This window comes from Idiomarina loihiensis (assembly GCF_024584785.1).
Lineage (GTDB): Bacteria > Pseudomonadota > Gammaproteobacteria > Enterobacterales > Alteromonadaceae > Pseudidiomarina > Pseudidiomarina fusca.
On sequence record NZ_CP074112.1, the window covers coordinates 346,029 to 402,688 of the forward strand.

The 56,660-nt window shown below is 47.1% G+C and carries 56 protein-coding genes, 2 tRNA genes and 3 rRNA genes (2 of these 61 cut by a window edge); 39 read left to right on the forward strand and 22 right to left on the reverse strand.

Annotated elements, in window-relative coordinates; genetic code table 11:
- The 8 genes from cpaB to KGF88_RS01580 form a co-directional block, all read left to right on the forward strand.
- Positions 1 to 330: the final stretch of a Flp pilus assembly protein CpaB gene (gene cpaB, locus KGF88_RS01545; RefSeq protein WP_110076581.1), read on the forward strand. The gene continues 441 nt to the left of window position 1, outside the view; only the last 330 of its 771 coding nucleotides appear in the window; its start codon lies beyond the left edge, outside the window; its stop codon occupies positions 328 to 330.
- On the forward strand, positions 314 to 1,513 hold the full coding sequence (locus tag KGF88_RS01550) for a type II and III secretion system protein family protein (protein WP_153826356.1): 1,200 nt from the start codon (positions 314 to 316) through the stop codon (positions 1,511 to 1,513). Before cpaB ends, KGF88_RS01550 begins: the two co-directional genes overlap by 17 nt.
- On the forward strand, positions 1,497 to 2,693 hold the full coding sequence (locus tag KGF88_RS01555; protein WP_153826357.1) for a CpaF family protein: 1,197 nt from the start codon (positions 1,497 to 1,499) through the stop codon (positions 2,691 to 2,693). Before KGF88_RS01550 ends, KGF88_RS01555 begins: the two co-directional genes overlap by 17 nt.
- Positions 2,678 to 3,538, forward strand: a complete 861-nt coding sequence (locus KGF88_RS01560; protein WP_153826358.1) for a type II secretion system F family protein — start codon at positions 2,678 to 2,680, stop codon at positions 3,536 to 3,538. The genes KGF88_RS01555 and KGF88_RS01560 overlap by 16 nt, the downstream gene beginning before the upstream one ends.
- Positions 3,522 to 4,313, forward strand: a complete 792-nt coding sequence (locus KGF88_RS01565) for a type II secretion system F family protein (protein ID WP_110076585.1) — start codon at positions 3,522 to 3,524, stop codon at positions 4,311 to 4,313. Before KGF88_RS01560 ends, KGF88_RS01565 begins: the two co-directional genes overlap by 17 nt.
- Positions 4,314 to 4,376: 63 nt before the next feature.
- Complete coding sequence (locus tag KGF88_RS01570; RefSeq protein WP_162014563.1) at positions 4,377 to 4,682, forward strand: DUF192 domain-containing protein; 306 nt, start codon at positions 4,377 to 4,379, stop codon at positions 4,680 to 4,682.
- Entirely contained in the window at positions 4,675 to 5,175 is a 501-nt protein-coding gene (locus KGF88_RS01575; protein ID WP_110076587.1) for a hypothetical protein, read from the forward strand. The genes KGF88_RS01570 and KGF88_RS01575 overlap by 8 nt, the downstream gene beginning before the upstream one ends.
- Before the next feature lie 7 nt (positions 5,176 to 5,182).
- Positions 5,183 to 5,872: a hypothetical protein gene (locus tag KGF88_RS01580; RefSeq protein ID WP_153826360.1), complete on the forward strand. Its 690-nt coding sequence runs from the start codon at positions 5,183 to 5,185 to the stop codon at positions 5,870 to 5,872.
- Here KGF88_RS01580 and KGF88_RS01585 read toward each other — a convergent pair.
- Genes KGF88_RS01585 through KGF88_RS01610 form a run of 6 tightly spaced genes read right to left on the reverse strand, consistent with a single transcriptional unit; the run spans position 5,869 to position 11,644 of the window.
- Complete coding sequence (locus tag KGF88_RS01585; RefSeq protein ID WP_110076589.1) at positions 5,869 to 6,231, reverse strand: Na+/H+ antiporter subunit G; 363 nt, start codon at positions 6,229 to 6,231, stop codon at positions 5,869 to 5,871. The two genes, KGF88_RS01580 and KGF88_RS01585, sit on opposite strands and share 4 nt — an antisense overlap.
- A gap of 11 nt (positions 6,232 to 6,242) precedes the next feature.
- Positions 6,243 to 6,512 carry a K+/H+ antiporter subunit F gene (locus KGF88_RS01590; protein ID WP_110076590.1) on the reverse strand — a complete coding sequence of 90 codons (270 nt, stop codon included), beginning with the start codon at positions 6,510 to 6,512 and terminating at the stop codon, positions 6,243 to 6,245.
- A complete protein-coding gene (locus tag KGF88_RS01595; RefSeq protein WP_153826361.1) occupies positions 6,506 to 6,997 on the reverse strand; it encodes a Na+/H+ antiporter subunit E in 492 nt (163 codons plus the stop codon). The genes KGF88_RS01590 and KGF88_RS01595 overlap by 7 nt, the downstream gene beginning before the upstream one ends.
- Positions 6,987 to 8,510: a monovalent cation/H+ antiporter subunit D gene (locus tag KGF88_RS01600; protein WP_110076592.1), complete on the reverse strand. Its 1,524-nt coding sequence runs from the start codon at positions 8,508 to 8,510 to the stop codon at positions 6,987 to 6,989. The genes KGF88_RS01595 and KGF88_RS01600 overlap by 11 nt, the downstream gene beginning before the upstream one ends.
- Positions 8,510 to 8,854, reverse strand: coding sequence for a Na+/H+ antiporter subunit C (locus tag KGF88_RS01605; protein WP_110076593.1), 345 nt, complete (start codon positions 8,852 to 8,854; stop codon positions 8,510 to 8,512). The genes KGF88_RS01600 and KGF88_RS01605 overlap by 1 nt, the downstream gene beginning before the upstream one ends.
- Complete coding sequence (locus KGF88_RS01610; protein ID WP_153826362.1) at positions 8,855 to 11,644, reverse strand: monovalent cation/H+ antiporter subunit A; 2,790 nt, start codon at positions 11,642 to 11,644, stop codon at positions 8,855 to 8,857.
- A 467-nt stretch (positions 11,645 to 12,111) separates the two neighbouring features.
- Here KGF88_RS01610 and rplN point away from each other — a divergent pair, with 467 nt between their 5' ends.
- The 17 genes from rplN to rplQ all read left to right on the forward strand — a co-directional run bounded on the left by rplN (position 12,112) and on the right by rplQ (position 20,627).
- Positions 12,112 to 12,480 carry a 50S ribosomal protein L14 gene (gene rplN, locus KGF88_RS01615; protein ID WP_092593899.1) on the forward strand — a complete coding sequence of 123 codons (369 nt, stop codon included), beginning with the start codon at positions 12,112 to 12,114 and terminating at the stop codon, positions 12,478 to 12,480.
- Between the two features lie 10 nt (positions 12,481 to 12,490).
- Complete coding sequence (gene rplX, locus KGF88_RS01620) at positions 12,491 to 12,805, forward strand: 50S ribosomal protein L24 (RefSeq protein WP_110076595.1); 315 nt, start codon at positions 12,491 to 12,493, stop codon at positions 12,803 to 12,805.
- 21 nt (positions 12,806 to 12,826) lie between these two features.
- The gene (gene rplE / locus KGF88_RS01625) at positions 12,827 to 13,366 is read left to right on the forward strand and encodes a 50S ribosomal protein L5 (protein ID WP_153826363.1); all 540 of its coding nucleotides are present in this window, start codon (positions 12,827 to 12,829) and stop codon (positions 13,364 to 13,366) included.
- A gap of 11 nt (positions 13,367 to 13,377) precedes the next feature.
- Entirely contained in the window at positions 13,378 to 13,683 is a 306-nt protein-coding gene (gene rpsN, locus KGF88_RS01630; protein WP_110076597.1) for a 30S ribosomal protein S14, read from the forward strand.
- A gap of 26 nt (positions 13,684 to 13,709) precedes the next feature.
- Positions 13,710 to 14,102 carry a 30S ribosomal protein S8 gene (rpsH, locus tag KGF88_RS01635; protein ID WP_110076598.1) on the forward strand — a complete coding sequence of 131 codons (393 nt, stop codon included), beginning with the start codon at positions 13,710 to 13,712 and terminating at the stop codon, positions 14,100 to 14,102.
- A gap of 14 nt (positions 14,103 to 14,116) precedes the next feature.
- Positions 14,117 to 14,650, forward strand: a complete 534-nt coding sequence (gene rplF, locus KGF88_RS01640) for a 50S ribosomal protein L6 (RefSeq protein WP_110076599.1) — start codon at positions 14,117 to 14,119, stop codon at positions 14,648 to 14,650.
- Positions 14,651 to 14,659: 9 nt separating this feature from the next.
- The gene (gene rplR, locus KGF88_RS01645) at positions 14,660 to 15,013 is read left to right on the forward strand and encodes a 50S ribosomal protein L18 (RefSeq protein WP_110076600.1); all 354 of its coding nucleotides are present in this window, start codon (positions 14,660 to 14,662) and stop codon (positions 15,011 to 15,013) included.
- Between the two features lie 9 nt (positions 15,014 to 15,022).
- Entirely contained in the window at positions 15,023 to 15,529 is a 507-nt protein-coding gene (rpsE, locus tag KGF88_RS01650; protein WP_110076601.1) for a 30S ribosomal protein S5, read from the forward strand.
- Positions 15,530 to 15,535: 6 nt separating this feature from the next.
- Positions 15,536 to 15,718, forward strand: a complete 183-nt coding sequence (gene rpmD, locus KGF88_RS01655; protein ID WP_110076602.1) for a 50S ribosomal protein L30 — start codon at positions 15,536 to 15,538, stop codon at positions 15,716 to 15,718.
- 3 nt (positions 15,719 to 15,721) lie between these two features.
- Positions 15,722 to 16,156 carry a 50S ribosomal protein L15 gene (gene rplO / locus KGF88_RS01660; RefSeq protein ID WP_110076603.1) on the forward strand — a complete coding sequence of 145 codons (435 nt, stop codon included), beginning with the start codon at positions 15,722 to 15,724 and terminating at the stop codon, positions 16,154 to 16,156.
- Between the two features lie 5 nt (positions 16,157 to 16,161).
- Complete coding sequence (secY, locus tag KGF88_RS01665; protein WP_153826364.1) at positions 16,162 to 17,490, forward strand: preprotein translocase subunit SecY; 1,329 nt, start codon at positions 16,162 to 16,164, stop codon at positions 17,488 to 17,490.
- A gap of 25 nt (positions 17,491 to 17,515) precedes the next feature.
- Entirely contained in the window at positions 17,516 to 17,629 is a 114-nt protein-coding gene (gene rpmJ / locus KGF88_RS01670) for a 50S ribosomal protein L36 (RefSeq protein WP_055439830.1), read from the forward strand.
- A gap of 133 nt (positions 17,630 to 17,762) precedes the next feature.
- Positions 17,763 to 18,119 (forward strand): 30S ribosomal protein S13, encoded by a 357-nt coding sequence (gene rpsM, locus KGF88_RS01675; RefSeq protein WP_110076605.1) that lies wholly within the window; start codon positions 17,763 to 17,765, stop codon positions 18,117 to 18,119.
- Between the two features lie 11 nt (positions 18,120 to 18,130).
- Positions 18,131 to 18,520, forward strand: a complete 390-nt coding sequence (gene rpsK, locus KGF88_RS01680) for a 30S ribosomal protein S11 (protein ID WP_026861007.1) — start codon at positions 18,131 to 18,133, stop codon at positions 18,518 to 18,520.
- Between the two features lie 30 nt (positions 18,521 to 18,550).
- Positions 18,551 to 19,171, forward strand: a complete 621-nt coding sequence (gene rpsD, locus KGF88_RS01685; RefSeq protein ID WP_110076606.1) for a 30S ribosomal protein S4 — start codon at positions 18,551 to 18,553, stop codon at positions 19,169 to 19,171.
- A gap of 25 nt (positions 19,172 to 19,196) precedes the next feature.
- Positions 19,197 to 20,186, forward strand: coding sequence for a DNA-directed RNA polymerase subunit alpha (locus KGF88_RS01690; protein ID WP_110076607.1), 990 nt, complete (start codon positions 19,197 to 19,199; stop codon positions 20,184 to 20,186).
- Positions 20,187 to 20,225: 39 nt separating this feature from the next.
- On the forward strand, positions 20,226 to 20,627 hold the full coding sequence (gene rplQ, locus KGF88_RS01695; protein ID WP_110076608.1) for a 50S ribosomal protein L17: 402 nt from the start codon (positions 20,226 to 20,228) through the stop codon (positions 20,625 to 20,627).
- Between the two features lie 116 nt (positions 20,628 to 20,743).
- Here rplQ and KGF88_RS01700 read toward each other — a convergent pair whose 3' ends face one another.
- Positions 20,744 to 21,496 (reverse strand): hypothetical protein, encoded by a 753-nt coding sequence (locus KGF88_RS01700; protein WP_153826365.1) that lies wholly within the window; start codon positions 21,494 to 21,496, stop codon positions 20,744 to 20,746.
- 570 nt (positions 21,497 to 22,066) lie between these two features.
- On the opposite strand from KGF88_RS01700, the gene KGF88_RS01705 reads away from it, so the two are divergent.
- The 8 genes from KGF88_RS01705 (at position 22,067) to KGF88_RS01740 (ending at position 30,342) form a co-directional block, all read left to right on the forward strand.
- Positions 22,067 to 23,608 (forward strand): 16S ribosomal RNA (locus tag KGF88_RS01705).
- Between the two features lie 70 nt (positions 23,609 to 23,678).
- Positions 23,679 to 23,755, forward strand: a tRNA-Ile gene (locus KGF88_RS01710).
- Positions 23,756 to 23,935: 180 nt separating this feature from the next.
- Positions 23,936 to 24,011 (forward strand) — tRNA-Ala (locus tag KGF88_RS01715).
- Between the two features lie 253 nt (positions 24,012 to 24,264).
- Positions 24,265 to 27,146, forward strand: a 23S ribosomal RNA gene (locus KGF88_RS01720).
- Positions 27,147 to 27,264: 118 nt separating this feature from the next.
- A 5S ribosomal RNA gene (gene rrf, locus KGF88_RS01725) occupies positions 27,265 to 27,379 on the forward strand.
- Together the 16S, 23S and 5S rRNA genes with 2 tRNA genes alongside form the textbook arrangement of a ribosomal RNA operon.
- Before the next feature lie 242 nt (positions 27,380 to 27,621).
- The gene (murB, locus tag KGF88_RS01730) at positions 27,622 to 28,629 is read left to right on the forward strand and encodes a UDP-N-acetylmuramate dehydrogenase (RefSeq protein WP_110076418.1); all 1,008 of its coding nucleotides are present in this window, start codon (positions 27,622 to 27,624) and stop codon (positions 28,627 to 28,629) included.
- Entirely contained in the window at positions 28,626 to 29,615 is a 990-nt protein-coding gene (gene birA / locus KGF88_RS01735; protein WP_110076417.1) for a bifunctional biotin--[acetyl-CoA-carboxylase] ligase/biotin operon repressor BirA, read from the forward strand. The genes murB and birA overlap by 4 nt, the downstream gene beginning before the upstream one ends.
- A complete protein-coding gene (locus tag KGF88_RS01740) occupies positions 29,605 to 30,342 on the forward strand; it encodes a type III pantothenate kinase (protein ID WP_110076416.1) in 738 nt (245 codons plus the stop codon). Before birA ends, KGF88_RS01740 begins: the two co-directional genes overlap by 11 nt.
- A gap of 74 nt (positions 30,343 to 30,416) precedes the next feature.
- Here KGF88_RS01740 and nspC read toward each other — a convergent pair whose 3' ends face one another.
- The 7 genes from nspC to KGF88_RS01775 form a co-directional block, all read right to left on the reverse strand.
- Positions 30,417 to 31,553: a carboxynorspermidine decarboxylase gene (gene nspC, locus KGF88_RS01745; protein ID WP_110076415.1), complete on the reverse strand. Its 1,137-nt coding sequence runs from the start codon at positions 31,551 to 31,553 to the stop codon at positions 30,417 to 30,419.
- A gap of 4 nt (positions 31,554 to 31,557) precedes the next feature.
- Positions 31,558 to 32,757 carry a saccharopine dehydrogenase family protein gene (locus KGF88_RS01750; protein WP_110076414.1) on the reverse strand — a complete coding sequence of 400 codons (1,200 nt, stop codon included), beginning with the start codon at positions 32,755 to 32,757 and terminating at the stop codon, positions 31,558 to 31,560.
- 93 nt (positions 32,758 to 32,850) lie between these two features.
- A complete protein-coding gene (locus KGF88_RS01755; RefSeq protein WP_110076413.1) occupies positions 32,851 to 34,758 on the reverse strand; it encodes a GNAT family N-acetyltransferase in 1,908 nt (635 codons plus the stop codon).
- Positions 34,759 to 34,788: 30 nt separating this feature from the next.
- Positions 34,789 to 36,207, reverse strand: a complete 1,419-nt coding sequence (locus KGF88_RS01760) for a sodium-dependent transporter (protein ID WP_110076412.1) — start codon at positions 36,205 to 36,207, stop codon at positions 34,789 to 34,791.
- Positions 36,208 to 36,329: 122 nt separating this feature from the next.
- Positions 36,330 to 37,181 (reverse strand): thioredoxin, encoded by an 852-nt coding sequence (trxA, locus tag KGF88_RS01765; protein WP_110076411.1) that lies wholly within the window; start codon positions 37,179 to 37,181, stop codon positions 36,330 to 36,332.
- Positions 37,182 to 37,233: 52 nt separating this feature from the next.
- Positions 37,234 to 38,646: an aldehyde dehydrogenase family protein gene (locus KGF88_RS01770; RefSeq protein ID WP_153827192.1), complete on the reverse strand. Its 1,413-nt coding sequence runs from the start codon at positions 38,644 to 38,646 to the stop codon at positions 37,234 to 37,236.
- A complete protein-coding gene (locus KGF88_RS01775) occupies positions 38,643 to 40,112 on the reverse strand; it encodes an NAD-dependent succinate-semialdehyde dehydrogenase (RefSeq protein ID WP_274380187.1) in 1,470 nt (489 codons plus the stop codon). The genes KGF88_RS01770 and KGF88_RS01775 overlap by 4 nt, the downstream gene beginning before the upstream one ends.
- Before the next feature lie 281 nt (positions 40,113 to 40,393).
- Here KGF88_RS01775 and KGF88_RS01780 point away from each other — a divergent pair, with 281 nt between their 5' ends.
- Entirely contained in the window at positions 40,394 to 42,244 is a 1,851-nt protein-coding gene (locus KGF88_RS01780) for a DEAD/DEAH box helicase (RefSeq protein WP_153827193.1), read from the forward strand.
- Between the two features lie 16 nt (positions 42,245 to 42,260).
- Here the strand turns inward: KGF88_RS01780 and KGF88_RS01785 are convergent, their stop codons facing one another.
- On the reverse strand, positions 42,261 to 42,803 hold the full coding sequence (locus KGF88_RS01785; protein ID WP_110076408.1) for a lipocalin family protein: 543 nt from the start codon (positions 42,801 to 42,803) through the stop codon (positions 42,261 to 42,263).
- A gap of 10 nt (positions 42,804 to 42,813) precedes the next feature.
- Positions 42,814 to 44,418 (reverse strand): cryptochrome/photolyase family protein, encoded by a 1,605-nt coding sequence (locus KGF88_RS01790; RefSeq protein ID WP_153827194.1) that lies wholly within the window; start codon positions 44,416 to 44,418, stop codon positions 42,814 to 42,816.
- A 120-nt stretch (positions 44,419 to 44,538) separates the two neighbouring features.
- Here KGF88_RS01790 and KGF88_RS01795 point away from each other — a divergent pair, with 120 nt between their 5' ends.
- Together KGF88_RS01795 and waaA are read left to right on the forward strand one after the other, a co-directional pair.
- Complete coding sequence (locus KGF88_RS01795; RefSeq protein ID WP_110076407.1) at positions 44,539 to 45,279, forward strand: glycosyltransferase; 741 nt, start codon at positions 44,539 to 44,541, stop codon at positions 45,277 to 45,279.
- A 5-nt stretch (positions 45,280 to 45,284) separates the two neighbouring features.
- The gene (gene waaA / locus KGF88_RS01800; RefSeq protein ID WP_153827195.1) at positions 45,285 to 47,333 is read left to right on the forward strand and encodes a lipid IV(A) 3-deoxy-D-manno-octulosonic acid transferase; all 2,049 of its coding nucleotides are present in this window, start codon (positions 45,285 to 45,287) and stop codon (positions 47,331 to 47,333) included.
- A gap of 74 nt (positions 47,334 to 47,407) precedes the next feature.
- Here waaA and KGF88_RS01805 read toward each other — a convergent pair whose 3' ends face one another.
- The 4 genes from KGF88_RS01805 to mutY all read right to left on the reverse strand — a co-directional run bounded on the left by KGF88_RS01805 (position 47,408) and on the right by mutY (position 51,344).
- Positions 47,408 to 48,661, reverse strand: a complete 1,254-nt coding sequence (locus tag KGF88_RS01805; protein ID WP_153827196.1) for a glutamate-5-semialdehyde dehydrogenase — start codon at positions 48,659 to 48,661, stop codon at positions 47,408 to 47,410.
- Positions 48,658 to 49,770: a glutamate 5-kinase gene (proB, locus tag KGF88_RS01810; protein WP_153827197.1), complete on the reverse strand. Its 1,113-nt coding sequence runs from the start codon at positions 49,768 to 49,770 to the stop codon at positions 48,658 to 48,660. The genes KGF88_RS01805 and proB overlap by 4 nt, the downstream gene beginning before the upstream one ends.
- 191 nt (positions 49,771 to 49,961) lie before the next feature.
- Positions 49,962 to 50,234, reverse strand: a complete 273-nt coding sequence (locus tag KGF88_RS01815; RefSeq protein ID WP_153827198.1) for an oxidative damage protection protein — start codon at positions 50,232 to 50,234, stop codon at positions 49,962 to 49,964.
- Between the two features lie 63 nt (positions 50,235 to 50,297).
- Positions 50,298 to 51,344: an A/G-specific adenine glycosylase gene (gene mutY / locus KGF88_RS01820; protein WP_153827199.1), complete on the reverse strand. Its 1,047-nt coding sequence runs from the start codon at positions 51,342 to 51,344 to the stop codon at positions 50,298 to 50,300.
- Positions 51,345 to 51,484: 140 nt separating this feature from the next.
- On the opposite strand from mutY, the gene KGF88_RS01825 reads away from it, so the two are divergent.
- Positions 51,485 to 52,570, forward strand: coding sequence for an OmpA family protein (locus KGF88_RS01825; protein WP_153827200.1), 1,086 nt, complete (start codon positions 51,485 to 51,487; stop codon positions 52,568 to 52,570).
- Between the two features lie 142 nt (positions 52,571 to 52,712).
- A complete protein-coding gene (trmB, locus tag KGF88_RS01830; RefSeq protein WP_153827201.1) occupies positions 52,713 to 53,429 on the forward strand; it encodes a tRNA (guanosine(46)-N7)-methyltransferase TrmB in 717 nt (238 codons plus the stop codon).
- Here the strand turns inward: trmB and hemW are convergent.
- Both hemW and rdgB read right to left on the reverse strand, forming a co-directional pair.
- Positions 53,426 to 54,574, reverse strand: coding sequence for a radical SAM family heme chaperone HemW (gene hemW / locus KGF88_RS01835; RefSeq protein WP_202912519.1), 1,149 nt, complete (start codon positions 54,572 to 54,574; stop codon positions 53,426 to 53,428). The two genes, trmB and hemW, sit on opposite strands and share 4 nt — an antisense overlap.
- A gap of 5 nt (positions 54,575 to 54,579) precedes the next feature.
- A complete protein-coding gene (gene rdgB / locus KGF88_RS01840; RefSeq protein ID WP_228759575.1) occupies positions 54,580 to 55,194 on the reverse strand; it encodes an RdgB/HAM1 family non-canonical purine NTP pyrophosphatase in 615 nt (204 codons plus the stop codon).
- Positions 55,195 to 55,263: 69 nt separating this feature from the next.
- Here rdgB and KGF88_RS01845 point away from each other — a divergent pair, with 69 nt between their 5' ends.
- A protein-coding gene (locus KGF88_RS01845; RefSeq protein WP_267463283.1) for a potassium/proton antiporter crosses the window boundary here: on the forward strand, positions 55,264 to 56,660 show its 5' portion. The gene runs 331 nt beyond the window's last position; the window shows 1,397 of its 1,728 coding nt (coding positions 1-1,397); the start codon lies at positions 55,264 to 55,266; the stop codon falls past the right edge of the window.

The following is a 56,660-nucleotide window of genomic DNA, read 5'->3' on the forward strand; positions in this document are numbered from 1 at the left end:
ATTGGCGATAAAGTCACACTCATGAGTGTCCTTGGTGACACCGATAAGATGACGGAAGTGTTGTTACCAAAAATTGAGGTCATTGCGTTAGATAACATCAGTGAGCCGCACTTAATGATGAGCGAAGCCGGGCAGTACATGCCAAGCACAGTCACTTTTGCGATGACACAAGCACAGGCATTGCAGTTTGAACAGATGCGCGCCGGGAGTTTTGAAGTTTGGTTAGAGCATCCACAATTTGAGTATCAGCAACTAAGTAAAAAGATTGTTCCACAAGTTTTTTCATTTTCATCAAACGGCCAAGGAAGGCAGCATGAGTTTTCGTTTTAGTGTGTTTGGATTGCTCCTCTTACTAGCGTTGCCTAGCTTTGCTAACACCAGCAAAATTGAGCTACAGCCTGGTGCTATGGAAGTGCTCAAGTTGGCACAAGCCACGGATGTCATCATTGGTAATGAAGCTGTTGCCAAAGTCCGCTTAATTGGTACTACACAACTGGTGATTAATGCACAAGCTGAGGGGAGCACGGAGATTATTGTGGTCGCGGCAAACGGCAGTCATCAGCGCTATCAAATTGAAGTGAAAGCAGCACCATCACCTCGCATTGTTACGGATATCGCCTGGTTGTTGCAGCGCTTTCCTCAATTGCAATTTACTGAGCAAGCAGGGGTAGGGTTTCTGACTGGCCAACTTGATAGCGATGCTGAGGCGACCGTGACTGAATTCGCTAAACAGTATCCCAATTTAGTTAATCGGGTGAGTTACCTTCCTGAAGCCTCACTACCTATGGTCGAACTCCATGTGCGTATAGCCGAAGTAAAACGCCAGTATGCTCGTCATTTAGGAGTGCGTTGGCCGCAGCAATTAGCTGGACCCACGCTATCAAGTACGGCGGCAAGAATTATCTCTATGCCGGTTGAAATGGCTTCAAGTATCGACCTGCTGGAACGTGATGGACACGCCAAAATTCTAGCCGAACCCAAGTTAGTCGCCCGTAGCGGTGGTGAAGCAGAAGTACTTGTAGGTGGTGAGTTTCCGATACCGCAGGTCCTTGCCGATGGGCAGCAAGATGTGCAATTTCGTGAATATGGTGTGAGCCTGAAAATGGCACCTCTGGTGATGCCAAACGGCGACATTGAGACTGCCGTTCATGCTGAAATTAGCACCATCGACTCTGCCACTATGGTTAATGGTGTGCCCGGTATTCTAACCCGCAAAGTTACCTCGCAAGTGGTTGGTGAACCGGGGGCGCCGATCGTGCTATCGGGCTTAATTAATCACGAACAATCGCAGCAAGCTGATCAGTTTCCATGGTTGCATGAGGTTCCGATTCTTGGTGGGTTATTTTCGTCACAGCAGTTTCGTAACGCCGAAACCGAACTGGTGGTGATAGTTACTGCTCACATGCGTGGTGATTTACAACAACAAGAGCGGCGGATAGAGCAGTCAGCACAGTGGATTCGAGATTTTCAACAACAAGCAGGATGCATAGGACTTCATGATGGATACTATTAATGAAAAAGGCTTAGCGGATTACTTAAAAACTGCCTTGCAACGCAGTTCTATTGAGATAGAGCGGATGCCCTTTGAGCAGCTCAAAGAGCATGCACTGCATGTTTTGGAAGATCATTTGAGTATTTATTCGCGGCAGCAGCAACAACAATGGCGCTCTGCCTTACCAAGTATAGTCGATAGCTGTGTTGGCTTTGGCCCTATTTCTAAGTTGTTGGCGGATAGTAGTATTTCAGAAGTAATGGTTAATGATTATCAGACTATTTTTGTTGAACGTGGAGGGGTGCTAGAAGAGGTGGAGCACAAATTTAATTCGGAGGAAGAATTATTACGCGTAATTGATCGTATTGTGCTCCCATTGGGGCGCCGCATTGATAGTGCTCAGCCGATGGTTGATGCACGTTTACCTGATGGCTCTCGAGTCAATGCGGTGTTAGGGCCGTTAGCCATCCATGGAAGTTGTTTAACCATCCGTAAGTTTTTGGCCAAGCAATTGAGTTTAGCTGAGCTGGCGCAATCAGGATCTATCTCAGAGGCGGCAAAGGACTACCTCAAGGCAGCGGTAATAGCGCGCAAAAATATGCTTATTTCTGGTGGTACAGGTACTGGTAAAACGACCTTACTTAACTCCTTATCTATGAATATTGATGCAGGCCAACGCATTGTAACCATTGAAGATGCGGCAGAGCTTAAGCTAGCTCATCGAAATTTAATTGCGTTAGAGGCGCGTCCCGCAAATGCGGAGGGTAAAGGCCAGATAAGTATTCGTGATCTGTTAGTGAACGCGCTTCGCATGCGTCCAGATAGAATCATTATTGGTGAGTGTCGTGGAGCCGAAGCGATAGATATGCTGCAAGCGATGAACACGGGACACGAGGGATCGCTTACTACTTTGCACGCTAACAACCCGCGGGAGGCGTTGCAACGCCTTGAAGTGATGGTGCTGATGGCTGGCTTTGATATGCCTATGCAAGCGGTACGTCAACAAGTGGCATCGGCCATTGACGTGATTGTACAGATTGTACGTTCGAGCACCGGGCAACGGTTTGTTAGTGCTATTTGTGAAATTTCAGGGATGGATACTAACACTATTCAGCTAACCAAGGTCTTTGAGCGTAGCCAAGATCAGTTGCAAGCCACTGGGATTCCGTCTGAATGGTATAGCCCATGTCAGACCCTCTAGTACTTGTTAGTGTCTTAGGACTCACGCTCTTTTGCCTGGTTGTCACCTTAGCTATGGTGGTCCCTCATTATGTGAACAAATGGGGGGCACAGATAAATCAGACCACTGAGCAATCGCTGGCGGACTTTCTGATCTTTATGCCTGTTGCTCAGCTTTGGATGCGTATTCTTATGGCAAGTGTAGTGCTGTTTATGGTGGTCGCCTTAGCTGTTTCAGTGCAAGCGGCATTGATAAGTGTGGTGGTGCTTATTCTAGGGTTGCCTGCGTTGAAGAATTATTTGCTGACCAAACGCCGCAAAATTATTGATAAGCAATTACCTGATTTTATTTTACTCATTGCCAATGGCAGTGCGGCGGGTCTGAGCTTTATGGCAGCAATTGAGGCTAGTGTACTGCAGTTGCCGATCCCCCTGCGCTACGAGGTGCAATTATTGGTCCGCCGTAGTCGCACGGGTGACAGTTTGGCTGATTCATTAAATGATTTTTATCGACGTGTACCAACCGATTCTATGATGCAGTGGGTAACCACAGTACAGCTAGGATTAAAACACGGCGCCCAGCAAGTTGCGGTGATGCAGCGTTTGGCGACATCGCTACAACAACAGGCGTATGCACGTGAGCGGTTGCTGAGCCTATCAGCACAAGCGCGGTTGCAAGGTAAGGTGATGTTGTTCTTACCTATTGGATTGTTCTTTATTTTACGCAAAGTTGAGCCAGGTAATACGGCCTTGCTAACTGAAACTGGTACCGGCCAGGCCATGCTCATTGGCTGCGCTATTTTGATGTTCATCGGCAATATGATCGTCAAAAAGATCATGGGGAATCGACGTGTCGTTCGAGCTTGAACTATGGTTAGGATTAATTCTGTTAGGCGCTATTGCTGGGGCCTTAGTGGTAGGTTTAGCCTATCTGGCGCTGAGCAGTCCGCTGCTATTGCGTTGGACTCATTTACTCTTGCTGAGGTTACCGCAGTGGGCAGTTAAGTACATAGGCAAACAGGTACGATTAAGCGTACAAAGTGTCACTGCCGAGCAATGGTTGCTACTTAGATTACTCGCTGTCGTTGGGGTTTGTGTTGGCTGTACCCTACCTATTCCCACCTATGTCAAAGTAGGATTAGTACTGTTGTGTGTGTTCGCGCAGATCTATCAGTTACAACAACGCCGAGAGTATCTCCAGCAAGTCATTGAGCACTGGCCGAGTGCACTAGAAATCACCTCCATGTTGCTTCACTCGGGGCTATCTTTAAGTGCTTCGCTACATGCCTTACATGATATTCCAGGTAGCTCAGCCAGTCTCAAAGAGTTAGCAAGGATTAATCGTCAACAGCAAGCGGGGATGGGGTTAACTGATGCTTTAGATGAACTCTATGAGCGGGTGCCACACCGTTTGGTAGAATTATTTGCCAATGCTATTAAGCAGGCCAAAATTACTGGTTCTTCGTTAGCCGATACCCTGCAGAAACAAGCACAACAATGTCGTGAGCAAGAGTTATTAGCTGCCGAAAAGCGAGCCCAAGAGGTGAGTGTTAAGTTGTTGTTCCCACTTCTGACCTGCTTTTTTCCAGTTACTTTTTTGCTCATCTTAGGCCCCGTTTTTATTGGTTTTTCATTGGAGTGAAAACACATGCAACAAGGACGTTTCTATATACAACAGCGCTGCCTCTGGCGCGATGTGCGAGTTATGAAATATTTTCCCCAGCGGTTAGTGGGGATGCTCTATCTACGCGCCACCAGCCACCAGCGAGCATTTTGGTTTCCGCGCTGCAGATCTATCCATACCTGGGGCATGCGCTTCGCCATTGACATTATTGGACTAGACAGTCAGCTGCGCATCGTAGCGGTTCATCGAAATGTGCAGCCCGCGCGAGTGCTGCGTATCGCTGGGGCCGATTCGATTATTGAGTGTGGAGCCGGCAGTCCTTGGCCATTTGAGCACTGGTTGGGGCAATCACTTACGTTTGAACAGAAGGAACTCTGCTATGAATAGGATTTCAATGCTGGTGCTGGCGCTGTTACTTATGGGGTGCCAAACCACACAAAGCCGAGAATTGGAGTTGCAATTAGAGCCGGCTCTTTATGCCGCACAAACAGCCTATCGTCAGGGCGACCTGCATTTTGCTGAGGGGCTGTGGCGTCAAGTCCTTGATGCCTATCCGGAACAAGGCCAAGTATGGTGTGATATTGGTCATGTTAACTACCGCGTACATCGTTATGATGCTGCTTATGAGGCGTATCAATTTTGTTTAGCAAACAATCCCCAGCAGCCAGATATTTGGAAGAACTTAGCTGCTATCAGATTACGGCAGGCAACCGAGCTGCTGCTAGCAGGACATGCGTATTTGGGCATGCCGACCTCTTTTGGTGCTCGCAATAACCAAGCTCAGCGCTATGAATACGAGATGTTAATGCAACAGCTTTTAGCCTTGCACCGAGTAGAGTCCCCCATAGCTGAGCAGCACGATGAAAAACCATCATATTAGGGGGCTGATGTTACCTGTTATCGCCGTTCTTATGGTGCTAGCAGGTAGCGCTTATGTGTTAAAGCAACCACCGCCGCAATCATCACTAGCGCAAGTGCGTTATTGGCATGGCCAGTGGTGGCATTGGCAAGAAGCGGTTTGGGCCTATTATAACGAGCACGTGTTTTGGCCTGAAGGTCTGGATGATGTTGCGCTACATTATGGTTTGCCGATGCCAGCGCAAACGATTCAGGGCTTTCGTCAAGGTGATAGCTTTGTCGTGCGGCTGGTGGGGCTAAGTGCATCGCAGTTAGATGCATTATCGGCAGGATTAGGCGATACAGCAGAATTTATTCATGAGGATGCGATTCAAGTGACACTTATTCCACCGCAACAAGTCAGTTTCGCCGGGCAGAAGCTTTTACGTCATGGTGAGTATTTGCAGACCATTGATGTGGATATTGATATGCAGGGACATCACCTGCGCAATGTGAGTGAGATCAGGTCGCAGCAACTTGACGTGCTAACCAAGGTGAGTGGTCAGTCACTTACAACCGATACTCTTAGGGGAACTCAACTGGAAGTATTAGGGCAGCTTCATCTTGATTTTTTATACTTGGAGGATGGACGCGATTTTGCCACCGCTTATGCAACCATCAACGCTCAGTACGAGCGGCTCGCAGCTTGTTTGCAAAGTGCGAGCGGCTGTATTGATTAATCTCGGTCTGAATACTGTTCTGGGCGATCACGGTAGTCACGCGTACGACTCACTCGCTTCAGCTCTAAGTGCAAGCCAGCTTTTGCGAGTAGGTGAGCACTGATAGGTGCCGTTAAAAATAAAAATATGGCAATTAAAAGCTCATGTAGTGATAGCCCTTGTTGGCTGGCGCTGAAATAGACGATTGAACCCAAAATAACACCACCGACGCCCAGTGTGGTGTTTTTTGTTGGAGCATGTAATCGTGCCATAAAATCGGGCAAGCGAACTAATCCAACAGAACCAATGAGGCCAAAGATAGCGCCGATAAGAATTAAAGCTGAAGCTAGCCATTCAGCCCATGCTGGAAGCGTTTCCATTGTCTACCTCGTTATTCAATAATGTCGCCACGCAGCAGGAACTTCGCTGCCGCTACCGTACCAATAAAGCCCAACATGGCAATCAGCAGGGCTGCTTCAAAATAAGCCGTGGTGTGATGCCAAATCCCTAACAAAATCAAAAGCGCCAGAGAATTAATGTAGATGGTATCTAAGGCTAGAATGCGGTCGGCTAGATCTGGGCCGTGAAATAATCTCCACACGTTTAGCAATAATGCTAAACAAAAGAGCGCAAAAGCTATTTGAACAGCAATAGTTAGCATTTGAAAATCTCCTTGAGGCGCATTTCGTAGCGAGTTTTTATTTGCTGAATCATAGCTTCGTGATCAGCTACGTTGAGCGCATGAATGAGCAAGGCCCGTCCATCACGACGAATCTCGGCGGTGATGGTGCCAGGGGTCAAGCTAATGGTACTGGCGAGTACGGTAATAGGGACCTCGCCAGTTATCTCAAGTGGGTATTCAAAAAGCGCCGGCTGTATCCGTCGGCGTGGCAGCAAGATGATTGCGGCGATATTAAAATTAGAAAGAATAATGTCCACTAACAGCACTAGAAAATACTCAACGGCTTTCAGCGGCCGATGAATTTTAGTGGCAAAGTCTCGCCCTCGGTGGGTATAAAGCGGAATCAAGAGCGCAAGTACCGCACCTAAAACCACTAATCCTGATGAGATGGAGTTCTGTAATAGTAACCAAAAGACCAATAGAAATAGGGATAGTCTAGGGGCCGGAAAGATTTTATTTAACATCGCTAACTCCCGTTCCTAGTACTGCATTTTTATATGCACTGGGATGAACTAAATCGTTCGCTATAGCTTGGGTATAACTGCTAACCGGGTTGGCAAAAATCGTTAACCCAACAATAGTGGCTAGCAACAGCGTTATTGCAGTTAATTGCCCGGTCGGGTGGCGAACCTCACCAGGTTTGCCATCCAAAGTATGCCAAAACATTCTGCTACCCGCGCGTGAAAGTGCAATCATCATCAAGAAGGTACTGCCAAGTACTAACGGCCACAATAGCGCAACTTGGGCACCTGTGCGTGCGGCTTCAAGAATAAATAGCTTACCAATAAAACCTGAGAATGGCGGCATTCCTATAACGGCTATAGCCGCAATAAAGAACATCATCCCGAGCGTACCGTGCTGCGCCATCTTGCGCCCTTTCACAATACGGGAAGCGGTTTTTCCGCGCTGCTCCGCCACCACATCCGTGAGTAAAAAGAGTGCGCCAGTGATGAGGGTCGAATGCAGCATATAGAACATGACTGCGCTAATGGCTCGTTCACTGTTCATGCTGAATGTGGTGAGCATGGTACCGATAGAGATTACTACCAGATAAGCAATCACGGCACGTAGGTCGCGACTACCTAAAACTCCAATGGCACCTATGCCCAGCGTGGCTAAACCTAGCCACCAGAGCCAATCATAGCCGAGTAGGCTAGCAGCACCCGCATCGACGCCAAAGATTAGGGTAAAGACTCGGATAATTGAGTACACGCCCACTTTGGTCATAATCGCAAACAGAGCTGCAACTGCACCCGTTGTGGTGGCATAGGCTTGGGGTAGCCAAAAATAGAGCGGTAACAGAGCCGCTTTCAAGCCAAACACAACCAGTAATAACATGCCTCCAGCTCGGGCAATAGTGGCGTCATCACCAGTCAGAAGCGCAACTTTATTAGCCATATCAGCCATGTTTAGGGTACCGGTAATACCATACAGAACCCCAAGGCTAATCAGGAAAACTGCTGACCCGGCTAAATTCAACAACACATAATGTAAGGTTGCACGAAGCTTCAACTTGCCGCCACCATGCATTAATAAGGCATAACTAGAGATCAGCAGAACTTCAAAAAATACGAACAAGTTAAATAAGTCGCCCGTCAAGAATGCCCCAATGATTCCTAGTAATTGAAATTGAAACAACGCTTGAAAGTGCGAGCCTAGGTTATCTTCGCCATAGCAGGAGTAGATCAATACCGGTAACGCCAATAAATTCGTCAGTAAGATCATTAATGCTGATAATTTGTCAGCCACTAAGACAATGCCAAACGGTGCCTGCCAATTGCCTAGAGCATAGACCAGCGGCCCTTGGTCAACTGCAATTAGCAGTTGAATTGACAGTAATACGGCTAGCATCGAGGCTAGAATACCGATGGCGCGCCGATAACGCTGAGGTTGGGCTCCCCATGGCAATAATTGCAGTAACGCCGCCAGCATGGGCAGTATGATTGGCAAAATAACTAAATGAGCAGAAACAAGCATTAGCGATTGCCCTCCCCATCGTTGGGGCTAGTGTCATTTACTTCATCAGAACCCCATTCACCACGAACCCTTACCGCCAAAATAATGGAGTAGGCGGTCATTGCAAAACCTATCACTATGGCGGTTAACACCAAAGCTTGTGGAAGCGGGTCTGTGTATTGATCCGCTGCACCGATAATAGGAATTTGGTTTATCACTAAGCGTCCAGTCGAAAATAGAAATAAGTTAACCGCATAGGACAGCATGGTGATACCTATTACGATCGGAAAAGAGCGGCCACGTAAGATTAAATAGACGCTGCAAGCCGTGAGCATGCCTACGGTAATTGCATACAGTGCTTCCATTTAGTTACCCTCCTGACGTGGTCTGTGTCTGGTTGTCATTTGTCCGAAATTAGCAAGAATCATCAAGGTCGCACCGATAACAGTTAGGTAGACGCCGAGATCGAAAAGAATGGCCGTGGCGATTTCAAACTTGCCGACAACCGGCCAATCTAAGTAGGTAAACCACGAGGTGAGGAAGTTAGCACCGAAGAACCAACTGCCAATGCCGGTGAATAGGGCAATCATCACCCCAACTGAGGCTAAGGTTTGGTAATTATAATCAAATCGATGTTTTACCCAGTCCACACCATTCGCCATGTACTGCAAAATCATCGCTGCAGAAGTAATCAAACCCGCGATAAAGCCACCACCAGGTAAGTTATGACCGCGCAGGAAAATATAAGCAGATACCATCAGAGCTAAGGGTAATAAGGCTTGTGCGACTGTCTGCACTAATAAGGGATGTTTGACCCGATGCCATGGACGCCCATCAATGTCACTCGATGGCATAAAGGGCCGCAGGTTATTGAGTAGCTTGTGAATGCCAGCAGCTGCTATGGCTAACACGGTAATTTCACCGAGGGTATCAAAACCCCGGAAGTCGACCAGAATGACATTCACCACGTTAGTACCGCCGCCACCGGGTTTGGCATTAACTAAGAAGAAGTCTGAAATGGACGAGAGAGGTCGTGTCAGTAGCGCGTAATTAAGCGTACCGACAATCCCACCAATAAAGCCAGCTAATAAAACATCCCGCGCTACACGACGCCCGCTAGATGCTTTAGGCGTTTTTTGAGGCATGAAGAAGAGGGCTAAAATCATCAAAATGATACTAACCACTTCTACTACCAGTTGGGTCATAGCTAAATCAGGAGCTGAAAAGTGAATAAATACCAAGGACACCATCAAGCCTACCACCGATAACATCATCAGCGAGGTCAAGCGCATATGATGAAAGGCTGCGGTACCAATCGCTGTAAGGATGATAATGATTGCCCCCACTAAGCTTACGGAGTCAATCGGTAATTGTGCTCGGGTACCAGTTAATGCATCTATCTTAGCTAATTCTGGGATAACGAAAAGAATACAGAGTAATAGCAGTGCGGCCATGTACCTTTGCAGCGACCCAGTTTCAATTCGTTGTATCAGGCGATCCGAAAACGCAGTAACGCTACTGACGATATAGGCAAAGGTTTCTTTGGCATCGCGATGATCAAATTGTCGGTTAAAACTAAAGAGTTCAGCCCGTTGAATGTAGATTGCGGCTCCACCTACCAGTGCTAGCACACTCATGAGTAACGGTATGTTAAAACCGTGCCACAGAGCTATTTTTATGGTGAGTGGGCTCGGTGCGAGTAAATCTACTGCGGGCTGTAAAAAGTTGGGAACAAATAACATGGGTAGCAACCCAACCAACACACACAAGGCTGCTAAAATAATAACCGGTACCCGCATCATTAACGGCGGCTCGTGTGGAGTAACGGTGAGTTTTACTGGCTCACCATCAAAAAAGACGTCATGTACAAACCGAATCGAATAGGCGACTGATAACATCGCACCCAGGGTAACTAACACGGGTACAAACCAGGACAATGCGCCAAACAATTGCTGCTCATAGCTCTCCATAAACATGAGTTCTTTCGATAAAAACCCGTTAAACAGCGGTACCCCAGCCATTGCCGCGGAAGTGATTATCGCCAATACCATGGTCACCGGCATAAACTTTCTTAAGCCGCTTAGTTTACGCATGTCACGAGTGCCAGTTTCATGGTCAATGATGCCAGCAATCATAAACAGGCCGGCTTTAAAGGTGGCATGATTTAAAATATGGAATAAAGCAGCAAAAATCGCTCCGCTGGTGCCTAGTCCCAATAGCATCGTAATTAAACCGAGATGGCTGATCGTAGAAAAAGCTAGTAGCCCTTTTAAGTCCGACTTGAAGAGGGCGAAGTAGGCTCCGAACAACATAGTAGCAAGACCTGTTAAGGTGACTATGGTGAACCATTCGTGAGTACCACCAAGCACGGGGAACAAACGGGCTAGTAAAAAGATACCTGCTTTGACCATAGTTGCTGAGTGTAAGTAGGCACTCACGGGTGTTGGCGCTGCCATTGCATGCGGCAACCAAAACTGGAACGGAAACTGTGCTGATTTAGTAAAGGCCCCCAGCAAAACCAAAAGCAGCGCCGGAAGATACAAGCTATGAGCACGAATTTGATCAGCAGCGGCAATCACTTGATCGAGTTCGTAACTACCGGCAATATTGCCGATTAGTAAAATCCCGGCGAGTAACGCGAGGCCACCGCCGCCAGTAATAGCTAAGGCCATGCGTGCACCACGTCGGGCAGTGCTTTGATGCGACCAAAAGCCAATCAATAAAAACGATGAAATGCTAGTTAGTTCCCAAAATAACCAAAGTAGGATCAGGTTATTGGCTGTCACAATGCCAAGCATCGAGCCCATAAATAGCATCAGGCTGGCAAAGAATTTGGCGCTGTCATCTTTAGCGCTGAGGTAGTAATGGGCATAAATGATGATTAATAGCCCGATACCAAGGATTAGTGTCGCAAACAGTAACGAGAGGCCATCTAAACGTAAGGAAAAGTCTAAACCAATGTTTGGTAACCAGTTTAGAAAGAATGAGGGTACAGCTCCGTTCAAGGTCTGCATGGCTAATGTAGCTAGCAATACTAATGCCACAAGGGTGACTGAAGCGCTGGCTACGCTTATGCTAGCGCGCCCACGCTGGCGCAAGATTAGGGGAATCGATGCCCCAATAAACGGCAGTAAAACAATAGCTGCTAAAGTCATAAGTACCTTATCCAAGTGACTGAATTTTATCTGTCGTATTGCGTTATTGAGATTGAATTTACCACTAGAGTAGTAGGCTTGCCAACAGCTAAACTATCGGCGATGCCGCACTTTCGGCTGTTTAATGAGTGCTTTGAACTCATAAATAAGCAGAGCTATTTTGATGAAAAAATATTCAGGATGGGTTAAGCTACTCACCATTGCGAGAAAAACAAAAGCCAAGTTGATGGTTTTGCTCGCACTGGTTACGAACTGTTTGATAGCGCTTCGATCTCCTAGATGACCTGAAATCTTATCCCCATTAATTATTTCTCATATCGCACTACCATATACGAATTTTATCTGTTACAATTCGCCGCCCTTTTTATGGGGGAAAGTCTTTATTTCTCGAATTGAGAAGTAAGGTACATTAGGGTAAAAACAGTGGCTCGAGAGAGTCTGTTTTATTAATCAAGCGGAGCACTGCAATGATCCAAATGCAAACTACACTGGAAGTGGCCGATAACTCGGGCGCCCGCAGCGTACAATGTATTAAGGTTCTGGGTGGCTCGCACCGCCGGTATGCAAACATTGGCGATATCATCAAAGTTTCTGTTAAAGAAGCGATTCCTCGCGGTAAAGTGAAGAAAGGTGATGTTGTGAATGCGGTGGTCGTTCGCACCAAGAAAGGCGTCCGTCGTCAAGACGGGTCAGTCATCCGTTTTGACCGCAACGCGGCTGTTTTGTTAAACAACAACAAACAACCGATTGGCACTCGTATCTTTGGACCAGTGACTCGTGAATTACGCTCTGAGCAATTCATGAAGATTATCTCTCTGGCACCAGAAGTACTGTAAGGAGTCAGTTATGGCGGCAAAAATTAAACGTGATGACGAAGTAGTAGTCCTGGCAGGTAAAGACAAAGGTAAGCGCGGTAAAGTGCTGAAAGTCGATACCGGTTCAAATCGTGTATTCGTTGAAGGCGTTAATATCGTTAAGAAACACCAGAAGCCAAATCCGGCTCTTGGCGTTGCTGGCGGCATTATTGAGCAGGAAGCCCCTGTTCACGTTTCTAACGTAGCGGTATATAACCCAGAGACTGGTAAAGCAGATCGTGTTGGTTTTAAAGTTGAAGACGGCAAAAAAGTTCGTTTCTTCAAGTCTAACAACGCAATCATTTAATTTTAAATTTGGAGTTTTACGATGGCGAAACTGCATGATTTTTACAAAGAATCAGTAGTTCCTGAACTGGTTAAACAGTTCGGCTACAACAGCGTCATGCAAGTCCCTCGGATTGAAAAAATCACACTCAATATGGGTGTGGGTGAAGCTCTGGCAGACAAAAAGATTCTCGACAACGCAGTAAGCGACCTAGAAGCTATTTCTGGTCAACGTCCTGTACGTACTGTTGCTCGTAAATCTGTCGCTGGCTTCAAAATCCGTGAAGGCTACCCGATTGGCTGTAAAGTGACTCTGCGTGGCGAGCGCATGTGGGATTTCTTAGAGCGTTTAATCTCTATTGCAATTCCTCGTGTTCGTGATTTCCGTGGTTTGAACCCGAAATCTTTCGATGGTCGTGGAAATTACAGTATGGGCGTACGTGAACAAATCATTTTCCCTGAAATCGACTTTGATAAAGTTGATAAGGTTCGTGGTTTGGATATCACTATCACCACTACTGCAGGCACTGATGACGAAGCTCGCGCTTTGCTCGCTGCCTTTAACTTCCCGTTCAAGAAGTAAGGTGTAGAGTTATGGCAAAAGAGTCAATGAAAATGCGTGAGCTGAAGCGTCAAAAGCTAGCAGCTAAATACGCAGAAAAACGCATCGCACTTAAACATGTGATCAGCGATCCGGCGACGTCGGACGAAGAGCGTTGGGAAGCCGTGCTTAAATTGCAAAGCCTTCCTCGTGATTCGAGCCCAACCCGTCAGCGTAACCGCTGTCGCGTAACGGGCCGCCCACACGGTTTCCTACGTAAATTCGGCATGAGCCGTATTAAAGTACGTGAGAAAGCGATGCGCGGTGAAATTCCTGGCTTGAAAAAAGCTAGCTGGTAAGCCACGAGTCACGGGAGAAAGCAAATATGAGCATGCAAGATCCAATTGCGGATATGTTCACTCGCATCCGCAACGCTCAGGGTGCTAACAAAGTCGCCGTGCGCATGCCTGCTTCTAAACAGAAAGTGGCTATTGCCCAAGTTCTGAAAGAAGAAGGTTATATCGCGGATTTCAATGTATCTGGTGAAGTTAAGACTGAACTAGAAATTACTTTGAAATACTTTGAAGGTAAGCCTGTTATCGAATCAATCGAGCGCGTAAGTCGCCCTGGTTTGCGTATCTATAAGAAACGCAACGAACTACCTAAAGTAATGGGTGGTTTAGGTGTCGCAGTAGTCTCTACTTCTAAAGGCCTGATGACCGACCGTGCCGCTCGCAAAGCGGGTCTTGGCGGTGAAGTTATCGGTTACGTAGCTTAACGAGGAGTTAGGAAATGTCACGAGTTGCTAAAGCACCTATTGCCATTCCTGCTGGCGTTGAAGTTACGCTAAATGGCCAGGAAGTGACAATTAAAGGTGCCAAAGGCTCATTGAGCCGTGTGGTAAACGACGCAGTTGAAGTTGTTGTTGAAGACAACACTTTACGTACTATTGCTCGTGAAGGCGTAGCTAACGCTACTGCACAAGCGGGTACAGCACGCGCGTTACTGCAAAACATGGTGGTTGGTGTTGCGCAAGGTTTTGAGCGTAAGTTACAGTTGGTAGGTGTTGGTTACCGTGCAAATACTGCCGGTAGCAAACTTAACTTATCTCTGGGCTTCTCTCATCCTGTAGAGTTCGAGATTCCACAAGGAATCACCATCGAAGTCCCAGCACAAACTGAGATAGTCGTTAAAGGTGTAGACAAGCAGTTAGTTGGTCAAGTAGCAGCTAACATTCGCGCATACCGTAAGCCTGAGCCATACAAAGGTAAAGGTGTTCGTTATGCCGATGAGCAAGTGCGCCGTAAAGAAGCCAAGAAAAAGTAAGGTAAAACGATGGACAAGAAAACAGCTCGCTTACGTCGCGCAACGCGCCCTCGTAAGAAAATGCAAGAGTTGGGTGCAAACCGCCTGGTCGTTCACCGTACACCACGGCACATTTACGCTCAGCTAATCGCATCGAACGGTTCTGAAGTACTGGCAGCAGCCTCTACTGTTGAAAAAGCTTTACGTGACGAGTTGAAAGCAACTGGTAACGTAGATGCAGCTAAAGCAGTGGGTAAGCTGATCGCTGAACGGGCGATTGAAAAAGGCGTTAAGAACGTCGCTTTTGATCGCAGTGGTTTCCGTTATCACGGTCGTGTAGCAGCATTAGCTGACGCCGCTCGTGAAGCTGGACTTCAGTTCTAGGAGACGAACATGGCAAATGCAAATGTAGAAGCTCAACAAAGTGACCTGCAAGAAAAGCTGATCACAGTAAACCGTGTAGCTAAAGTTGTTAAAGGTGGTCGTATCTTTAGCTTTACTGCACTGACTGTGGTTGGTGATGGTCAAGGTAAAGTGGGTTTCGGTTATGGTAAAGCACGTGAAGTTCCAGCTGCTATTCAAAAAGCAATGGAAAAAGCGCGCCGCAACATGGTAACCGTGCAGTTGAAAGGTGATACCTTACAACACCCAGTTAAAGGCCGTCATTCAGGTTCACAAGTATTTATGCAACCAGCTTCTGAAGGTACAGGTATCATTGCCGGTGGTGCAATGCGTGCGGTACTAGAAGTAGCCGGTGTACACAACGTGCTTTCAAAAGCATACGGTTCAACCAACCCAATCAACGTTGTTCGTGCCACTATCAAGGCATTGCACAACATGAAATCGCCGGAGCAAGTTGCGGCGAAGCGTGGATTGCGCGTTGACGACATTTTGGGGTAGTGAACAATGGCGAATAAGACAATTAAAGTAACGCAGACGCGTAGCTCTATCGGTCGTTTACCGAAGCATAAAGCTACTCTACGTGGTCTTGGTCTACGCCGTATTGGTCACACTGTAGAGCTGGAAGATACTCCAGCTGTACGTGGCATGGTGAACCAAGTTTATTACATGGTAAAGGTGGAGGACTAAGACATGTTTCTGAATACTATCTCCCCTGCACCTGGTGCGAAAACTAGCAAGAAGCGTCTCGGCCGTGGTATCGGCTCAGGCCTTGGTAAAACTGGTGGACGTGGTCATAAAGGTCAAACTTCTCGTTCTGGTGGCTCTATCAAGCCAGGTTTCGAGGGTGGCCAAATGCCAATCCAACGTCGTTTGCCAAAGTTTGGTTTTACTTCACGTAAGTCATTCGTGACTGCAGAAGTTAACCTGGCAGAGATCGCTAAAGTTGCTGGTGATACCGTAACTGTTGCAGCTTTAAAAGAAGCTGGTTTAATTCGTAAAGACATTCTTAACGTTAAAGTTATTAAGTCTGGCGAAATTAACCGTGCAGTTACTGTACAAGGCATCAAGGTCACCAAAGGCGCCCGCGAAGCTATTGAAGCTGCTGGCGGCAAAATCGAAGGATAGGGCACATGGCTAAACCAGGATTGGAATCTAACAGAGCTCAAGGTGGCACGTCGGAACTTAAACGTCGACTGCTGTTTGTTATCGGCGCGTTAATCGTGTTCCGTGCGGGCTCCTTCGTGCCGATTCCTGGTATAGATGCCGCTGTGTTGGCGCAATTATTCGATCAGCAACGAGACACCATCGTAGCCATGTTTAACATGTTCTCAGGTGGTGCTCTCGAGCGTGCTTCGATTTTTGCACTTGGTATTATGCCGTACATCTCGGCTTCGATTATCATGCAGTTAGCGTCGGTTATTCATCCGCGTTTAGCTGAATTGAAAAAAGAAGGTGAGGCTGGACGGCGTAAGATCAGCCAATATACCCGTTGGGGAACGTTAATTCTCGCAACGGTCCAATCCATTGGTATAGCTACAGGCTTACCAAGCCTGATGCCTGGATTAGTTATTGATCCAAGCTTCGGATTTTACTTCACTGCTGTAGTAAGTTTAGTCACCGGTACCATGTTCTTAATGTGGTTAGGTGAACAAATTACTGAGCGTGGGATTGGTAACGGTATCTCTATTCTGATCTTCACCGGTATTGTCGCGGGCCTACCGTCAGCCATTGGGCAGACGGCAGAACAAGCGCGTCAAGGTGATTTACCTTTATTACTGTTATTGCTGATTGGCGTTATTGTAGTTGCAGTTACCTATTTTGTTGTTTTCGTAGAGCGCGGACAGCGAAGAATTGTGGTAAACTACGCAAAACGTCAGCAAGGCCGTAAGGTTTTTGCTGCGCAGAGTACACATTTGCCATTGAAAGTTAACATGGCTGGTGTAATTCCGCCGATTTTTGCATCAAGCATTATTTTGTTCCCAGGTACCATCGCAACTTGGTTTGGCCAAGGTGAAGGTGCGGTAGCAAACTTCTTAACAGAGTTGTCCCTGACGTTATCGCCAGGACAGCCTCTTTACGTAATGCTTTATGCTGCGGCAATTATATTCTTCTGTTTCTTCTATACCGCGTTGGTGTTCAACCCTCGCGAGACAGCAGATAACTTGAAGAAGTCTGGTGCGTTCATTCCTGGTATTCGTCCAGGTGAGCAAACCTCACGATACATTGATAAAGTAATGACCCGTTTGACCCTTGCAGGTGCGTTGTACATTACCTTTGTCTGTTTGGTTCCTGAGTTCATGATGATTGCGTGGAACGTTCAATTCTATTTTGGTGGAACGTCTCTATTGATTATCGTCGTGGTTATCATGGATTTTATGGCGCAGGTACAAACTCATTTGATGTCTCATCAATATGATTCTGTCCTGAAGAAAGCTAATCTTAAAGGCTTCGGTCGTTAAGATTGGATAATTACGGAGTGTAGCAATGAAAGTTCGTGCTTCCGTGAAGAAAATCTGCCGTAACTGTAAAGTTATCAAGCGCAACGGTGTTGTGCGAGTAATTTGCAGTGACCCTAAGCATAAGCAGCGGCAAGGTTAATTCGAAGAAGAAGACCGCAGTCAAAAATTATTTTTGGCTGCGGCTTTTAGATGTTTGCAAATTGGCGTCTGGTTGAGTATCCTAACGGGCTTTTCAACTGGTAAGACCCATATAAACTAAAGGAGACGTGTTAGTGGCCCGTATCGCTGGCATTAACGTTCCTGACAATAAGCATGCAGTAATTGCCCTTACTGCGATTTACGGTATCGGCCGTACTCGCTCGAAAGCTATCTTGGCTTCGATCGGTATGGAAGAAAATGCCAAAATCGGCTCTTTGTCAGAAGAAAAATTAGATGAGCTTCGTGACGCAGTAGCAAAATACACTGTTGAAGGCGATCTTCGCCGTGAAGTTTCAATGAATATCAAACGCTTGATGGATCTCGGTTGTTTCCGTGGTCTACGTCATCGTCGTGGCTTGCCTCTACGTGGACAGCGCACTAAAACTAATGCGCGCACCCGTAAAGGTCCGCGTAAACCAATTAAGAAGTAGGGAGTTGAGAAATGGCTAAACAACCAACTCGTACTCGTAAGCGCGTTAAAAAACAAGTCGCTGATGGCATGGCCCACATCCATGCATCTTTCAATAACACCATTGTGACTATCACCGATCGTCAGGGTAATGCCCTGTCATGGGCGACAGCAGGTGGCTCAGGTTTCCGTGGTTCACGTAAATCTACCCCTTTTGCAGCGCAAGTTGCAGCTGAGCGTGCAGGTGAAATGGCAAAGGAATATGGTTTGAAAAACCTTGAAGTGTTCGTTAAGGGCCCAGGTCCTGGCCGCGAATCATCGATTCGTGCGTTGAACGCTGTAGGTTATCGCATCACTAATATTACTGATGTGACTCCTATTCCTCACAACGGTTGTCGTCCGCCTAAGAAACGTCGCGTTTAATAGGCGCCATACGATAGTTGGAGAAAGAACATGGCTAGATATTTGGGTCCAAAACTCAAACTGAGTCGTCGTGAAGGAACAGATTTGTTCCTGAAAAGCGGCGTTCGCGCAATCGATACGAAATGTAAGCTCGAAAGCGCACCGGGTCAGCACGGCGCTCGTCGCGGTCGTTTGTCTGATTACGGTTTACAGTTACGTGAAAAGCAAAAAGTACGTCGTATGTACGGTGTATTAGAAAAGCAATTCCGTAACTATTACAAAGAAGCTGCCCGTATTAAGGGCAACACTGGTGAGAACCTGCTGCAATTGCTTGAGCAACGCCTTGATAACGTGGTGTACCGTATGGGCTTCGCGTCAACTCGTGCTGAAGCGCGCCAGTTGGTAAGCCATAAAGCAGTAGTAGTGAACGGACAGGTAGTCAACATTCCGTCGTTTAAAGTACGTCCGGAAGATGTTGTGTCAGTTCGCGAAAAAGCGAAGAAGCAGGCGCGCATCGCAGCTGCATTGGAACTTGCTGAACAACGTGAGAAGCCAGTGTGGTTGGAAGTAGACAACAGCAAATTGGAAGGTCAGTTCAAACGTCTTCCAGAGCGTTCTGATTTGTCTGCTGAAATTAACGAACAGTTGATCGTAGAGCTTTACTCTAAGTAAAGCTTAAGTATAAAGAGAGGACACAATGCAGGGTTCTGTTACCGAATTCCTAAAACCAAGGCTAGTCGATATTGAACAAATCAGCCCGACTCACGCGAAGGTGACGTTGGAGCCTCTTGAGCGTGGTTTCGGCCACACGCTGGGTAATGCTCTACGCCGCATTTTACTTTCGTCAATGCCAGGTTGTGCAGTGACTGAAGTAGAAATTGCTGGTGTACAACATGAGTACAGTGCTAAAGAGGGCGTTCAGGAAGACATCATCGAGATCTTGTTGAACCTTAAAGGTTTAGCAATCGTCATGGAAAGTAAAGATGAAGCGATTCTGACCTTGAAAAAATCTGGAGCGGGCCCTGTCAAGGCTGGTGATATCACCCATGATGGTGATGTCCAGATCGTTAACCCTGATCACCTGATCTGCACCTTAACTGGTGACACTGAGATCGAAATGTCGATCAAAGTTGAGCGTGGTCGTGGTTACGTTCCAGCTTCGGCACGTCAGTCTGCTGACGATGAAGAGCGTCCAATCGGTCGTCTATTAGTAGATGCATCTTTCAGTCCAGTTGAGCGTATTGCTTACAGTGTTGATTCAGCACGTGTTGAGCAGCGTACCGACTTGGATAAACTGGTTATCGACATGGAAACCAATGGTACATTGGATCCAGAAGAAGCGATTCGTCGTGCAGCAACAATTCTAGCGCAACAGCTAGAAGCATTTGTTGAATTACGCGATGTTAGCGAGCCTGTTGAGAAAGAAGAGAAACCGGAATTCGATCCGATTCTCCTACGTCCAGTAGACGATTTGGAATTAACTGTGCGTTCTGCGAACTGTTTAAAAGCAGAAGCTATTCAGTACATTGGTGACTTAGTGCAGCGCACCGAAGTTGAGTTGTTGAAAACTCCTAACTTGGGTAAAAAATCGCTCACCGAGATCAAAGACGTGCTTGCATCACGTGGTTTGTCTTTAGGCATGCGCCTAGAGAACTGGCCGCCGGCAAGCTTGGTTGATCGCGACTAAGTTCATCTTTTACAGAGAATTACTGAGAAGGGTATAGGTATGCGCCATCGTAAGAGTGGTCGTCAACTCAACCGCAACAGCAGCCATCGCAAAGCGATGTTCAGCAATATGGCAAGCTCTTTGGTTCGTCACGAAGTGATTAAAACCACTTTGCCTAAAGCAAAAGAATTGCGTCGTGTAATTGAACCGCTAATCACATTAGCGAAGCAAGATAGCGTTGCAAATCGCCGTTTGGCTTTTGCTCGCACTCGCGATCAAGAAGTTGTTGGCAAGCTGTTTAACGAATTAGGCCCGCGTTATCAAGAACGCGCTGGTGGTTACACTCGTATTTTGAAGTGTGGCTTCCGCGCTGGCGACAACGCACCAATGGCTTACGTTGAATTAGTTGATCGTCCAGAAGTAGATGCTACTGAAGCTGAAGAAGTTGCAGTAGAAGAATAAGTTCTGTTTATACAGCACTTAAACAAAAAGCCGAGATGTTATGCATCTCGGCTTTTTTGTATTTTATAGTTTGCTTTTTGCTAAGGTTATTTCCGAAAAAACACTAAAGTTACCGGTTAATCGAGATACTCGGTTTCTGCGATCTTGTATCTGGTAGCAATCAATTCGAGATCTCCTTCCGGAATACCTGCACGGTGTGCAGATCTTAATAAAGCTACTGCCCGTGCTCGTTCCTGGCTCTCGCTGTAATCAGTTACTTCTTCTTGAGCTGAATCACCAGCAATAAGGTCAGCTACGGTTTGGCTTAGATACTGAGTTAAGGTAGGTACTGCATCTAATAATGAACGCAGTACTAATTCAAAGCGGGTCAGGTCTTCTACATTGGTACCACGGAGAATAGTATCAGCGGTAGCAGGCTCGACCAAAACAGCAACTTTAACGAGTTCGTGAATCGCGCTAGGGGAGTTATCGCTCGCTAAGTTAACAATAGTGTCCGCATAACTTGGCTCGGCCTCGACTGCAATTTTTACGATATCAGCGGGATCAGCTATTTGTTGTTGCAGCGCAATACTAACGATTTCACTAGTAAAGGCTGGTTCGGCATGAATTGCAGCGCGCATGATGTGCCGGTAATGCATAGGATAACGGTCGAACGCAGCTGCCAAGATAGGAGTTACATGTTGCGGGTAATTGCTTAATAATATTCGAACCGAACGTTGGGAGTTAAAATTGCGGCGTTCATAGTAGCGATACATTCTTGAGTAAGTTTCTACCAACCGTTGTTGATCTAGATCTTTACCAGCAACTAATTGCTGTTCGGTTGGTTTGATCTCCTGTGCCACAGTCGGATGAACTGTAGCAGCAAGCATCAAACTCGTTAATGCTATAGATAGGCAACTGACTTTCACGCACACACCCCGTTGTTATTGGTACTTAATGTAAGTACTGAATATTATTGTTTTTATGCTTATGCAAAGACATTAGCACTGTTTATAGACAATAAATAGATAAAATTCGTTCATTGTGATTAAAAAAAAAGCGATCAAACAAAAAAGTGAAAAAAGATCTTGCGCCTTTGAATATGATCCTTATAATTCGCCGCCGTTGTCACCGAGAAGTTAGCGGCAGGGTTAAACCGCCAAATAACGAGTAGGAAATCAACCAAGGTTCAACTCAGTAAAAGCTGAAAAAAAGATCGAAAAGGATCTTGACCTGAACCAGGGAAAGCGTAAAATACGCATCCCGCTTCGAAAGCGAAGCGAACGCTCTTTAACAATATACCAAGCCAAGCAAACTGTGTGGGCACTTACCGGATTCAGGCAGAGAAGCATCTTCGGATGCAACAAAGGTCATTAACTTGACCACCTGACTGATTGGAAAAGTGCTTAACAAATTAGATTTTATTAAGTCATTGATTCAATGGGTCGATTAAACACTTTAAATTGAAGAGTTTGATCATGGCTCAGATTGAACGCTGGCGGCAGGCCTAACACATGCAAGTCGAGCGGCAGCGGGGAGTAGCTTGCTACTCTGCCGGCGAGCGGCGGACGGGTGAGTAATGCTTGGGAACTTGCCTTTAGGAGGGGGATAACCACGGGAAACTGTGGCTAATACCGCATAATGTCTACGGACCAAAGCAGGGGATCTTCGGACCTTGCACCTAGAGATAGGCCCAAGTGAGATTAGCTAGTTGGTGGGGTAAAGGCCCACCAAGGCGACGATCTCTAGCTGTTCTGAGAGGATGATCAGCCACACTGGGACTGAGACACGGCCCAGACTCCTACGGGAGGCAGCAGTGGGGAATATTGCACAATGGGGGAAACCCTGATGCAGCCATGCCGCGTGTGTGAAGAAGGCCTTCGGGTTGTAAAGCACTTTCAGTGGTGAGGAAGGCTTGTAGATTAATACTCTACAAGATTGACGTTAGCCACAGAAGAAGCACCGGCTAACTCCGTGCCAGCAGCCGCGGTAATACGGAGGGTGCAAGCGTTAATCGGAATTACTGGGCGTAAAGCGTACGTAGGCGGCTTGTTAAGCAAGATGTGAAATCCCCGGCTCAACACTGGAATGGCATTTTGAACTGGCAGGCTCGAGTTCTGAAGAGGGTGGTAGAATTTCCAGTGTAGCGGTGAAATGCGTAGATATTGGAAGGAATACCGGTGGCGAAGGCGGCCACCTGGTCAGAAACTGACGCTGAGGTACGAAAGCGTGGGGAGCAAACAGGATTAGATACCCTGGTAGTCCACGCCGTAAACGATGTCAACTAGTTGTTCGTGTCATAAACGATGTGAGTAACGCAGCTAACGCACTAAGTTGACCGCCCGGGAGTACGGCCGCAAGGTTAAAACTCAAATGAATTGACGGGGGCCCGCACAAGCGGTGGAGCATGTGGTTTAATTCGATGCAACGCGAAGAACCTTACCATCCCTTGACATCCAGTGAATCATCTAGAGATAGAAGAGTGCCTTCGGGAACACTGAGACAGGTGCTGCATGGCTGTCGTCAGCTCGTGTTGTGAGATGTTGGGTTAAGTCCCGCAACGAGCGCAACCCTTATCCTCAGTTGCCAGCACGTCATGGTGGGAACTCTGTGGAGACTGCCGGTGATAAACCGGAGGAAGGTGGGGACGACGTCAAGTCATCATGGCCCTTACGGGATGGGCTACACACGTGCTACAATGGCGCGTACAATGGGAAGCAAGCTAGCGATAGTAAGCGGATCTCAAAAAGCGCGTCGTAGTCCGGATCGGAGTCTGCAACTCGACTCCGTGAAGTCGGAATCGCTAGTAATCGTGGATCAGAATGCCACGGTGAATACGTTCCCGGGCCTTGTACACACCGCCCGTCACACCATGGGAGTGGGCTGCACCAGAAGTAGATAGCTTAACCTTCGGGAGGGCGTTTACCACGGTGTGGTTCATGACTGGGGTGAAGTCGTAACAAGGTAGCCGTAGGGGAACCTGCGGCTGGATCACCTCCTTATGAAAAAGCCTTGAAGAAGTTAAGTGCTCACACAGATTGCCTGGTTTGGTAGATGTAACGGATAGAAACTGGGTCTGTAGCTCAGCTGGTTAGAGCGCACCCCTGATAAGGGTGAGGTCGGTAGTTCAAGTCTACTCAGACCCACCACTTCTGCGGTTATGCTGCGTTGGAAAGCCACTCACATACTGATGTATGCTTCGTGCCTTCCCGCCTTGCCTAACCTTGAAGTTAGTCTTATCGGTTTGTTGGTTTGGTTATTGCGTTTGGTTTGTTGTTTTTACGAATAACGGCGAACGAATAACGAACAACGACAGGCCTACGGCCTGTGGGGCCATAGCTCAGCTGGGAGAGCGCCTGCCTTGCACGCAGGAGGTCAGCGGTTCGATCCCGCTTGGCTCCACCACTTCTTAGTTATCGAACAGCGCAGCGCACGAATAACGAATCACGTTTCTATCCAAAGTTAGCGATAAACATTCTTACGAGAATCTTTATCAGTAACTTGATGTTACACCGCTCTTTAACAATATGAACAAGCTGATTGTAATAAAGTAATGAAATGCCACTCTACTTGAATCCAAAAATGGTAGAGGCGTATCGAACTTGTGTACAGCAAAGAAACAGCCCATAGAGCTCGAATAAACATTTTCGGGTTGTATGGTTAAGTGACTAAGCGTAGACGGTGGATGCCTAGGCAGTTGGAGGCGATGAAGGACGTACTAACTTGCGATAAGCCATGATGAGGCAGTAAGAGCCGCTTGAGTCATGGATTTCCGAATGGGGAAACCCAGTGTGCATGCACACTATCTTGCACTGAATCCATAGGTGTAAGAAGCGAACCCGGAGAACTGAAACATCTAAGTACCCGGAGGAAAAGAAATCAACCGAGATTTCCCTAGTAGCGGCGAGCGAACGGGAATTAGCCCTTAAGCAATCATGGTTCTAGTGGAATGAGTTGGAAAGCTCAACGATACAGGGTGATAGTCCCGTACACGAAGGAAACATGAAGGTGAAAACGAGTAGGTCGGGACACGTGTTATCTTGACTGAATATGGGGGGACCATCCTCCAAGGCTAAATACTCCCAACTGACCGATAGTGAACCAGTACCGTGAGGGAAAGGCGAAAAGAACCCCGGCGAGGGGAGTGAAATAGAACCTGAAACCGTCTACGTACAAGCAGTAGGAGCACCTTCGTGGTGTGACTGCGTACCTTTTGTATAATGGGTCAGCGACTTATATTTTGTAGCAAGGTTAACCGAATAGGGGAGCCGTAGGGAAACCGAGTCTTAACTGGGCGTCTAGTTGCAAGGTATAGACCCGAAACCGGGCGATCTAGCCATGGGCAGGTTGAAGATTGAGTAACATCAATTGGAGGACCGAACTCACTAATGTTGAAAAATTAGGAGATGACCTGTGGCTCGGAGTGAAAGGCTAATCAAGCCCGGAGATAGCTGGTTCTCCCCGAAAGCTATTTAGGTAGCGCCTCGGACGAATACCACTGGGGGTAGAGCACTGTTTGGGCTAGGGGGTCATCCCGACTTACCAACCCCATGCAAACTCCGAATACCAGTGAGTACTATCCGGGAGACACACGGCGGGTGCTAACGTCCGTCGTGAAGAGGGAAACAACCCAGACCGCCAGCTAAGGTCCCCAAGTCATGGCTAAGTGGGAAACGATGTGGGAAGGCTTAGACAGCTAGGAGGTTGGCTTAGAAGCAGCCATCCTTTAAAGAAAGCGTAATAGCTCACTAGTCGAGTCGGCCTGCGCGGAAGATGTAACGGGGCTAAGCCATGCACCGAAGCTGCGGCAGCAAACTTGTTTGCTGGGTAGGGGAGCGTTCTGTAAGCCGTTGAAGGTGTGTTGAGAAGCATGCTGGAGGTATCAGAAGTGCGAATGCTGACATGAGTAACGATAATGGGGGTGAAAAACCCCCACGCCGGAAGACCAAGGTTTCCTATCCCATGTTAATCAGGGTAGGGTAAGTCGGCCCCTAAGGCGAGGCCGAAAGGCGTAGTCGATGGGAAACGGGTTAATATTCCCGTACCGACATGAACTGCGATGGGGGGACGGAGAAGGCTAGGCAAGCCGGGTGTTGGTTATCCCGGTGAAAGTATGTAGGTTGGTGGTTTAGGAAAATCCGGACCGCTAAGACTGAGATACGAGACGAGCATCTACGGATGCGAAGTTGTTGATGCCATGCTTCCAGGAAAAGCCTCTAAGCTTCAGGTTCATGTTGACCGTACCCCAAACCGACACAGGTGGTCAGGTAGAGAATACTAAGGCGCTTGAGAGAACTCGGGTGAAGGAACTAGGCAAAATAGTACCGTAACTTCGGGAGAAGGTACGCCAGAGCTGGTGAAGTCCACACGGACGGAGCCGGAGCTGGCCGCAGTGACCAGGTGGCTGGGACTGTTTATTAAAAACACAGCACTCTGCAAAATCGAAAGATGACGTATAGGGTGTGACACCTGCCCGGTGCCGGAAGGTTAATTGATGGGGTTAGCGTAAGCGAAGCTCTTGATCGAAGCCCCGTGAAACGGCGGCCGTAACTATAACGGTCCTAAGGTAGCGAAATTCCTTGTCGGGTAAGTTCCGACCTGCACGAATGGTGTAACCATGGCCACGCTGTCTCCACCCGAGACTCAGTGAAATTGAAATCGCCGTGAAGATGCGGTGTACCCGCGGCTAGACGGAAAGACCCCGTGAACCTTTACTACAGCTTGGCACTGAACATTGAACCTCCATGTGTAGGATAGGTGGGAGGCTATGAAGCGTTGGCGCTAGTTGACGTGGAGCCATCCTTGAAATACCACCCTTGTATGTTTGATGTTCTAACTTAGCCCCATTATCTGGGGTGAGGACAGTGCCTGGTGGGTAGTTTGACTGGGGCGGTCTCCTCCCAAAGAGTAACGGAGGAGCACGAAGGTTGGCTAAGTACGGTCGGACATCGTACGGTTAGTGTAATGGCACAAGCCAGCTTAACTGCGAGACAGACACGTCGAGCAGGTGCGAAAGCAGGTCATAGTGATCCGGTGGTTCTGAATGGAAGGGCCATCGCTCAACGGATAAAAGGTACTCCGGGGATAACAGGCTGATACCGCCCAAGAGTTCATATCGACGGCGGTGTTTGGCACCTCGATGTCGGCTCATCACATCCTGGGGCTGTAGTCGGTCCCAAGGGTATGGCTGTTCGCCATTTAAAGTGGTACGCGAGCTGGGTTTAGAACGTCGTGAGACAGTTCGGTCCCTATCTGCCGTGGGCGTTTGAGAGTTGAGAGGGGTTGCTCCTAGTACGAGAGGACCGGAGTGAACGAACCGCTGGTGTTCGGGTTGTCATGCCAATGGCACTGCCCGGTAGCTACGTTCGGAATCGATAACCGCTGAAAGCATCTAAGCGGGAAGCGAGCCTCAAGATAAGCTCTCACTGACATGTAATTGTCCTAAAGGGTCGTTGGAGACTACAACGTTGATAGGCGGGGTGTGGAAGCGTAGTAATGCGTTGAGCTAACCCGTACTAATTGCCCGTGAGGCTTAACCATACAACACCGAAGGTGTTTAGGGCTGTAGCCAAGACATAAGTTCGAGCTTCTACTAGGCTCAACTAGAGTGGTGCATTACGGCACGACAATCAGCGAATTCATATTGTACAAGTTTACGCCTGGCGGCAATAGCGAAGTGGAACCACCTGATCCATTCCGAACTCAGAAGTGAAACGCTTCCGCGCCGATGGTAGTGTAGGGTCTCCCTATGCGAGAGTAGGTCACCGCCAGGCACCAAATACGAATAACCCCTAGCAGCTATGCTAGGGGTTTTTTCGTTGCGCGCTCGCAATCACAACTCATCAATAGTTCAACACCCGCCAACAGCCAGTAGCAATACCAGTAGCAGTAGCCAATAACTATAGCCAACAGCCAACAGCCAACAGCCAACAGCTAATAGCTAATAGCTAATACCCAATAGCTAAAATCCAATAACCATTATCGACTCTAATCTATTTGCCGTATAATTCCGTTTATGATGAATAAAATAGAACAAATTCAGTTACAACAGCTACACACCTTTCGCCTAAAGGCGATTGGGAGCTGTTGTTATATTCTAAAGAACCGTGAGCAAATAGCGGAGCTAGCAAGCCTAGATGACTATCTCGTGCTGGGTGCTGGTAGCAATACGGTTTTTTGTGGCGATTTTGCGGGCACCCTAGTTAAGGTTGAATTGTCTGGTGTTGAATATACTGAACAAGATGATGCGTGGATAATTAAGGCTGCAGCAGGCACTCATTGGCATAGCTTGGTAGAAGCTACTTTAGCTAAGGGAATTTATGGGTTTGAAAACCTGGCCTTGATTCCAGGTACCGTAGGCGCAGCACCGGTGCAAAATATAGGGGCGTATGGTCGCGAAGTAGCCGATTTTATCGAGTCTGTCGAAGTGTGGGATCGTTATACTAAAGTCGTGACGCACTTAACTAAGTCAGACTGTTTATTTGCTTATAGAGAGAGTATATTTAAGCAAGAACCGAATCATTGGGTGATTCTTTCGGTCACTTTTAAGTTGCCCAAACAGTGGCAGGCAATGGTGGACTATGGCGAGCTACGCGAGTTAGGTTGTGAGGCATCGGCTCAACAAATCTTTCAAAAAGTAGTTGCTGTGCGTCAACTTAAGCTTCCCGACCCAGCACAACAGCCTAACGCTGGTAGTTTCTTTAAGAATCCTGAAGTGGACTTACAGCAGATGGAGTGGTTGAGAGACAAGTTTCCTGGCATTCCTTGTTATCCAATAGCCGCAGATCGTTATAAAGTTGCAGCGGGTTGGATGATCGACCATTTGGGCTGGAAGGGACGAGGTATTGGTGGCGTCAGTGTCCATGACCGGCAGGCTCTAGTGCTGGTTAATACTAATCAAGCAACGGGTACTGATCTTATTGAGTTAGCAAGAACAATCAAATCAGCTGTAGTTACGACCTTTAAAGTGGAATTGGAGGCGGAAGTTCGTATTTATGCGAACGGAGCATTAGTTAGCATATGAGAAAAAAAACTCAGAATATTGCACGTGTCATCGAGATTTTAGCTGATGGTAACTTTCACTCTGGCGAAGTCTTGGGTGAAGAGTTAGGCGTTAGTCGCACAGCGGTTAGCCAGTATATGAAAGAACTAGCAAAATTCGGCTTAGACGTTTTTCGTGTTACTGGCAAAGGTTATCGTTTAGCGAAACCGCTTCAGCTGCTTGATCTAGACGCTATTAATCGCGCGTTAGCAAAAGGATCAGGTGCGGCTGCTCCAGTGGTTCACTTAGAGCGTGTCGTTAGTTCCACTAATGACCTACTTAAAGACCGGCTTACCGGTGTGATTGAAAGTGGTGCCACGGTTCTTGCAGAAGCACAGACACAGGGGCGTGGGCGCCGCGGAAAGGCGTGGTTATCGCCCTTTGGAAGTAATCTCTACATGAGTATGTATTGGCGCTTAGAACAGGGCATGGCGGCGGCTATGGGCTTAAGTATTGCTCTTGGCGCTGCGCTTGCGCAGTTGTTTGAGCAAGAAGGGATTTATGGTGTTGAATTAAAGTGGCCAAATGACGTCTTAGTAGGTGGTAGAAAGATCGCCGGAATTCTTATTGAACTGGAAGGCCAAGCAGTTGGCCCAGCACATGCGATAGTGGGTATTGGTATTAATCTCCAAACACCTGATTGGTTCTTAAATGAAGTAGAACAACCTTGGACTGATGTTCAGCGACTTTTAAACAAGCCGATAAATCGAAACATGTGGGCTGCGAAGTTGGTGGCATGCTGTCATAAGACTATTAAAGAATACGAACAAACAGGACTCTCCCCATTTTTAAAACGCTGGCATAAATACGATCGGTTAGCTATGCAACCGGTAAAAATTATTATGGGTGACAAAGAGATTGTGGGTATCGCCGAGGGCATTGATGAAAATGGTGCTTTATTACTTAAACGCGAAGGCAAATTAGAGCGTTATCACGCAGGTGAAGTGAGTTTAAGATATGGAATTTAAGTTATTAGTAGATGCGGGTAATACCCGTGTAAAAACGGCACTAATGGACGCAGAAGGGCATTTAGAACCTTTATTTAATGTAAGTTATAGTGATTTACCTAAACAGCAAATAGAGCATTCATTAAAAGGGATTTGGTTGGCTGAAGTGAGTGGTACTGAGCGGGCGCAACAAGTGGAAGCTTGGCTATCACAATTTGCAGCACCCATCACCACCATTCAGTCTGAACAGACAGCGTTTGGAGTGGAAAACGCTTATGAGACGCCTCAGCACCTTGGCGTCGATCGTTGGTTAGCTTTGATTGGAGCTTATAATGAGGTTCCTAAGGCGACCTTAATTATTGATGCTGGAACAGCGATCACCGTAGATTGGTTGAATGCTGAAGGTAAGCACCTTGGTGGCTGGATTGTACCAGGTGTAGATTTAATGAAGCAGGCGGTAACAGCGCGTGCCCCCAAAGTGTTCTCGGATGCTGATACCGATTGGGGAAAGGCGCAGCAAGTGGGCCGCTCGACGCCTGAGTGTTTAGCTAATGGCTGTGTGAATGCTTTTGTTGGGGTGATTAGACAGGCGCTAGCGGTTTCTGAGACTGAGCTTGATTGGTTTGATTTTCGTGTGTTGTTTAGCGGAGGCTCAACTCCATTGCTACCGGCTGATTTAAAGCGTCGAGGCGAACTCAGAACTGAGTTAGTGCTTCAAGGTTTATCATATTACGCTAAAACTAATTAGTGTGTTGTAGCAACTATAAGAACTTGGTGGCAGATAAAAAAACAGCGTCTTGAAGACGCTGTTTTTGACTGGATTTAAGAAAGCTTGTCTCGAAAATCTTCGTAAGTGAATTTTCTAATGAGTTCAAACTCACCATTGCTACGAAGAATGCCTATGCTTGGATGTTCGACACCATTAAAGAAAGTTGTTTTAACCATGGTGTAATGCATCATATCTTCAAAAATGAGGCGGTCGCCAGGCTGCAATGGTTCAGCAAAGCTATAAGCACCGATAACATCGCCAGCAAGGCATGAATTGCCACCTAGTTTGTAGGTATAAGCTAATTTACCTGCTTCGTCAGCTCCGGTAACCATGGGGCGATAAGGCATTTCTAGCACATCTGGCATGTGAGCTGTTGCAGAAATATCAAGAATAGCGATTTGCCCGTCATTCTCAACGATATCAACCACTTCAGCTACGAGTGGACCCGTACGCCAAGCTACGGCAGAACCGGGCTCAAGAATAACCTGAAGCTTATAGGTTTCTTGTAACCGTTTTAACTGCTTAATTAAATGCTCGACGTCGTACCCAGCACGAGTCATCAAGTGACCACCACCTAAATTAAGCCACTTCATCTGATGCAGTAAGTGACCAAACTTGCTTTCTACAGCGGTAAGCGTTCGCTCTAATGCAAAAGAATCACATTCGCATAAGTTATGTACGTGTAGCCCTTCAATACCACTTAAATCCGCACCTTCAAGATCACATAAACGAATCCCTAAGCGCGAGCCTGGAGCGCTCGGATCATAAAGTTCGGTTTCGGCTTCTTGATGTTCTGGGTTGATGCGCAAGCCAGCAGAGACGCCTGCAGCAAGTGTTTGCTCTTTATAGCGCTGCCACTGACTTAAGCTGTTAAAGGAGATGTGATGAACCAGAGGCAACAATGCATCAATATCAGCTGGTTTGTAAGCCGGAGCATAGGCATGCACCTCGCGTCCGAACTCTTCGGACGCTAAGCGTGCTTCCCAGACTGAACTGGCGGTGCAACCACGTAAATAATTACGCACTACTGGAAAGGTGCTCCACATAGAGAAGCCCTTTAAGGCCAAAATAATATGGGCGCCACTTTCTTGCTGCACTCGTTGCATTAATTCTAAGTTACGTACTAACAACGCCTCGTCACAAACGTAACAAGGCGATGGAATAGCATTATCTAAGTATGGATTCGACATAGTCTTAGCGCTTAAAAGGTGATTCGCATTCAACCACTTGCCACGGTAAACCGTACTGGTTGAGGCGGTTCATAAATTCGTCAGGATCAAATTGTTCCATGTTCCAAACGCCTGGCTTCAGCCAGTGACCTTGCAGCATCATAGACGCGGCAATCATTGCTGGTACCCCAGTGGTATAAGATACTGCTTGAGCACCAACCTCAGCATTACAAGCTGCGTGGTCGCAGTTATTGTAGATGAAGATAGTTTTTTCTTGACCATCTTTAATACCGGTTACGTAGGTGCCGATACAAGTTAAGCCAGTGTAGCCTTCGGCCAGTGAACCAGGGTTAGGTAATACGGCTTTTAAGAATTCTAGTGGTACGATTTTTTGACCTTGGAATTCAATCGGTTGAATTGAGGTCATGCCAACATTTTCTAAGACCCTTAAATGAGTTAGATACTGGTCACCAAAAGTCATCCAGAAGCGCGCCCGTTTCAACGTTGGGAAGTGCTTAACCAAAGACTCTAACTCTTCATGGAAGAGTAGATAAGATGGACGTACGCCTACGTTTGGATAATCTAAATCTTCACGGACGCTAATTGGATCTGTTTCGTGCCATTCACCATTTTCCCAGAACTTACCACGCTGAGTAATTTCACGGATATTAATCTCAGGGTTAAAGTTGGTAGCAAAAGCTTGACCGTGATCACCGCCGTTACAGTCAACGATGTCTAGGTAGTGAATTTCGTCAAAGTAGTGTTTAGCTGCATAGGCAGTAAAGACGTTAGTTACGCCTGGATCAAAGCCTGCGCCGAGCAACGCCATAATACCTTTTTCTTTGAACTTATCTTGGTAAGCCCACTGCCAAGAGTACTCAAATTTGGCTTCGTCTTTAGGCTCATAATTAGCCGTATCCAAATAATGAACGCCTGTTTCTAAGCATGCATCCATGATTGGAAGGTCTTGATAAGGTAAGGCTACGTTAATAACCAAGCTTGGCTCAACTTGGCGGATAAGAGCAGCGACGTTATCGGCATTGTCAGCGTCAACTTGGTAAACACCAACGACACGGTCTTTACCCGCTTCTTGTTGAAGGGTTTCACATTTTGACAGGGTGCGGCTGGCCAAGTGAATTTCAGAAAAATACTCTGGCAGCATTGCGCATTTTTTTACTACCACACCGGCAACACCGCCGGCACCAATAATTAGAACTCTAGACATGAAAATAACCCTTATCCAGTGGGTGAATACAAAGGGAAAAAGATAGCATACTTTTACAAAAACAGCATCTGCTTGAAGCTTGAGTACGTAAAATTAGCGAGAAAGTTCTAGATATTCTCGAGCTAACGAGCGCAATTGATTTTGCATGGTTTGTTGGCTGCTGTAGCCGTACTTCTGGGTTAATTTAGCCAAATCTTCGTGGGCTTTCAGAATTTGACCTGGTAGGGTTAAGCCGGCTGCTTTCATTGAATATTTGATATCACAAACACTCCACGAAAACTGCGCTTCGGTAAAGGGTAAGTTACCAAAAGCAAACCCCGTTAGAATATCTCTTGCAATACGATAAATAGAGTTGTTGATGGTTACAGGACGACCCTGCCGCCATTCGAGTTCAGCGTTACTAAACGCATGCAGTTGAGCAATAAATAACGCGGCCGCAGGAGTTAATCCAGTTGCTACCAAGGCATTAGGATAGCCACTGGCCATATTTAGCTTGCGCCCTAAACGGATTAACTCAAACGGGCTACTACGCCAAAAATCTAACACTTTAGGGCTAGCGCCAAAGCTTGAACCTAATGCATCGATGCCGGCTTGTTGCGCCATATCCTGCAGCTTATCTAACAATTGACGTCCGATTCGCTGCCGTCGATAGGCCTTTACTACGGCAATTCTAGTAACCCGCCACCAACGCCAATCCAAACACTCTCCTTGCTGTAAGTAGAAAGCTACAGCTTGAGGCAAAATATTCCCGTGAAGACGGCGCCGTCCGGTTTGAATATCTAGTTGCAATCTGGCTGGCAGTGGACCTTCTTCACTGTACCAAACAACGCCGACGATGTGTCCTTGAACACGCGCCACTAACAGGTGTTGTTGGGCGTCATCAAGCAAGAGTTTTAAATCGTTAGGACTACTTTGATAGTGAGCTTCTAGCAACAGGCTGATGACTTCGCTCAGTTGGTGTTCAGTTAATTGGCGGGCGTTAATAGCCTCAATCTCTACTTGGCTGCTGGTTAGTACCTTGGTGAACTCACTACTGGGTTGGTTTCTGAGTAACAGAGCTTCGTTGAGCCAAGGTTCGCAGGTATCGGCTGGGGCCCAGCGCACAGGGGTAGATAACTGGTGTTGTTTACACATCTTGCGCACTTGTAACCAGTCTACAAAACGAACAGCAAAGCCGCGCCCACACCCTTCATAACCCTCTACTGTGGTCGCAATAGCCCACACGGTAAAGCGCTCGCTAAGCTGCTTGAGTATATGAATTGGGATAGCTGCTGCTTCATCAATAATAAGGCGTACACTTTGATTGGGGTACTCGCTCAACAATCTATCCCAGGCAACAAATCGGACTGAGTCAGCGGCGTGCATTAACAGGGTTGCTACTGAGTTGGGTTTTGGCCCAGTGACAACTAATTCGCGCCCCCGATAACTGCGTATCCAAGCTTGGGCCGCTAAGCCTAAAGTGGTGCTTTTACCGCGACCACGGTCCGCCATGAGTAGATGACAGGTGCCGGGTAGATCCACCATTTGCTGCACGATAAGTTGCTGCTCGCGGGTGGGAAAAGCAAGCGGTGGGGCGGGCTCTAGTGAATGCGAAAGCTGCTCAGTTAAAAGTTGCCGAAAGCTTGTGCTTGGATGCATCACGCTGACGTGGTGAAACTTGTGACTGGTGTTGATTAAGCGTTGCCGAAAGGGACTGTCTTGCGGTGGAAGTAGAACAAAAGCAACCCCGCCGCCACTGAGTGTGCCTAGCAATGCTGCTAGCGCATCAGCATGAATAGTGGTCGTGAAATCTAGTAACAAGAAATGATGCGTGTTGCCAAGATAGTCGCGATATCTATGCATGGCGCTAGCGTCGTCATGTTTATCAGAAATATGAACGATATCTTTGATATGGGAAAGTGCCGCCCGACGATGAGCTTGCAGCCAGGGTGTGGGACCATCAAATAAAAAAACTGCCCGCACCTGGGCAGTTTTTATCGCTTTTAAATACTTCTTCAGCATGAGTCGCTCAATCAGTTGCTAAGTTGCTTCTTAGACTAATGACATTCCAAAGAACTTAGTTAGTACAGTGTTAGCAAAAACCAAAGCTAAAATAACTGGAATAAAGGTTCCTATTGAGAAGTTAATATAACGGGCAAACCACGAGTTTGTATAGTCAGAATTACCTTCACTTAACTCGGCTGTGAGCTGACTACGACGCCAACGATAACGGACAAAGAGGCATAGAAGTAGGCCGTTTAGAGGTAAAATGGTGTCATAAAAAACGTCATAAATAACATCAAACACAGATTTGCTGCTGCCAGCATAAGAGGTAAATTCAGTAAAGATCGGAATCAGCCCGAAGGATGTGGCCGCAACTACAGTCAGCAAAGTCAGTAATGAAGCCATAATAGCAAGCGCACGCTTACGACTCATCTGCCGCTTCTCCATAAGTGACGAGGTTGGCACTTCAATAATCGAGACTAATGAGGTGATTGCCGCCACAAAGGCTAATAAAAAGAAGACGCTGGCAGCAATGCTGGCGGCAACGTAACCAATTGATACAGAGAGTTCTAGGAAGATTTTAGGGAAAAACGAAAAAATCATACTGACCGATGACTCGCTGAGTGACTCAGGGTTAGTCTCTGGATAAATCGCGAAAATTGCCGGCAAGGTCATTAGGCCTGCGGTAAAAGCCACGGCGGTGTCAGTTAAAGCAACCAATTTGCCGGAAGTGACTATGTCGTCACTGCGACGGAAATAAGAGCCGTAAGTGATTAGAATGCCCATCCCCAGCGATAGTGAAAAGAACGCTTGGGCCAACGCGCCATTGATGACACTGCCCGTGATTTTTGAGAAATCAGGAACCAAATAGAATTTTAACCCAGCCAAGGCATTATCCAAACTAAGCACAAAGCCAACCAGTAGCAGCAGCATAATGAAGAGTGCGGGCATTAGGATTTTTGAGGCGCGCTCAATGCCTTGTCGAACACCTCCAACGAGTATCACGTTGACAACGAGGGTAACTGCAATGAGGTACCAGATAAAATTGTAGTTTTTGATGAAATCAGAGAAATAGCCATCAGCTGAAATAGTGGCAAGATTGCCGGTAACGCTTTGAAACAGGTAGCCAAAAATCCAAACCGTGATAACCATGTAGAAAGTGGCGATCATAAAGGGCGTAATGGTTGCCAGCCAGCCGGCCAAACGCCAGCGTTTTAACCCTGCGCCTAATTCTGAGTAGGCTTTATAGGGACTATGTTGAGCGCGTCGCCCCAAGCCCATCTCGGCTAGCATTAGCGGTAAACAAATAAAGACCACAAAAGCGGCATAAATAATCAAAAACGCGCCGCCACCATTTTTGGTCGCCGCAACAGGAAAACCGACTAAATTACCAATACCGACGGCAGATCCTGCCGCAGCTAAAATGAAACCTAATTTTGAGCTGAAATGCTCGCGAGATGTTGCCATAGTTCAGCGCCTTTGCTTATCGTTGTTATATTATAGCTAAACAACTAATGCTAACTGATGCGAGGAACCGCAGCAAGCCGACCAGCAGCAGCGCTACTGATCGGTGGCAATAATTTGAAGGGTTAGTAAAGCATACTGTACAAACGCCGGCGATATTGCGCAGCCAGAGGATCGCCATTAGGCAAGCTATTGAGCATATCTAACGCTTGCTGTTTAGCATTAGCGAAGTGCAAATCAGCGATTAACACAGCAAAGACATTGTCTAACGCTTCTTCAATACGCTGTGCGGCAAATAACTTGGCAGCAAATTCTAAGCGGAGCTGATGGTTGTCAGGTTGCTGCTGCAGTTGTTGCTCTAGTTCTCGTAGTTCAGGCGAATCGGCTGCTTGCTCGGCTAGGTGTAACTTCGCTTGAATGCTCTGGTAATAGTGATTTTGATCCGCTAACTTAATTTGATTCAAGAGCTCTTTGGTGTGCTCGATTCGACCTAATTCACAAGCCGCATCGGCAACAATTAATTTAGCATCAATATTGTTCGGATTCAGATCAAGCGCTTGCTTCGCTAAGGTGAATGCTTGGCTATAATCCTGCTCGACTACAGCTTGTTGGGCCTGGGCAAATAGTTCGTCGTCAATACTTGGTATGTGCTGGGTAATACGATTGCGAATAGCAGCTTCGCTCTCTACACCGGCAAAACCGTCGATGGCTTGGCCGTCTTTGAAAAATGCTACAGTCGGCAAACTACGAATACCAAATTGTGCGGCTAGATGCTGTTGCTCGTCGCAATTAATTTTGGCCAAAATAACTTGATTTGCATATTCGGCTGCAAGTTTTTCAAGGATTGGCATCAGTTGCTTGCAAGGCTCACACCAATCGGCCCAGAAATCGACAATAACCAATTTCTGTTCCGAGCCTTGTAAAATAACTTGCTGAAAATTCTCAGCGGTAACCTGGATAATATTATTGGAGTGCACTAGAAACCTCTTTCATACGGACTCGTGTTATCTGTTGAGGCGGCTGCGCTAGTTAGGATAGCCAGCGCAGTAATTTTTGTTTAAACGACGTGTAGGGCGGATATCTGAAACTTGGGTCTGACCAAAATGGTCGAGTCATCACTGCTTTCATATGACTAAAAGTAGTGAACCCAAATTTACCATGATAACGGCCCATACCGCTTGGTCCCACACCACCAAAAGGCAGCTCAGGATTAAGCATAAACATAAGCGTGTCGTTATTACACTGGTTGCCGGCATGCGTATGTTCAGTAAGGTGTTGTAGCTGCCGAGCTGATTTACTGAAGCCATAAAGGGCTAATGGCTTGTCGCGCTGGCGAATAAACTGCTCAGCTTCAGCTAAATTTTTGACGCCGATAATGGGTAAAATAGGGCCAAAGATCTCTTCCTGCATCAACGGCGTGTTGACATCCGTGACTTCAACCAAGGTTGGTTGAATATAACGTTCAGCAACATCGACTTCGCCGCCGAAAAGGATATTGGCTGCTACTGGCTCTAGATAACCAGCGAGTCGGCGACAATGTTCACTGTTTACTATCCGACCATAATCTTCAGCTTGATCAATGGCTTCGCCAAAGAAGGCTTGAATAGCATCAAGCAGATGTTTGACCAGAGCATCTTTGACGGTTTCGTCGACCAAAATATAATCAGGTGCGATACAGGTCTGTCCGGCGTTAATCCATTTGCCCCAAGCGATACGCTTAGCAGCTACAGCTAAATCAGCATCAGCCAAGACCACCGCTGGGCTTTTTCCGCCGAGCTCTAAGGTTACAGGGGTTAAATGTTCTGCTGCGGCCCGCATCACAATACGGCCCACGCGGCCACCACCGGTATAAAAAATATGGTCCCACTGTAGCGCCAACAAATGTTGGGCGGTATCAGCTCCGCCGGTGACAATTTGTATGGCATCGGCGGCCAAATAATCAAGAAGCAAACGCTCTAATAACGCAGCTGTTTGTGGCGCTAATTCTGACGGCTTTACTAACGCACAATTACCGGCGGCAAGAGCTGCAACTAAGGGGCTTAGTAACAACTGCAAAGGGTAATTCCACGCACCAATAATTAATACCACGCCCAAAGGCTCAGGTTGCAGCTTGCTGCGCCCAGGCCAAGCTAACAGCGGTTGCGACACCTTGGTTGGTTTGATCCATTTGGCTAAGTTCTTACACGTGTGGCGGATATCACTATGGAGAAAACCTAGCTCTGTTAACCAGCCTTCGGCGTGAGATTTACCCAAGTCTTTTTGTAGGGCTTGGAGCAACTCAGCTTCGTGCTCGCTAAGCATGGCGTCTAATTGTTTAAGTTGTTGCAGGCGCCAAGCTAGCGGCCGAGTTAGGCCGCTGTTATAGGTCGCACGCAAGCGTGTTAGCTTCTCAGCAAATGGATTCGTAGCCGCAGGTTCAGCTGAACTTTGTGAAGTATTCATTTAATACCGCCTAACGTTATCGTTTTGGTCTCTTGATATTCGGCTAGGCCGTAACGCGAGCCTTCACGCCCAATACCCGACTCTTTGACACCACCAAAGGCATTATAGGCATGGGAAATCGCCCCTGCATTAACCCCTAACATGCCGCATTCAAGTTGCTCACTAACGCGGATGATGCGTGCATAATCACTCGCACAAAAATACCCAGCGAGACCAAATGGTGTGTCATTAGCTAGTCTAATGCCTTCATTTTCATCGGTAAAAGATTGAATGGCAATGACAGGGCCAAAAATTTCTTCTTGGCTAATGGCCATCATCGACGTCACACCGCTAAGTACCGTGGGCGCAAAAAATAGTGGCCCCAAGTTGTCCAATACCTTGCCTCCGGTAAGTAGCTTTGCTCCGGCCGCAGTAGCATCATTGAGTAATTTTTGTACTTTATCTATCGCTGCTTGATTAATGAGAGGACCATAATCGATATCAGCTTGGTCGCCAGGGCCTACTTTTAATTGGCTTACAGCCTGCTGTAATTTTTCAGTGAACTCGGGCAATACAGTATCCTGCACCAGCACACGGTTAGCACTAATACAGGTTTGTCCGGCGTTTCGAAATTTACAAGCCAGTAATTGAGTTACGGCAAGATCTAAATCAGCATCATCAAACACAATAAAGGGAGCATTTCCGCCAAGCTCTAATGATACCTTTTTGACGCTTTCGGCTGCTTGCTGCATAAGTAGCTTACCGACGTTGGTCGAGCCAGTGAAGGAAAGCTTGCGCACTAACGGATGGCTCGTAAGAACTTGTCCTACTTCTTTTGCTTGGCTGCTTGGTACAATATTCAAAACGCCATCAGGAATTCCTACTTCGCTTGCTAGTTGTGCCAAGGCCAGCGCAGATAGGGGCGTTAATTGTGGTGGCTTAACCACCATAGTGCAGCCAGCGGCTAAAGCTGGTGCAACTTTACGGGTAATCATGGCGTTTGGAAAATTCCATGGGGTGATGGCTGCGCACACGCCAACCCCTTGTTTGATTATCCAAGCTCGTTGGCCAGAGTTCTGCGTGGGTAACACATCGCCGTAACTGCGTTCAGCTTCACCGGCAAACCATGCTACAAAGCTGGCGCCGTATTCTATTTCTCCAGCAGCTTCAGCTATTGGCTTGCCTTGTTCGGCACTCATCAGTTCAGCTAACGCTTGCTTATTATCTAGCATGGCTTGATACCAACGCAGCAGTAATTCAGCTCGTTGCTTAGGGGTTTTTGCACGCCAGCTAGGGAGAGCTTTATGCGCAGCGTCTATGGCACGTTCAGTGAGCGTCGCATCGGCATCCGCCACGTCAGCAAGCACCTCGCCGGTGGCAGGGTTAAGCACTTGAAAGCGTTGTTCCAGCGGAATCCAATGTCCATCAACATAAGCATTGGTTTGTAATAGCGAACGCATGCTGTGATGAGAATTATGATTAGCCATATCTCCTCCTAGTTTGTTGGCGACGTCTTAGATAAGAATACTAAGACGAATGACGAGTATCATGGTTATACGCTGATACTGCAATGATAGTTTTGCTTGCCTATTTTAACATTTAGCGTATAATCCACGCCCTCAGGGTCATTACCGCTATTGATGGGAGCGGCTTTACCCCTGATTCGCTGGGGTAAACAGCGCCTAATTCCTGCCAGAGTGTTCATCGTGTTCTGTAGCCGGGCGTATCTTCCCCCCTAAATAAGCTTTACAGAATATGTGAGAAAAATATGTCTGAAGTAATGACTGGCCAATCGTTCGCCGATTTGACCCTGCCTGCTGCTGTGCTTAAGCAGCTAGAAAAAATGAATTTTACCACTCCAACCCCAATTCAAATCCAAGCTATTCCGGCCTTAATGGCTGGCGCTAATGTGCTGGGTGAAGCGCAAACCGGTACGGGTAAAACAGCCGCTTTTGGTTTGCCAGGTTTAAGTTTGGTGGATGCTAAACTTCGCGCTACCCAAATGCTGGTAGTTGCACCAACTCGCGAATTAGCCATGCAAGTAGCTGAAGCAGTAGCTGAGTTCGGCCAACAAATTCGTGGCCTTGAAGTTGCTACTGTTTACGGTGGTTCAGCATTCGGTCCGCAAATTAAAGCCCTTCGTGGTGGTGCCCAAGTCGTTGTGGGTACTCCAGGTCGCTTATTAGACTTGCTGAAAAAAGGCGTCTTAAATTTATCAGCTCTGCGTTTGGCAGTGCTAGATGAAGCCGATGAAATGTTAAACATGGGCTTTATTGAAGATATCGAAACTATTATGGCTGCAGTACCAAACACGTCACAACGTGCCTTGTTCTCTGCAACTATGCCACCTGCGATTCGTAAATTGGCTAAAACCTTCTTAGTTAACGAAGCAGGTGAGCAGCCGCTAAACATTCAAATTGCTGCGCAAGAAAAAGCTAAAGCAACCATTCGCCAACGTGCTTGGCAAGTGCGTGGCTTGAGCAAGATGCAAGCATTAACTCGCCTGTTAGAAACCTTAGAGTATCAACGTGTGCTGATCTTTGTGCGGACTCGTTCAGATACCATGGAAGTAACCGAGCAACTGCAAGCTTCAGGCTTTAAAGCATCACCTTTAAGTGGTGACTTGAACCAAGCTCAACGTGAGCAGACCGTAAGCCAATTACGCAGTGGCCGGATTGAAATCTTAGTAGCAACCGATGTTGTTGCACGTGGTCTTGATGTACCAGAAATCACCCATGTGGTGAACTACGATCTACCGGGTGACACTGAGTCTTATGTGCACCGGATTGGTCGTACTGGCCGAGCGGGTCGTAGTGGTGAGGCGATTTTGTTCTATCGTGCCAAAGAACGCCACTTGTTACGCCATTACGAGCGTTTAACTAACGGTACAATCGAGTATTTTGAAGTACCAAATGCACAAGAATTAAGCTTACATCGTCAAACTAAGTTGCAAGAGCAAATCATGCACACGGTAGCTCAAGGTAAGCTTGACGAAATGACAGCTATTGTAGAAAAAATGCAAGCTGACACTGAGTTAACGGCACTGCAGATTGCTACCGCGTTATTGGCACAGCATAACCAGCAACGTCCGCTGCTTGTTGCTGAAGACCCAGCACCACGTAAATTTGCGGAACGTGCGGAGCGGGCTGATCGTAACCCGCGTGAACGTCGTGACCGCAACGAGCGTAGCGAGCGTCCAGAACGCGGTCCACGTGACCGTCGTGATGCAAACATTGAGTTTGATACCTACCGCATTCAAGTAGGTCGAGACCATGGTGCTCGTCCACAAGATATCGTTGGTGCTATCGCTAACGAAGGTGAAATTGACAGCCGCTACATTGGTCAAATTCAATTGTTTGAAGGCCACAGCTTGGTTGAATTACCAAAAGGCTTGCCAACTGCGGTAGTTCGCATTCTGCAACGTGCCCGTGTACGTCAGCAGCAAATGGCCATTGAACTAGCACCAGGTGAGATTATTACTCGTAGTAAGCCACCGCGTGGTGATCGTCCGCGTGGCGAGCGCCCACCATTCAAAGGCGCTCCGCGCGCTCGCGGTGCTCGTACAGAGCGTGGTGGTGAGCGTGGCTCAGAACAGCGTCGTAGCCGTCGCCCACAATAAACGTTAGTGATTTATATTAATCAGCCGGGTGGTCTACCAAGATCATCCGGCTTTTTTTATAGCCCCAACTTTCAGCTTGCTCAAGAACCTCGTCTATCAGGTTATCAGGTACTTGGGGTTGGCGCGATAGCAACCAAAAATAGTCATGGCTATCACTGGTGATGACAGCGTGTAAATAGTTGCCATCGGCATCGGTATCTAACCTGCTGATGTAATATCCCCCGGCAAAAGGCCAGAAGAATGTCACTTTATACATTGCTGGAGCAACGGGTTCAGCATGGCCAATGGCTGTTTGCCATTCACCATCTGCAGTATGATAGCCGCGATTGGTTACCTCTAAGCTGCCATCAGCGTTTTGTCGGTATTCAGCGCTCACTTGCTCTAAACCTTCCTCGAAACTATGGGGTAAGCGAATAATTTCATACCAAGTACCCAGATAACCTTGTGGGTCAAAATCTTCAATGACTGGAGCCACCGGGGTTGGAGTATTGCTGCAGCCGGTTAAACCGAAGCCAGTTAAGGCAACGCCTAACAGTAACGTACGAAACCAAATCTTCATCGTGTAACTCCTATAGTGAATTTAGTTGCTCGAGGTAGCGTTGTGCTGTTGCTAAGATGTCATTGCGCTCGCTAGGACTGCGCTGTTGCCATTGTTTGATAACGAGACTCATGCGCGGATTGTTCGCAAAAAGCTCTTGTTTTTGTTCAATGAAATGCCAGTACAAGCTGTTCAGTGGACAGGAGTTTTCGCCAGATTTTAACTTAACTTGATAATGACAGTTGCTACAGTAGCTGGACATTTTATTCACGTAATTACCGCTGGCTACATAAGGTTTGCTTGCCACAATGCCACCATCTGCAAATTGGCTCATCCCCCGAGTATTAGGTAGTTCAACCCATTCGATAGCGTCAATATAGACCCCCAAATACCACTGGTCTACGGCATCGGGGTCAAGCTCAGTTAACAACGAAAAATTACCAATCACCATCAACCGTTGAATGTGATGCGCGTAGGCATAGTCTAGGGATTGCGATAGGCTGTGCTGTAAACATCGCATTTTTGTATCGCCGGTCCAAAAGTAGTCGGGTAGTGGGCGGTGATGCTTAAAATAGTTTAACGCTTTGTAGTTCGGCATAAACTGCCAATAAATGGCACGGACAAACTCTCGCCAACCAAGGATTTGCCGCACAAAGCCTTCAATTTGAGCCAGACTAATACGCTCTTGATGCTGTTGCCAATAATCAATGGCGCGCTCAATCACCAATTTAGGTGACAACATTTTGGTATTAAGAGAAAAAGATAAACGGGCGTGATAGACGGCCCAAGAGGATTCCGTCATAGCATCTTGATAGAGCCCAAAGTTAGGTAGTAAATATTCAAGGAAGTAATCAAGTAACTGCAATGATTGCTGTCGGTTTACCGGCCAGAGTAGCTTGTCAGGTTGGGCGCTCCCCATGGTCTTAATCCCCATGCGTTGCAACATATCAGCGAGCTCGCTGGTGTCATTGGCGAACAATAAGGGCGCGGGAACCTTATGTTTAGCTGGTAATTTGTTGCGGTTACTTTTGTCATAATTCCATTGCCCGCCAAAAGGCTGCTGGTGTTCATCTACTAAATAGCCGGTCTGTTTGCGCAAGCGACGATAAAAGGCTTCCATCAGATAACTAGGTTTATCACCAAACCACTGCTGCAGCACGTCTCGAGCACAGATAAAATGCTCGGTATCGCACCATGTAACCGATACGCTGGGCTGAACGGTGGCCCATTGCTGTAATTGTTGGTCTAGACGGTACTCGTCGGGTTGTTGCAGATGAACTGTAGTTATACCTAACTGTGTGATTAATTGGTCTAAGTTGGCGGTAAGATTGCCACTATTAACAGCAGCATCTAGGCTAAGATAAAGGACCTGATGATCCGCTTGGTGCAGGGCCATGGCAAAGCTGCGCATAGCAGCAAAAAAAGCTAAGATTTTTTGCTGGTGGTGGGTCACATAATTAGCTTCTTGAGCCAATTCCATAAAAACGAACAATCGCTGCGACTGCACTTGCTGAAACCAACTATGCTTGGCATTTAACTGGTCACCTAAAATGAGACAAAGGTCAGTTATCTGGCTGTTTTTATAAGGATGCCAGTCGGTGAGTTGCGGCGGTAAATTAAAATTTGAGGTGCTCATAGGTAAAACATAGGTTAAGTTGGCTATCATTGCACTCATTACGATATTTAACGTAGTCAGATCACCCAAAATTTGGCATTATGGTCACCATAGTCATTCTATTGATTGGATAACATTCTTATGCAACCGGTAAACATTATTTGTATTAAATGGGGCACCAAATACGGCTCTGATTATGTCAACACACTTTATTCTATGGTTAGCCGTAATATTAGCCTGCCGTTTCGATTTGTTTGTTTGACCGATGACAACGAAGGTATTCGCGAAGAAGTAGAAGTGAAGCCTATTCCAGCTGTAGGCTTTGAGGATTTTGATCAGCGTAAGCCATGGACTTTTGGACACGGTTGGTTAAAGCTGACTTGTTTTGCGCAGCCTCTTTATGATTTAGAAGGTCCTACGTTGTTCTTGGATCTTGATATTGTGATTGTAGGTAGTCTGGATGAGTTCTTTGAACCGGAAGGTGACTTCTTGGTGATTAAAGAATGGGATAAATCCGATGCAACCGGCAACACCTCAGTATTTCGTTTTAATATCGGCGCTCATGTTGATGCTCTAGAGCATTTAAAGAATGACCCAATTGGTTCGCGCAAAGATGTCCGTAATGAGCAAGAGTTTATTACTCAGTTTGTGGCGCGTCAGGGCAAGCTAAAGTATTGGCCAGCAACCTGGTGCCGTAGTTTCAAACGTCATTGTTTGCGTCCATTCCCGTTAAGCTTTTTTCAAGAGCCGCGTATTCCTGAAGGTGCGAAGGTTATTATTTTCCATGGTCGGCCGCATCCAGATGATGCTATCGCAGGACGTAGTGGTAAGTGGTACCGTAAAGTTCTGCCAACCTCATGGATTAAAGAGTACTGGCGTTAATAGCAATGACGCTGTGGTATCGGGTACTGATTTGTATTGCAGTACCGTTCGTCTTTATTTATTTATGGCTACGTGGGCGCAAAGCGCCTGCGTATCGTCAGCATTGGCGCCAACGTTTAGCGTTACAATCTTTCCCCATGCAAGCTCGCGACGGCATCCTAATTCACTGTGTATCAGTCGGTGAAACCATTGCAGCGCGCGGCTTTATCGAACGTATCTTGCAGCAGTATCCACAACTCCCCGTTACCTTAACATCGATGACTCCAACCGCGCGATCGCTGGCGCAGCAACTCTTTGGGGAGCGGGTCTTTCACGCCTATCTACCGCTTGATACGGCTGGTGCGATGCGGCGTTTTTTTAATAAGCTAGTACCACGTCTCGTGATTATTTTAGAAACTGAGTTGTGGCCTAATTTACTCCGAACCGCTGACCATCAGCAAATACCTGTCTTAGTAGTCAATGCTCGCTTATCTGAGCGTTCGGCAAAATCCTATCAAAAGTATGCTTGGCTGATTGGTCCTATTTGGCAGCATATTAGTTGGATAGCAGCGCAAACAGAGCCTTCGCAGCAACGTTTTATCCATCTGGGAATGCCCGCCGATAAGGTGGCTGTTCGTGGAAATTTAAAATTTGATTTCCAAATAAGTGAGGCGCTGCAGCAGCAAGCGCAGCAATGGGGAACACAGTTGCAGCGACCTGTAGTAGTAGCTGCGAGTACCCATGAGGGTGAAGATGAGCAAATTTTAGACGCTTTTGCCCAATTATTGACGCAACAACCCGATTGCTTGCTGATATTGGTGCCACGGCATCCGGAACGGTTTCAAACAGTAACTCAGTTAGCGCAGCGTCAATTCAAGGTGGTTACCCGTAGTAGTCAGCAACAAGTCACCGCTCAACATCAAGTGTTAGTGGGTGATACTATGGGCGAGCTCCTGTTATGGTATCAAGTTGCTGATGTGGCTTTCGTCGGTGGAAGTTTGATAGAACGTGGTGGTCATAATCCGCTGGAGCCCGTGGCCACCTCGACTGCAGTGGTGTCTGGTCCGCATGTATTTAACTTTGCTGAAATTTTTGGCCGGCTAGAAGCCGTAGGCGCAGTCAAGCTGGTGACACATGCCGAGGCTTTAGCGCAAGCTTGGCAACAACTTATAGCTCAACCCCAATTACGTGAGCAGATGGTAGCAGCAGCGAGTGCTGAATTTGCTCGTGATCAAGGCGCGACAGCAGTGATGTTGACTGATGTTGAGGCTCATCTGCCGCCCTCCACAAGCTTAGTAAGGACCCTAACAATGATGCAACGTCTATCTCCCAAACCTGGCCTTGAGTATTGGTACGATGCGCAGGCGCTACCTGATTTTAACGCCGAATTTTTTAGCGCAGATTACTGGGCACAGCAAAACAAGGTGAAGGGTTCAGCCACTGGTCGAGCTACTGCTTGGTTTATAGAGCATGGTGAGCAGGGGATGCTGCTGCGACACTATTATCGTGGTGGCTTGGTCGGCAAGCTAAATAAAGATCGTTTTAAACGGGAGCCAATCGAAACCAGTCGTGCGATGGCAGAATTCTCGCTGTTACTAAAATTACGCGAACTTGGTTTACCGGTGCCACAACCGCTCGCAGCAAAATTTGAACGGGCGCCTGGATGGGGCTACCGTGCTGATATTCTAGTGGCAATAATTCCTGGCGCCAAAGATGTTTTTCAACGCTTACAGCAAGCTTCATTGACAGCACCAGAATGGTATCGGTTGGGGGCAGCAATAAAGCAGTTGCACCAACAGCAGGTTTATCATTCGGATCTAAATTGTCATAACCTGATGCTCGATAATGCCGGTAAAGCTTGGATTGTCGACTTTGACAAGTGTGAATTTCGTCAACCAGGTGAATGGCAGCAAGCTAATTTGGAACGCTTGTTACGCTCCTTCAACAAGGAGGTAAAAAAAGCAGAAGAGGCAGGTTCAGTTTTTCATTGGCAACAAGCTCGTGACTGGCCATTGTTGCTAGCTGGATACCAGCAGGATCAGGAAGATCCAGCGGTGACTGAAACGAGCGCTTAGGCTAAGCAGCCAGCATAAAAAAACCGGCCACAATAGGCCGGTTTTTTGTTCACATAGTCTAAGCTGGTGCTCATTTATTCGCGAATTTGACCGGTGCCGGTCACGACAAATTTCTCGGTCGTAAGCGATTGCAGGCCCATAGGACCATAAGCGTGCAATTTACTGGTTGAAATACCAATTTCTGCGCCTAAACCAAGCTGACCACCATCACTGAAACGAGATGAAGTATTATGCATGGTTACGGCCGAATCGACTGTGCGGATAAACTGTTCAGCAGTGTCTTGGTTCTCAGTCACAATCACTTCAGTGTGACCACTGCCAAATTGCTGTATGTGCTCAATAGCGGCAGCAAAATCAGGCACCGTACGCACGGCTAGCTCTAGTGCCAAATATTCTTGTCCAAAGGCATCATCAGCAATCACATCGGCATCAGCAAAATAATTTGCAGAGGCTTGATCGCTGTGAATCACCACTTGTTTTTCAGCTAAAGCTGCGGCTGCCATAGGTAAGAACTTAGCGGCTACCGCTTGGTGAACGAGTAAGCCTTCTAAGGCATTACACACGCCGGTGCGTTGTGTTTTGCCGTTAAGTAATAGTGCTAGGGCCTTGTCTAGATCCGCATCTTTATCGACGTAAAGATGACAAACTCCTTTGTAATGCTGAATGACTGGAATCTTGCTGTTGTCACTCACAAAATGAATCAGCCCTTCGCCACCACGTGGAATAACTAAATCGATGTTTTGATCCTGCTGTAACAGTTCTAACAGCAAATCGCGATCGGGGGTTGGCACCACGGTAATCACATCTTCGGGTAAGTTGCTCTCACGCAAGGCCTGATGTAAGGCAGCAGCGATGGCTTTGCTGGTTTCGATAGCTTCGCGACCACAACGCAAGATCACCGCATTGCCTGACTTGAAGCACAAAGCGCCGGCATCTGCGGTCACATTAGGGCGTGCTTCATAAATCATGCAGATTACCCCAAGCGGAATACGCATTTTCTCTACCACCATACCATTGGGCCGGGTGGTAAAGGGCAGGCGCTCACCTACCGGATCTGGCAATGCAATAATTTCTTCGATAGCAGCGGCAATGCCTTCAAGACGTTCGGGGTCCAGCTGTAATCGGTCTAACATAGCGTCAGATAGACCTTTATCGCGGCCCGCACTCATGTCTCGCTCATTTACTTCTAAAATAGTTGCTTGATTGGCTCGAATAGCATCTGCCATGCGTTGTAATACGGTGTTTTTATCGGCTTCGCTCAAAGTAGCGATAGCTCGTGCAGCAACTGCCGCACGTTGTGAAATTTGTTCTGCTAGTGGGGTACTCATGCGTCCTCCAAAATCATTAAATCGTTCGCTTCGATAACTTCAGTGATTGGGCTGTAACCATAGGTTTCAGCGATATCGCTAATCTCTTGCCCTTTTAAATGCAGTAGTTCGTGCGAGCTGTACTGACAAATGCCTTTAGCAACAGCTTCAGCGTTACCGCCATTACGGATAACTACCGCGTCACCGCGATTAAAATCACCTTGAATATCGATAATGCCCATCGTGGTTAGGGCTGCACCATCAGTTAAAGCGTTGGCCGTTGCTTCATCAACTACCAATTCTCCTTGAGCAATCAGAGTATGGCGTAACCAATGCTTTTTATTGCTCATAGGGTCTTGCTGGCGCTTGAATAGCGTGCCGGGATTGTCACCCCGAAGCATGTGCTCAAAGGTAGCGCCTTTACGGCCATTCACAATATAGGTATCAATGCCATGTGAGGTTGCTTTTTCCGCCGCCTCAATTTTAGTGCGCATGCCGCCGGTGGCAATTTTATTGGTCGTGCCTCCTGCGAGAGCGAAGATCTCTTCAGTGATCTCGTTCACGACATCGATTTTTTTAGCGTCTGGCTTTACCCGTGGATCGGCATCAAATAAGCCGTCAATGTCTGAACAGATAAAGAGGGCATCAGCATCAACGAGAGTTGCAACCATGGCGGCTAGATTATCGTTATCACCCACTTTCATTTCATCGGTGGCAAGCGCATCGTTCTCATTGACTACAGGTAATACATCGTGTTCTAACAATGTTTTTAAAGTATTTCGTACACTAACGTATCTGGCACGGTCGCGTAGGTCACCATGAGTCATTAAGACTTGTGCACAAGGAAAGTCAAAAAAGCGAGACCAGTTTGCCATCATGTCACTTTGACCAACGGCCGCCATCGCTTTTTTAATAGTTACGGGAATGCTGTCGCCATCGTAACTAATGTGTTTACGACCAGCTGCTGCGCTACCTGAAGAAACTAAAACAATTTCTTGGCCGCGTTCACGGCACTCAATAATAAAGCGCGCAATAGCTAACAAATATTTACTGCTCGTTCCTGTATCGTCTGGGGCTATCAACGCACTGCCTACTTTTAGTACAGCGCGTTGCCAGGAAGGCATCTTCATAGTTACTCCCTCTTTGAAAAATTCGTATGTAGTCTAACAGATTTGATGAGGTTTCTCTAGGTTTAGCTAATAAATGAGCGATATGCCCGGAATTAAGAAGGCTGCGTCAGCTAAAAGAAGCTAAGGTGGGCATCAGAGATTGTAAAAAGCAGGAAAAGAAAAGCCCCTAGTGGAGGGGCTTGTCGTAGGAGTTATTTGCTAGGAGGAGTGTAGCCTTCAATATCAACTTCTTTGCCTTCAAATAAGAAAGCTTGCATTTGTGTCTCGAGAAACTCTCTAGCCTTTGGATCCATCAGATTAAGACGTTTTTCGTTAATAAGCATGGTTTGCTTTTTTTGCCACTCAGCCCACGCTTGCTTTGAAATGCTGTTGAAAATCTTCTCACCAAGCTCGCCCGGATATAGCTGAAAATCGAGGCCTTCAGCTTCTTGCTTTAAATATTCACAGTAAACAGTACGGCTCATACATTACCTCGCTTGATTTTAAGTGGTCTAAATTTTACGTGCCCTGCCACCAATACGCAAACCCTATGCAGGGTTCTGTTGATGTTTGTCTAGATAGCGTTTGATCGGCGTAGGTAGCGCAATATTCTTTAGTTGCTGCCAGCTGATCAGTTCAAGTCCAGTGGATAGGGTTTCAGCCAGTTGATTCGGGTGAGCTAACTGCCAAACCTGGGCTGCTAATTTGTAGTGAGAAAAAGTATGCTTAAAGTGGCCGTGCAGTGCGGCGTTCGGAGGCGGCTCAGTTACTTCTGGGAAACTCCATAAGCGAGGCCAGATGACATCACCACTACGCTGAGTCAGGAAGATACCCTTGGCATTGCTTATCCAAATAAAATGTCCGGGTTTGGTCGGCGTGGTTTTACGTGGCGGTTTAGTTGGCAAATCATCTACGCGTTGCTGTTGATAAGCATAACAGCTCGCTCGCAAAGGGCAGCTGATACAGTTTGGCTTACGCGGTGTACAAATTGTTGCACCAAGATCTAATAGGCCTTGTGCATAACTGCGGTTGTCCTGCTCGGGATAATAGCTTTCTGCTAATTGCCAGATGAGTTTATCAGCTGCAGTTGAGGTAGGTACTTGTTCGATTCCAAAATAGCGACAGAATACCCGCTTAACGTTGCCATCCACCAGCGCCGCAGGTTGGTTAAAAGCAAAGGCAGTAATGGCGCCGGCAGTGTAGGGTCCGATCCCAGGTACTTCTTGAAGCAGCTGTGGCTGAGCCGGTATTTGCCCTTGATAAGTATCCTGTAAATACTGTGCTGCCTTATGTAAGTTACGAGCTCGGCGATAAAAACCTAAGCCTTGCCATTGCGTCAAGACTTCATCCTCACTGGCACTAGCTAATGTAGCGAGCGTTGGGAAATGATGAAGCCATCGCGTAAAATAAGGGATCACGGTTGCGACTTGGGTTTGCTGTAGCATGAACTCGCTGACCAGTACATGGTAGGGGTCTTGTTCAAGCTGCCACGGGAGTTCATTACGGCCGTGTTCAGATTGCCAGCGAATCACTGTTTGATTGAACTCTGACGGGGGTAATGCCGTAGTGGAAAGGCTTTTACTAGCTTTATTCATTGATCGTGTCTGTATATTCGCTAAAAACATCTGCAAATATACCGTAAAGGACTGGCAGTGTAGGAAGTTTTTTCTAATTTAGTGTATACTTAGCGTCATTGGTTAGTTTGACCCTATGAGAAATATACAAGGAGCATCTCATGAAACGGTTAACATTACTATCAGTAGCTGTTGCATCAGCACTATTGTCAGCACCTGTGTTTGCTCAAGCGAGTAATGAGACAGGACGTTTTTATGTTGGTCCACGCATTGGTATGTTTGGGACTGACTCAGACCGCGTTGCGCTAGAACGCAACCAACTACACACCTTCGGTGGTGGTTTTGACGCTGTCTTCGGCGGTTTAGAAGCTGGTTTCCAGTTCACTCCTGAGTGGGGTTATCGAGTTTACTACGATTATTTGCGTGGTGACTTAGAAACAACAGATTCATTCGATTCTAGCGGTAACGTGCTAGGTATTGATGTGGTTTATAACTTTACCGAGAAATTCTACGGTGCCGCTGGTATCAACGCGACCGAGCTTGGCAACGTTAGCAACCAATTCTTACGGTTATCGGCCGGTTATCGTGAATACCTTACGGACGACCTAGCATTAACCGTTGAAGGTGCCTTGCAGCAAAGCGACGGCGATTTAACCGAATTTATGTTCTTAACTAGCTTGCGTTGGTACTTCGGCGGTAACTCAGGTTACAGCAGCACGTCTTCAACTGCTGCTAGCGAACCAGCTCAAGCAGCACCGGTTGCGCCAGTTGTTGTTGCTGATTCTGACAACGATGGTGTGAATGACAACTTAGATAAGTGTCCTAACACCCAAGCGGGTTATGTGGTTGATGCTGATGGTTGCGTGAAGTATGAGAACGAGGTGGTTAAGCGTGACTTGATCGTGAACTTCGCCATCAACTCAGCAACAATTGCAGCAGATCAGAAAGCTGATATTAAAGCAGCAGCTGATTTCTTGAAACAGTATCCACAGTTGGATATCACCGTTGAAGGCTATACTGATAGTTCTGGTCCTGCTACGTTCAACCAGCAGTTATCAGAGCGTCGCGCTAAAGCTGTTGGTGATGCCTTGATTAACGATTACGGTATTGCTGCTGAACGTGTAACCACTGTCGGTTACGGCGAAAGCAAGCCACGCTACCCGAACGACACTCGCGAGAATCGCATCAAAAACCGTCGTATCGAAGCGCACATGAAAGTGAGTAAGAAAGTTCCTGTAACTGAATAAGTTAGAGTGTTCTTAAAAAAGGCGTCTCAAACCTTGCGTTTGAGGCGCCTTTTTGCATAATTGAGCGCTGCAAAAAAGCAGCTTAATGAGTACCTTTGGTTTTTACGTGTTCGTAGTAACAGATATTTGATAAAGAGGCAGCATGAGCGATAGTAATTTGGAACAAGCCCAAGCAGATGGTAAATACATTCGCACTGTGCGTAGCTTTGTTAAGCGCGAAGGGCGCTTAACCAGAGGGCAAGCTGCTGCGTTAGAGCGAAGCTGGCCAACCATGGGGCTAACTCATCAGCAGGGTCTCTTAGATTTAACCCAAGTGTTTGGCCGCGAAGCACCTACAGTCTTAGAAATCGGCTTTGGTATGGGTAAATCATTAGTGGCTATGGCTGCAGCTGCACCAGAAAAGAACTTTATCGGAATCGAAGTGCATCGTCCTGGCGTGGGCGCTTGCTTGATGGAAGCCGAAACTGCAGGCCTCACTAATTTACGTGTTTACGAACACGATGCGGTTGAAGTTCTACGAGATTGTATTGCCGATGGTGCATTAGACACGGTTCAAGTTTTTTTTCCCGACCCTTGGCATAAAAAGCGTCATCATAAACGGCGTCTTATTCAGCCTGCTTTTGTTGAAGCCTTACGACCTAAATTAGCGCTGGGTGGTGTTTTGCACTTAGCCACGGATTGGGAAAACTACGCCGAGCATATGCTAGAAGTCATGTCTGGCGCTGCTAATTGGCGTAACCTAGCGGAAGACCAAGGATACATTCCGCGTCCTAGCGAACGCCCCCTTACCAAGTTTGAGCAACGAGGCGAGCGACTAGGTCATGGCGTTTGGGATTTGAAGTTTAGCCGGATAGGTTAAACTAACTGATCTAGTAAGGAATTTAAGTAACGCCGACCAAGCGCTGTAGCTTCCCAGCTATCACCTAGGTCAGTTAACAGTGCTTGCTCTGCCGGCTTAGCTAATGCCGGCGCAAGCACGGCTTCAGCTGCAGTCAAAGCTAATCCTGTGCGCTCGCAGAATAATTGTTTAGGGACTGCTTCGAATAAACGCAGATAATTCATGAAAAATTCAAACGGACGGTCTTCGTCCGATACCTGCCATTCTTTATAGCGTAGCGGCTTGGTTAAATCCAAATAGCCCTGCGGATGTTTGATTTTTTCGCATCGAAGCAGCTGATTTTGCTCTGGTAGTGAAATCTTACTATGCGCACCGCAGCCAATACCCAAGTAGTCACCAAAGGTCCAGTAGTTACGATTATGTCGGCTTTGATGACCCGGTTTCGCATAGGCACTCACTTCGTACTGCAGATAGCCAGCTGCTAATAAACGTTGATGCCCTAACTCCTGAATTTCCCAGAGAGTATCGTCATCAGGTAACTGGGGCGGCCTGCTGGCAAAGACCGTATTTGGTTCTATGGTTAATTGGTACCATGAGATGTGCGGTGGTTGCAGTGCAATAACTTGGTCTAAGTCGGCCATGGCTGCGGCGGTTGATTGGCCGGGTAGTCCATGCATTAAATCTAGATTAAAACTGCGTAGCGGCAAACTAGCAGCATGCTTAGCAGCTACTATAGCTTGCTGTGGATTATGAACCCTTCCTAGGGCGGTTAATTGTTCAGCTTGCAAACTTTGAACACCGATAGATAGGCGGTTTACCCCAGCATCCGCAAAACCGGCGAATCGCTCTGTCTCAAAGGTGCCAGGGTTGGCCTCTAGAGTGACTTCACAATCAGGTGCTAGCGGGATAAGCTTAGCAATGCCGTCCAGTAATTGCTTAATAGCTGCAGCCGAGAGCAAGCTTGGTGTTCCGCCACCAATAAAAATGCTTTGCAGTGACCGCTGTTGAACCCAGTCTAAGTCTGCTCGCAAATCATCTAATAAACGTGCAATGTAGGCCTGTTCAGGGATCTCTTGCTTTAAACCATGGGAGTTAAAGTCGCAGTAAGGGCATTTTTGTATACACCAAGGCACATGCACATACAAACTCAGTGGTGGCAGTTGCATCAGGCTCATTGGCTCGCCAAACTTAATTGCTGTAGCAACTGACGTAATGCTTGGCCGCGATGACTTCGGGCCTGCTTTTCGGTTTTACTTAATTGTGCTGCTGAGCACTGTAATTCATCAACCCCAAAGATTGGGTCATAGCCGAAGCCTCCACTGCCTGTTGCAGCCGATAAAATATGACCATGCCAAATGCCATGGCAAATGATAGGAGTAGGGTCCTCAGCATGCGTTAGATAAACTAAGACACAGTGAAAGCTCGCCGTACGCTGGGCCGCAGGAACCTCAGCTAATTGCTGTAATAATTTCTCGATATTCTGTTGGTCGGATGCTTTGCCACCATGGAGGTCAGCTGCGTATCTGGCAGAATAAATACCAGGAGCTCCGTGTAGGGCATCAACAGCTAGGCCAGAGTCATCAGCGAGAGCAGGTAATCCCGTATGTAAAGCTGCGTGACGTGCTTTTATGATGGCGTTTTCGACAAAGGTTAGCCCAGTTTCTTCGGCATCACTAAGTTGCCATTCTGATTGCGGACGAACCTGCCATGCTAACGGCGCTAATAACTCTTGCAGTTCTTTAACTTTGCCAGGGTTACCCGTAGCTAAAACAATTTCTCGCATCATACTTTACCCATATGTTAATTTGCTTGGTATTATAGAGCCATACGAGTCAGCCATAAAGAGGAATGCTAATTGATTGAAATCACCGGATTGATGTTATTAATGGGGTCACTATTGCTGGTCAGTATTTTAGCCGCAGTGGTATCTAATCGGTTGGGCGCTCCATTATTATTAACCTTTCTCGTGGTTGGCATGCTTGCTGGCGAAGAGGGCGTGTTAGGTATCGAGTTTGATAATCCGGCTCTAGCATTCTTTATTGGCTCATTGGCATTGGTTATTATTCTTTTTGATGGTGGTATGCGTACCCACAAGGAACGCTTTCGAGTAGCCTTATGGCCGGCTATCAGCTTAGCCACTGTTGGCGTTGCCCTAACTTGTGCTATTACTGCGGCTGGGGTGGTGTGGTTATTTGATTTACCATGGCCAACAGCCTTATTAATAGGCGCTATTCTAAGTTCAACAGATGCCGCTGCCGTGTTTGGTATCTTCCAATCGCAAAACCTACGAATTAAGCAACGGGTAGCTTCCACGCTAGAGATAGAGTCGGGTACTAACGACCCGATGGCGATTATTTTAACCATGACCCTCACCACTATGATTGCAACTGCCGCGGAGTTCTCTTGGCTAGCGATGAGCTTTGATGTGGTCAAACAATTAGTGATTGGTTTTGCGGCCGGTTGGTTAGGTGGACGCACCTTTATTTGGATGTCGCGGAAAATCTCCGTTCAGTTCACGTTTTTCCCATTATTTGCCGCAGCCTCGGCGGTGGTAGTGTTTGCGATTACCAGTGGTTTACAAGGCAGTGGTTACTTGGCGGTTTACCTCATGGGTTACCAAATTGGTAATTCACGGTTGCCGCAGTTGGTTCATATTTTGCAAGTTCAAGACGGCTTAGCTTGGCTGAGCCAGATTATGATGTTCTTAATTCTAGGCATGTTAGTGACGCCTTCGCATTTAATCGAATATTGGCCACTTTCGCTATCTGTTGCAGCGTTAATGATATTTATTGCGCGCCCCATTGCAGTGGTGATTAGTTTACTACCCTTCGTCTTCCCTTGGCGTGAGCAAGTGTTCATGAGTTGGGTTGGATTGCGCGGTGCCGTACCTATCATCTTGGCATTGTATCCATGGTTGTCTGGAGTGCCAGACCAAGAACTGTTCTTCGATATCGCGTTTATGGTGGTGATGGTGTCATTGATAGTGCAGGGTTGGTCGTTGGCGCCTTTGGCGCGTTGGTTGGGGTTAGAGGTACCGGCTGTTGCTGAGCCTGACCAGCGCATGCCGTTAGACCGCATAGGTAGTAAGGACCCTCTAGAAGTTCTAGCTTACAGTGTAAGTGAACGTTCACCTGCATGTGATCATTACTGGTCTGATTTAACCATTCATGCTCCGGCAGAATTCGTCGGTTTGGTTCGGCAAGGGGAGTGGATTCAAAGTGTTGATCAGCCTCGCTTTGAAGAAGGCGATAC

Excerpts from the sequence above, each read along its gene's own strand:
- KGF88_RS01780 (WP_153827193.1), top strand. The coding sequence starts at position 40,394 with ATGTCTGAAGTAATGACTGGCCAATCGTTCGCCGATTTGACCCTGCCT.
- rplX (WP_110076595.1), top strand. The coding sequence starts at position 12,491 with ATGGCGGCAAAAATTAAACGTGATGACGAAGTAGTAGTCCTGGCAGGT.
- KGF88_RS01585 (WP_110076589.1), bottom strand. The coding sequence starts at position 6,231 with ATGGAAACGCTTCCAGCATGGGCTGAATGGCTAGCTTCAGCTTTAATT.
- KGF88_RS01590 (WP_110076590.1), bottom strand. The coding sequence starts at position 6,512 with ATGCTAACTATTGCTGTTCAAATAGCTTTTGCGCTCTTTTGTTTAGCA.
- birA (WP_110076417.1), top strand. The coding sequence starts at position 28,626 with ATGAGAAAAAAAACTCAGAATATTGCACGTGTCATCGAGATTTTAGCT.
- murB (WP_110076418.1), top strand. The coding sequence starts at position 27,622 with ATGATGAATAAAATAGAACAAATTCAGTTACAACAGCTACACACCTTT.
- hemW (WP_202912519.1), bottom strand. The coding sequence starts at position 54,574 with ATGCAACTGCCACCACTGAGTTTGTATGTGCATGTGCCTTGGTGTATA.
- trmB (WP_153827201.1), top strand. The coding sequence starts at position 52,713 with ATGAGCGATAGTAATTTGGAACAAGCCCAAGCAGATGGTAAATACATT.
- nspC (WP_110076415.1), bottom strand. The coding sequence starts at position 31,553 with ATGTCGAATCCATACTTAGATAATGCTATTCCATCGCCTTGTTACGTT.
- KGF88_RS01770 (WP_153827192.1), bottom strand. The coding sequence starts at position 38,646 with ATGAATACTTCACAAAGTTCAGCTGAACCTGCGGCTACGAATCCATTT.
- rplR (WP_110076600.1), top strand. The coding sequence starts at position 14,660 with ATGGACAAGAAAACAGCTCGCTTACGTCGCGCAACGCGCCCTCGTAAG.
- KGF88_RS01550 (WP_153826356.1), top strand. The coding sequence starts at position 314 with ATGAGTTTTCGTTTTAGTGTGTTTGGATTGCTCCTCTTACTAGCGTTG.
- KGF88_RS01825 (WP_153827200.1), top strand. The coding sequence starts at position 51,485 with ATGAAACGGTTAACATTACTATCAGTAGCTGTTGCATCAGCACTATTG.
- KGF88_RS01755 (WP_110076413.1), bottom strand. The coding sequence starts at position 34,758 with ATGCTGAAGAAGTATTTAAAAGCGATAAAAACTGCCCAGGTGCGGGCA.
- KGF88_RS01700 (WP_153826365.1), bottom strand. The coding sequence starts at position 21,496 with ATGCTTGCTGCTACAGTTCATCCGACTGTGGCACAGGAGATCAAACCA.
- KGF88_RS01740 (WP_110076416.1), top strand. The coding sequence starts at position 29,605 with ATGGAATTTAAGTTATTAGTAGATGCGGGTAATACCCGTGTAAAAACG.
- rpsH (WP_110076598.1), top strand. The coding sequence starts at position 13,710 with ATGAGCATGCAAGATCCAATTGCGGATATGTTCACTCGCATCCGCAAC.
- KGF88_RS01790 (WP_153827194.1), bottom strand. The coding sequence starts at position 44,418 with ATGAGCACCTCAAATTTTAATTTACCGCCGCAACTCACCGACTGGCAT.
- KGF88_RS01815 (WP_153827198.1), bottom strand. The coding sequence starts at position 50,234 with ATGAGCCGTACTGTTTACTGTGAATATTTAAAGCAAGAAGCTGAAGGC.
- KGF88_RS01785 (WP_110076408.1), bottom strand. The coding sequence starts at position 42,803 with ATGAAGATTTGGTTTCGTACGTTACTGTTAGGCGTTGCCTTAACTGGC.
- rplQ (WP_110076608.1), top strand. The coding sequence starts at position 20,226 with ATGCGCCATCGTAAGAGTGGTCGTCAACTCAACCGCAACAGCAGCCAT.
- KGF88_RS01575 (WP_110076587.1), top strand. The coding sequence starts at position 4,675 with ATGAATAGGATTTCAATGCTGGTGCTGGCGCTGTTACTTATGGGGTGC.
- rplF (WP_110076599.1), top strand. The coding sequence starts at position 14,117 with ATGTCACGAGTTGCTAAAGCACCTATTGCCATTCCTGCTGGCGTTGAA.
- KGF88_RS01610 (WP_153826362.1), bottom strand. The coding sequence starts at position 11,644 with ATGACTTTAGCAGCTATTGTTTTACTGCCGTTTATTGGGGCATCGATT.
- KGF88_RS01580 (WP_153826360.1), top strand. The coding sequence starts at position 5,183 with ATGTTACCTGTTATCGCCGTTCTTATGGTGCTAGCAGGTAGCGCTTAT.
- rpsN (WP_110076597.1), top strand. The coding sequence starts at position 13,378 with ATGGCAAAAGAGTCAATGAAAATGCGTGAGCTGAAGCGTCAAAAGCTA.
- rdgB (WP_228759575.1), bottom strand. The coding sequence starts at position 55,194 with ATGATGCGAGAAATTGTTTTAGCTACGGGTAACCCTGGCAAAGTTAAA.
- rpsK (WP_026861007.1), top strand. The coding sequence starts at position 18,131 with ATGGCTAAACAACCAACTCGTACTCGTAAGCGCGTTAAAAAACAAGTC.
- KGF88_RS01600 (WP_110076592.1), bottom strand. The coding sequence starts at position 8,510 with ATGCTTGTTTCTGCTCATTTAGTTATTTTGCCAATCATACTGCCCATG.
- KGF88_RS01750 (WP_110076414.1), bottom strand. The coding sequence starts at position 32,757 with ATGTCTAGAGTTCTAATTATTGGTGCCGGCGGTGTTGCCGGTGTGGTA.
- KGF88_RS01805 (WP_153827196.1), bottom strand. The coding sequence starts at position 48,661 with ATGAGTACCCCACTAGCAGAACAAATTTCACAACGTGCGGCAGTTGCT.
- mutY (WP_153827199.1), bottom strand. The coding sequence starts at position 51,344 with ATGAATAAAGCTAGTAAAAGCCTTTCCACTACGGCATTACCCCCGTCA.
- KGF88_RS01560 (WP_153826358.1), top strand. The coding sequence starts at position 2,678 with ATGTCAGACCCTCTAGTACTTGTTAGTGTCTTAGGACTCACGCTCTTT.
- rplE (WP_153826363.1), top strand. The coding sequence starts at position 12,827 with ATGGCGAAACTGCATGATTTTTACAAAGAATCAGTAGTTCCTGAACTG.
- KGF88_RS01775 (WP_274380187.1), bottom strand. The coding sequence starts at position 40,112 with ATGGCTAATCATAATTCTCATCACAGCATGCGTTCGCTATTACAAACC.
- KGF88_RS01595 (WP_153826361.1), bottom strand. The coding sequence starts at position 6,997 with ATGTTAAATAAAATCTTTCCGGCCCCTAGACTATCCCTATTTCTATTG.
- KGF88_RS01555 (WP_153826357.1), top strand. The coding sequence starts at position 1,497 with ATGATGGATACTATTAATGAAAAAGGCTTAGCGGATTACTTAAAAACT.
- rplN (WP_092593899.1), top strand. The coding sequence starts at position 12,112 with ATGATCCAAATGCAAACTACACTGGAAGTGGCCGATAACTCGGGCGCC.
- rpsE (WP_110076601.1), top strand. The coding sequence starts at position 15,023 with ATGGCAAATGCAAATGTAGAAGCTCAACAAAGTGACCTGCAAGAAAAG.
- KGF88_RS01605 (WP_110076593.1), bottom strand. The coding sequence starts at position 8,854 with ATGGAAGCACTGTATGCAATTACCGTAGGCATGCTCACGGCTTGCAGC.
- secY (WP_153826364.1), top strand. The coding sequence starts at position 16,162 with ATGGCTAAACCAGGATTGGAATCTAACAGAGCTCAAGGTGGCACGTCG.
- KGF88_RS01690 (WP_110076607.1), top strand. The coding sequence starts at position 19,197 with ATGCAGGGTTCTGTTACCGAATTCCTAAAACCAAGGCTAGTCGATATT.
- rpmJ (WP_055439830.1), top strand. The coding sequence starts at position 17,516 with ATGAAAGTTCGTGCTTCCGTGAAGAAAATCTGCCGTAACTGTAAAGTT.
- KGF88_RS01795 (WP_110076407.1), top strand. The coding sequence starts at position 44,539 with ATGCAACCGGTAAACATTATTTGTATTAAATGGGGCACCAAATACGGC.
- KGF88_RS01760 (WP_110076412.1), bottom strand. The coding sequence starts at position 36,207 with ATGGCAACATCTCGCGAGCATTTCAGCTCAAAATTAGGTTTCATTTTA.
- proB (WP_153827197.1), bottom strand. The coding sequence starts at position 49,770 with ATGAAGATGCCTTCCTGGCAACGCGCTGTACTAAAAGTAGGCAGTGCG.
- rpmD (WP_110076602.1), top strand. The coding sequence starts at position 15,536 with ATGGCGAATAAGACAATTAAAGTAACGCAGACGCGTAGCTCTATCGGT.
- rplO (WP_110076603.1), top strand. The coding sequence starts at position 15,722 with ATGTTTCTGAATACTATCTCCCCTGCACCTGGTGCGAAAACTAGCAAG.
- KGF88_RS01570 (WP_162014563.1), top strand. The coding sequence starts at position 4,377 with ATGAAATATTTTCCCCAGCGGTTAGTGGGGATGCTCTATCTACGCGCC.
- rpsD (WP_110076606.1), top strand. The coding sequence starts at position 18,551 with ATGGCTAGATATTTGGGTCCAAAACTCAAACTGAGTCGTCGTGAAGGA.
- waaA (WP_153827195.1), top strand. The coding sequence starts at position 45,285 with ATGACGCTGTGGTATCGGGTACTGATTTGTATTGCAGTACCGTTCGTC.